Genomic DNA, 47,619 nt, shown 5'->3' with positions numbered 1-47,619 from the left:
GTCTTAGAGTGACCACCCTCTATACCTGAGCTCCGCTGCTTTACGTCTCCGACACGCCTTGACGACCACACCAACCACCTAACTGAACGGCGTTGGATCTAGATCACCCGCTGGTAGATGTTCGCCTCGTAGAGGGGGTGCATCCCGACCGCGCGGTAGAGCCGGGCGGCCTGCGTGGGATTCGCCAGGTCGACCCCGAGACCCGCCGCGGTGCGTCCCTTCCCGGCGTAGGTCGCGAAGGCGCGGCGCAGGAGCGCCTCACCCACACCCCTTCTCCGGTACGCCCGGAGCACCGCGAGCGACCGCACCCACCCCGACCCCTCCTCGGCGTTGGCGTCCGACGACTGCAGCACACCGGCCCAGGCCCCGTCGGCCAGCCCCACGAACCACTCGTCGTAGGAGACGCTCGCCTCGGCGTCGATCCGTGCCCGCCACGTCTCGTAGTCCGTAGCGGGGTGGTCGCTGTCCCGGAACGCCTCCTCGACGGTGGCGTGGAAGCGGCGCATCTCGGCCTCGTCGTGCGGGCGTACCGGGCGCACGGCGATCCCGGCGGGCGGCTCCGGCGCGACGGGTGCCACGCCCGCCAGCGACATCGTCATGCGGGCGTGCTGCTTGACGAAGGCGAAGCCCGCGCCGGTCAGCGCCTCGATCCACGGCCTCTCGGTGGGGATCGCGCCCGCCCGTACCGTGTAGGGCTCGTGGCCGAACTCGGCGCCGCGCTCGGCGGCGCGGGCGAGCAGCAGCTCGAGCAGCGGCCGCTGCGCCGGCTCACCGCGCCCCGGCCAGACGTAGACCTCGAGGAAGTCGCGCGGACCGCGGTCGGCGTTGTGCGGATACGCCCAGCCGACGATCGCGCCGCCGGTGTCCAGCGCGACCCAGCAGTCGCGCGTCAGGTCGGTGTGGGGGCCGCTGAGGGCCTCGCGGACCTCCTCGACGGTGAAGTCGGGCTCCCCCACCGCCGCGATGTCACTGGCGTGCGCCAGGGCGAGGATCTCGGGGACGTCGTCGAGGGTGGGCCGGCGGGTACGCCAGCCCGGAGGCAGCTCGGTCACCACCGAAGACTGCCCTAACGGGCAAGGCGATGCGACAGAGATTCCAGCAGGCCGATCAGCTCGACGCGCTCGGCGCCGCCGAGGGCCGCGTACGCCTGCCCGGCCAGCGACCCGGCGACCGACTCCGCCCACATGAGACGCCGCACGATCGGCCCGGCCTGCGGGTACGGGGGCTGCCAGCCGAACGCCACCGCGCCGGTCTCCCCCTCGGGCCCGGCGATGATGGCCTGCAACGGAGTGAGACCGCTGGCTCGTACGGCCACGACGTGGACTCCGAGCCAGTGCTCGTGCAGCAGGTGCAGCATGACCGCGGCCTGCGCCCCGGGGGACGCGTCGGGCGCGGGCATCGCCCGCCACGCGGCGAACAGGGGCAGCCCGGCAGTGTCCACGGCGGACACGACCCGTTTGGACAGATCGAGCAGGCGGGCGAGCCGCGGGAAGCCGCCGAGCTCGTCGGCGCCCCAGCGGCACAGTTCGTGCAGGTGCCAGGTGGCGACCTCGACCGGCGGGGTGGTCTTCGCCGCCGCCTCCCAACCGTCGGTCACGGCGTCCGGCGCGATGAAGCCGATGGCCGCGGCCGCCGTCTCCGGGCGCACGTCGCCGAGCGCCCCGGCACGGGCCGACACGTGGTACGCCCACCCGGACAGCCCCATGAGCCGGGCACGGCGCAGCGTCTGCGGGGACTCGGCGAACGCCCCGACGAGGGACGCGAGTCCCGGCCGGGCATTGGCGGCTGCCTGTTCGGGGGTCACCGCCCGATTCTGCTCTTCCTGACCGGATCTGGAAAACCGGCTATCGACCCGCTTGGTCGGCGTCGAGGTCCTCGATGGCTGCCTCCACGTCACCGACCCGCCGCCGAGCGGCCGACGCGTCGCGCTCGGCGGACCGTCGCTCGAGCTTGCGGCGGGAGACCTCGGCCTGGGCCACGATCCGCTGTCGTTCGAGCTCTGCGATCTGCTCCTCGAGCTCATCGACGGCGTGGCCGGCCGCCTGCTCGGCCTCCGCCGCGTTCTCGAGGGCGGCTTTCGCCTTCCTGTCCGCCGCCCGGGCCGCGACGAGTTCGCGCTGCAGCTCACGGCGCTTGGCCGTGCGTTCGGCGCGTGCCTTCTCCTCGGCCCGGCGCCGGCGCTCGTCCAGCGCCGAGACGGGTTTCGGCTCGTCCGGCTCCTCTTCTTCCTGCTCTTCGGGCGCCTCGGGCTCTGCTGAGCCGTCGTCGTCGACGGTGACCAGGCGCAGCCGTGGCCGGGGAACCTCGCCGAAGCCCGCGTATGTGGCCGCCTTCACCAGGCGGCCGCTGCGGACCTGCTCGGCGATCTCCGGCTCGGCCAGAGCCGCGCTCAGGGTCGCCTCTACCTCGGCCATAGGCAGCTTCGCGGACCGCAGCGACGGATCGTCCTCGACCGCCAGCTGCTGCGCGGCCCGGACCAGCGCGGAGATCGCCTGGCGGCGCTGCTGGGACAGCTCGCGCAGCTGGTCACCCTGGAGGGTGCGCTGGGCCTGGCGCAGCGCGGTGGCCAGGCCCACGAGGTCCTCGATCAGCTCCGGCCGGCGCACGGCGAGCAGGTTGACCAGCCACGCCGCCACGGTCGGCTTGCGCAGCGCGGCGAGGCGTTTGGCCGCCTCCTTGTCGCCGGCCTTCTTCGCGGCGGCGACGGCGGCGGCCCGGCCCGCGACGAAGCCGTCCGGGGGCGCCTCGTACAGCTGCCGGATGATCTCGTCGGTGCCGGGGGGCGCGGCCACGTCAGTCGATGGTGGTGCCGGGGGCGACGTGCGCGTACGTCGTGCCGCCGAGCCGTTCCAGGTGGCCGTCGGAGATCTTCGCGCCGGCCGGGGTCAGCAGGGCGTCGTGGAACGCGTACGCCCGCCCCGGCCGGACCGCACGGACGAAGTCGATCGCCTCGCTGAGCTTCATCCAGGGCGCGTTGAGGGGCACGAAGAGGGTGTCGACCTCGGCCTCCGGGACGGTGAACGAGTCGCCCGGCGTGTACACCGAGTGGGCGCCGTCCGAGATGAGGTAGCCGAGGTTGGCGATGCGCGGGATGTCCTCGTGGATCACCGCGTGCGCACCCCCGTACGCGTGGACCGTGAAGCCCGCGGCCGTGAACTCGCCGCCCGGTTCCACGGTCGTGACGGCTTCGGCGAAGGCGGTCAGCTTCGGCAGGACGTCGGGGTGGGCGTACACCGTCATCCCGGGGCGCCGGGACACGGCGTCGGCGAGGCCGTCGACGTCCAGATGGTCGAAGTGCTCATGGGTGACGAGGACGGCGTCCGCCCCGTCCAGGGCCGATCGCTCGCTGAACGTCCCCGGGTCGACCACCAGGACGCCATCGCCCTCAAGACGTAAGCAGGAATGCGTGAACTTCGTGACGCGCACGGGTCTCCTCCGCTGCCGAATCGTGACCGCCCACCCCGCAGTCTGCCGGAACCGGCGTGCGCACGCCGCACGTCCCAGGGTGCAGACCTTCACGGGGACAGGAGATAACACCATGGCTGGTACGGCTTCGACGAATATCAGATCGGCACCAAGGGCCCGGCACCGGGTGATCGCGGGTGTCTGCGCGCTCGGGCTGGCCGCGGCGACCGCGCTGGCCGGTTGCAGTGGCGACAGCAGCGACTCGGCCTCGACCTCGGGCGGTAAGGGGATGGCCGGGCCCGCCGCCGCGCCGGCCGAGCAAGCGGGTGCCGCCGGTGCGGCCGACAAGGCGGCCGCGCCCGAGGCGCAGGGCAAGGACACCGCCGCCCGGGGCCCCGACCTCCGCCTCGACCAGCGGTCGATCGTCTACACCGGCTCGATCACCGTACAGGTCCAGAACGTGAACATCGCCGCGGCGAAGGTCACCGGCATCGTCACGGGTGCCGGCGGATTCATCGGTGGCGACAAGCGCAGCAGCTCCGGCCAGGACGGGCCCTCCGACGCCACGCTGACGCTGCGGGTGCCGGCCGACAAGTTCACGTCCGTGGTGGACCAGCTCGCCGGACTCGGCCATGAGGAGCAGCGCGGCATCAACACCGAGGACGTCACCGAGGAGACCGTCGACCTCGACGCCCGGATCGCGACGCAGCAGGCCCGGGTGGCCAGCGGCCGCAAGCTGCTGGCCCAGGCGAAGTCCCTCGAGGACCTCGTGATGCTGGAGCGTGAGGTGGCGACCCGGGAGTCGGATCTCGCCTCGCTGGAAGCGAAGAAGCGCCGGCTGGCGGACCTCACGGCACTGTCCACCATCACCGTCGTGCTGCTCGACCCCGACGCCGCCACCACGAAGGCGGCGGACGACGGGCCGCCCGGGTTCCTGACAGGGCTCGAGAACGGCTGGAACGGCCTCCTGGCATCGCTCGGCGTCGTCGCGACCGTGCTCGGCTGGCTGCTGCCGTGGCTGCTGCTGCTCGGCCTGCCCGCCTGGGCGGTCGTCTGGTACGTGCGCCGCAACCGCCGCCCGGCCCCGAAGCCCGCGGATCAGCAGACCTGAGCAACTGACGAGCAGGTCTGGCGACCCGGTCGTCAGAACGCGCCGGTCGCGATGGCGGCCAGGGCGGTGTGCACCATGACGCGTACGCCGTAGCCTATGCAGCGCTCGTCCACGTCGAAGTTGCTCTGGTGCAGGTCGTACTTGGTCTCGGCGCCGGGTGTGCCGGTCCCCAGGCGGATCATCGCACCGGGCACCTGCTCCAGGTAGAAGGCGAAGTCCTCGCCGCCCATGCTGATCTCGGCCTCGACGACCCGGTCGGCGCCCAGGGCCGCCCCGGCCGCGCCCGCGATGACGGCGGAGGCCATCCGGTCGTTGATGACCGGCGGCACGCCGCGGTTGTACTGCACCTCGGCCTCGGCGCCGGTGGCCGCGACGACGTCGCGGATCAGCTTGGTGATGAGCTCCGGCGCCTCGCGCCACGCCTCCCGGTTGAGGATGCGGACCGTGCCCAGCACCTCGCCCTCGCCGGGGATGGCGTTGAACGCCTCGCCCGCCTTCACCGCGCCCCAGACCATCGACACCCCGGCGCGGGGGTCGACGCGGCGGTCCAGCAGCGCGGGCACGTCCACGATCACCCGGCCGAGGGCGTGCACCAGGTCGGCGGTGAGGTGCGGCCGCGCGGTGTGACCGCCGGGGCCGGTGAGGCGTACGCGGATCGTGTCGGCGGCCGCGGTGAACGGGCCCGATCGCACCCCCACCAGGCCGGCCGGCAACTGGGGATAGCAGTGCAGCGCGTAGATGGCGGCGACGTCCTTGAGCGCACCGGTGGCGATCACCTCGGGGGCGCCCGACGGCACGTACTCCTCGGCCGGCTGGAAGATCAGCCGCACCCGGCCGGGCAGCTCGCCCTGCTCGTTGAGCTGGGCGAGGGCCAGTCCGAGCCCGAGCAGCACCGTGGTGTGCACGTCGTGGCCGCAGGCGTGCGCCACCTTCGCGACCGTCGAGCGGTACGGCACGTCCTTGGTGTCCTGCAGCGGCAGCGCGTCCAGGTCGGCGCGGAAGGCGACCACCCGGTCGCCCTGGCCGATGTCGCAGATCAGACCGTTGCCCTTGGGCAGGAGCTGGGGGCTCAGCCCGGCCACGGCGAGCTCGCGGGCGATCAGCGCGGCGGTCTCGAACTCCGCGTTGGAGGGCTCCGGGTGCGCGTGGATGTGACGGCGGATGGCTACCAGCTCGGCACCCCGGGCGGCGAGCCAGCGGTCGAGCTGGCCCGGCAGGGGTTCGGCTCCGGGGGGCGGTCCCGGAAAGGTCGCCGTCTCGGCGCCACCGGGCGCCGTCAGTGCACTCGTCACGTCGATGTCTCTATCGCTCTCGGGATTTGGGCCGGTTTCCGCAACGCGCGACAGCCTAGACCCATTTTGGTGACGCTGTGCAACGTCATTCCCGTGTTGACGGGATAGCGGGCTGTCACGAAAACCCTGATAAGAGCGTTCTCCGGGCGGCATCCGTCTACCACCTCCTACAACGGGTTACGAATCGCGGAGGTGACGCGGTTCAAATCCTCATGCGATCAGAAATGTTCCACGGGGTGGTGTACCCCCCAGACGCCGCGCAACGTGTGACAGACCTCTCCCACCGTCGCACGGCGGCGCAAGGCTTCGCGCATCGGTGGCAGGACGTTGTCCGTACCCTCGGCGGCCTTGCGCAAATCGGCCAGGGCGGCCTCGACCGCGGCACCATCGCGCTCGGCGCGCAGGGTGGCGAGCCGGGCGACCTGGTCGGCCTCGATCTTCGGGTCGACCCGCAGCGGCTCGTACTTCTCCTCCTCGTCGACGGCGAAGCGGTTGACGCCGACCACGACCCGCTCACCCTCGTCGATCTGCTGCGAGATCCGGTACGCCGAGGCCTCGATCTCCTGCTTCTGGAAGCCCTGCTCGATCGCGTCGACCGAGGAGCCGTACGAGAAGACCCGCTCGATGAGCGCGGTGGCCGCCGCCTCGACCTCGTCGGTCATGGCCTCGATGACGTACGAGCCGGCGAACGGGTCCACCGTGTCGACCAGCCCGCTCTCGTACGCGAGCACCTGCTGGGTCCGCAGCGCCAGCCGTGCCGACTTCTCCGTGGGCAGCGCGAGAGCCTCGTCGTACGCGTTGGTGTGCAGCGACTGGGTGCCGCCGGCGACCGCGCCGAGGGCCTGCACCGCGACGCGTACCAGATTGACCTCGGGCTGCTGCGCGGTGAGCTGGACCCCCGCCGTCTGGGTGTGGAAGCGCAGCATGTGGGACTTGGGGTTCTTGGCGCCGAAGTCGTCCCGCATGATCCGCGCCCACATCCGCCGGGCCGCACGGAACTTGGCGATCTCCTCGAGCAGCGTGGTGCGGGCGACGAAGAAGAACGACAGGCGCGGGGCGAAGTCGTCCACGGCGAGGCCGGCGGCGATCGCGGCGCGGACGTACTCGATGCCGTTGGCCAGGGTGAACGCGATCTCCTGCGCGGGCGACGCCCCGGCCTCGGCCATGTGGTAGCCGGAGATGGAGATCGTGTTCCACTTCGGGATCTCCGTACGGCAGTACGCGAACGTGTCCGCGACCAGCCGCAGCGACGGCTTGGGCGGGAAGATGTACGTCCCGCGGGCGATGTACTCCTTGAGGATGTCGTTCTGGATCGTGCCCTGCAGGGCCGCCCCGGTGACGCCCTGCTCCTCGGCGACCAGCTGGTAGAGCAGCAGCAGGACCGAGCCGGGCGCGTTGATCGTCATCGACGTGGACACCTTGTCCAGCGGGATGTCGTGGAAGAGCCGGCGCATGTCGTCGAGGGAGTCGATGGCCACGCCGACCTTGCCGACCTCGCCGTGCGCGATCGGCTCGTCGGAGTCGTAGCCCATCTGGGTGGGCAGGTCGAAGGCGACGGAGAGGCCCATCGTCCCGGCCTTGAGCAGCTGGTGGTAGCGCGCGTTGGACTCCGCCGCGGTGCCGAAGCCCGCGTACTGGCGCATCGTCCAGGGCCGCTGGGTGTACATCGTCGGGTAGACGCCACGGGTGTACGGATATTCGCCGGGCCGGCCGAGCCGCTCCCCGATGTCCTCGGGCACGTCGCCGCTGTCATAGACCGGCTTGATCTCGAACCCCGATTCTGCGTTCACAAAGCGATCCTAAGGCGTCGTTCACCCCGCGTCAGGCCCGAGGGATTTTGCCCGCAGCGCCCGATAAGTTCCACTCTGTGCAACACCGCGGTAACGCACCGTCGAGATCCAGAGAACACCGGGCGACCCGCTTTTCGAAAGGGGGTGGAACCCGGCAAGATAGCGGGGTTGGCAGACCGCCCCCTAACCCCCTTCGGTGGCATCTCACGTGACTCAGATTCCGACGTGGAGCAGTGGCAACACGGCTCCGACCAGCGGACGCGCAGCCCCGGGCACGCTCATCGGCGGGCGCTACACGCTCCGCGCCGCGGTCGGACACGGCGGCATGGGCACGGTCTGGCGTGCCGCCGACACCCTGCTGCGGCGCGACGTGGCGATCAAGGAGGTCATCCTCCCGCCCGGCCTGGCCCCCACCGACCGCGACTCGATGTACGAGCGCACGATGCGCGAGGCGCGCGCCGCCGCGGCCCTGCAGCACCCGGCCGTCGTGCAGGTCTACGACGTCGTGCACGAGAACGGCCGGCCCTGGATCGTCATGGAGCTGCTGGAGGCCCGCAGCCTCGCCGACATGGTGATCGAGGACGGCCCGGTCGCCCCGCGCGTGGTCGCGAAGATCGGCATCGCCCTGCTCGGCGCCCTCGAGGTGGCCCACGCGCACGGCGTACTGCACCGCGACGTCAAGCCGGCCAACGTGCTGATCTGCACCGACGGCCGCTGCGTGCTCACCGACTTCGGCGTCGCGCGGATGCCCACCGACGTCCAGCTCACCACGCCCGGCATGGTGCTGGGCTCGCCGCACTTCATCTCCCCCGAGCGGGCCATGGGCAGCGACTTCGGCCCGCCCAGCGACCTGTTCTCGCTCGGCGTCACGCTCTACACCGCGATCGAGGGCCGGCCGCCGTTCGACAAGGGCGACCCCATCGAGACGATGCACGCCGTCGTCGAGGACCCGCCCACCCCGGCGGTGCGCGCGGGGTCGCTGACCCCCGTACTGATGGGCCTGCTCGAGAAGGACCCGGCCCGCCGCTTCGACGTGCAGACCGCCCGCACCATGCTGCGCCAGCAGCTCGCCGGCCCGCTGGCCAGCAAGGCGCCGCCGCACATGATGACGGACCCGTATTCGGTGGTGCCGTCGCAGCGCCCGCCGGCCGCGGAGACCCAGCCGATCCCGCCGCAGCCGAAGCCCGGCGGGCAGATCGGCGGCCGCGCCATGCTCGCCCCGGGCGACTCGCTCTCGGGTCACCTGGCCAAGGTCAAGCAGGGCGGCAGCCGCCGGGCGGAGAGCCCGGCCCCGGACGACCAGCCGACCGGCACCTACCCGCCCCCGCCCGGCCAGGAGAGCGACCGCACCAGCGTGATCCCGCCCTCGACCGGCGGCGACACCACCGGCGTGCTGCCTCCGCGGCAGCAGTGGGACGGCGCCCGCGCCGCCCGCGAGCCGATGCCGGGCGGCGGCGGCACCGTGATCATGAGCCCCGGCGCCAAGCGCAAGGCCACGATCGACAAGGTGACGACGACGGTACGGGCGACCACCGGCAAGGCCCTCACGACGGTGAAGGGCTGGCCGCGCAACACCCAGCTCGCCGCCGCCGGTGGCCTGGCAGTGGTGCTGGTGCTCGCCGTCGTGCTGGCCTTCTCCGGCGGCGACGACCCGGCCAAGACTCCGGCCGCAGCCGGAGTGCAGCAGGGCGGCCCCGCAGCGGCCACTTTCCCGACGGTGGCCTACAAGGGCCGTGGCACCAGCGTGTCCGTGCCCAAGGGCTGGACGAAGCACAGCAACGGCAGCTGGGTCGACTACGTGGACCCCGGCGCCGAGCGCAAGGTCCGGCTCCTGGTCGAGTCGGGCCGAGGGACACCCCAGGGCTTCCTCAGGATCGCCGAGAGCAACCTGAAGAAGAAGGGCTCCAGCTGCCCGAAGCCGTACGAGCAGGTCGGCCTCACCGACCGGACCATCGCCGGCAAGGCGGGCGCGGTCCTCGAGTACACCTGCTCCGACACCCGGCACGGCCTCTGGGGCGCGATCATCCAGGACGGCAAGGCGTACTCGTTCTACATGACCAGCACCGAGAAGCAGTTCGCCGAGAGCAAGCCGATCTTCGAGGAACTGATCCGGACCTTCACCCTCGACGCCGCATAGAGAAACGAGCCGTGCTATCCACTGAGCATGGCAACTGACGACCTCCGCACGCTGGCCGAGACCTGGCTGGCCGACGACCCCGACCCGGCAGGGCGCGACGAGATCCGTGCGCTGCTCGACCGGCTCCCGGACAGCGCCGCCGAACTCGCCGACCGGTTCGCCGGCCCGCTGACGTTCGGCACGGCCGGGCTGCGCGGCCGGCTGCGCGCCGGCCCGAACGGCATGAACCTCGCGGTGGTCACCCGCGCGGCCGCCGGCCTGGTCGGCTGGCTCGCCGCGCAGGGCGGCGAGGGACCGCTGATCATCGGGTACGACGCCCGGCACGGCTCGAAGGACTTCGCCGAGCAGACCGCCCGCGTGGCCACCGCCACCGGACGCGAGGCGCTCGTGCTGCCCCGCCCGCTGCCGACGCCGGTGCTGGCGTACGCGGTGCGCAAGCTGGACGCGGTAGCCGGGGTCATGGTCACCGCCAGCCACAACCCGCCCCAGGACAACGGCTACAAGGTCTATCTGGGCGCGCAGCTCGGCGGCCCGGCCGGCGCCGGTGCGCAGATCGTCCCGCCCGCCGACGCGGGCATCGAGGCGGCCATCCAGGCCGTCGGGACGCTGACGGAGGTCAAGCTGGGCGGCCCGGGCACGGTCCTCGGCGAAGAGATCGTCCAGGGGTACGTCGAGAGCGCGGCAGCCGTGGTCGCGGGCGGCCCCCGCGGACTCAGGGTCGCGTACACGCCGCTGCACGGGGTGGGCGGCGAGGTGCTGGCCGCCGCGTTCAACGCCGCCGGGTTCGACGCGCCGGCCGTGGTGGCCGAGCAGGCCGAGCCCGACCCGGAATTTCCGACGGTGGCGTTCCCCAACCCGGAGGAGCCGGGCGCGATGGACCTGCTGCTGGCGCTGGCCACCGAGCGGGGTGCCGACCTGGCCATCGCCAACGACCCCGACGCGGACCGGTGCGCCGTGGCCATCCCGGCCGGCGACGACGGCTGGCGGGCCCTGCGCGGCGACGAGCTCGGCGTCCTGCTGGCCGACCACCTGATCCGCCGCGGCACGCCGGGCACCTTCGCCACCACGATCGTCTCGTCCACCCAGCTGAAGGCGCTCTGCGCGGCCCGGGACACGCCGTACGCGGAGACCCTCACCGGCTTCAAGTGGATCGTCCGGGGCGCCGAGGAACTGGCGTACGGCTACGAGGAGGCGCTGGGCTACTGCGTGGCCCCCGACCTCGTCCGCGACAAGGACGGCATCACGGCCGCGCTGACCGTCGCCGAACTGGCCGCCACGCTCAAGGCCGAGGGCAAGTCGCTGCGGGACCGGCTGAACGAGCTGGACACCGAGCTCGGCGTGCACCGCACCGACCAGGTGTCGGTACGGGTCGACGACCTCGCCGAGATCACCCGCGCGATGGCGCACGTCCGGTCGAACCCGCCGGCCACCCTGCTCGGCCAGCCGGTCACCGAGGTCGAGGATCGGGCGCCGGTGGCCGACGTGCTCACGCTGCGTACGGCGGGCGCCCGGGTCGTGATCCGGCCGTCGGGCACGGAGCCGAAGCTCAAGGCGTACCTGGAAGTCATCGAGCCGGTCCGGGGCGGCAAGCCGGCCGACGCGCAGTTCCGGTCCGGGACCGGCATGGCCCAGCTCCGCAAGGAGGTCTCCGCGGCGCTGGGCCTGTAGGAACCGCCTACGACACCTTGGGGGCACCCAGGGCGGCCGAGATCGCGCGGCTCAGCGTCGCCACCACCAGGGCGACGCTGGGGCGCACGATCGAGTCCTCCAGGTTGCCCCCGCCGGCGAAGCCGGCCCCGTTCGCGATCTGCTCCAGCCGTTCGTGGGCGCGGGCCTGCTCCTCCGGCGGCAGCCGCAGCGCCGGCTCCATGCGGGTCGCGACCAGCAGGGTCGCCAGGGCCGCGGTCCGCTCGTCCGGGATCGCGTCGGTGATCAGCGCGTCGGCGAGCCGCTTGCGGATCTCCGCCTCGTACGCCGGATCCGTCGTCGGATAGCGGTGCACGTGGATGGCGCCCATCTGGGTCTCGTCCACGTCGCGGATGACCCCGCGGGTGACGAGATCCTCGAGGACCCGCTCCCGCAGCCGGTGGCGCAGGCGCTGGACCCACTGCGCGGGCGTGTGCGGATCGTCCGCGGCGGCCTTGGCGAGCACCAGGTCAGCGATCGGCTCCCCGATGGGGGTGGGGTCGTTGACGACGATGTTGCCCGCGACGTAGGCGATCCGGCCGGCCAGCGCGAGGTCGACCAGCACCGCCGCGGCCATGCCGAGGTCGAGTCCGATGCGGGAACCGGTCGCCTTGCCGGTCTGGTCGTCATACGCGAGGAGAAGGAGCTCCTCAGCGAGCGCGATGGAGGTCATGTCGGAAACGATAGTGGCCGGTGTCACCGTGGCAACTTCCCGGCGTCCGCCGAACGGGCTACTTCCCGGCATCGAGCATCCGATCCGCCAGCCGAGTGGCGGCATTGCCGTCGTCGAGGTCGCAGGCCTTGGCGGCGAACGCCCGGTAACGGTCGGTGTATTCGGGCGCGAAGGAGTCGATGTCGCGGATCGCGGCGATCACCTCATCGGACGTGGCGAGCAGCGGACCCGGCGCCTCGGCCTCGAAGTCGAAGTAGAAGCCGCGCAGCTCGTCGCGGTAGTGCGCCAGGTCGTAGGTGAAGAACAGCATCGGCCGGCCGGTGTTGGCGAAGTCGAACATCACCGAGGAGTAGTCGGTGATGAGGATGTCCGCGGCGGCCAGCAGGTCGGCCATGTCCGGGTACGCGGACACGTCGTAGACGAACCCGTCGCCGTCGCCCGGGATCTCGTCGAGCACGTTCGGGTGGCGGCGCACCAGCAACGCGTGGTCCTCGCCGAGTTTCGCCGCGGCGGTGTGGACGTCCAGCTGCATCGAGATCTGGTAGCCGCCGCCGCTGTAGTCGTCGTCGCGCCACGTGGGGGCGTACAGGACGAGCTTGCGCCCGGCCGGCACCCCGACCGCGGCCCGGACCCGCGCGGCGATCTCCTCCCGGTCACGGAAGAGCACGTCGTTACGCGGGTAGCCGATCTCCAGCAGTTCACCCTCGTACCGGAAGGCGCGGCGCAGGATCGGCGAGCTGAAGCTGTTCGGCGAGACGAGCATGCTCCAGTTCGGCGCCTCCTGGGCCAGCTTCTCCAGGTAGCGCTGGTCGGTGAAGCGCACGTCGGCGATGTCGAAGCCGATCCGCTTGAGCGGCGTCCCGTGCCAGGTCTGCACCACCACCTGACCCTCGCGGCGCCGGAACCACTCCGGTAGGTGCTGGTTGGTGACGATGTAGCGGGCGGTCGCCAGTGCCTCGTACCAGCGCCGGCTCCACAGCGGCACGGTGTCGGCGGTGTGCGGCACCGGCGCCTGCCCGTCGACCGAGACCCACAGGTGCTCCAGCGGCAGTCCCCGCGCGAGAAGCTCCTCGTGGACGGCGCGCGGGCTGTCCGAATACTGGCGTCCGGTGAAGCTGTTGTAGAGCACGACGTCACGCAGCGGCTTCTCGCGGGTCGCCGGATAGTGCCGGGTACGCAGCCGCACCTGGTTGCCGCGACCCCGCTCCTCCTCGTCCAGCGCGGACCGCACCCGCAGCACCACCCGCTCGTCGGCCAGCCACTCCAGCGAGACCCGCGGCGCGTCGCCGGCCAGCGGCAACGGCAGGCTCGCCAGGGCCTCCCCGGTGGCGGGCAACGGCTCGATCGGGTCCTTGCCGATGCGGAAGAGGACGTTCCAGGTTCCGGACCGCATCCGTACGCGGGTGCCGAAGCTCTCCACGGCCACCGGGTCCACGTCGGCGTACCAGGTGTCGCCGTCGCGGCGTACCGGGAAGGTCTTGGTCTCCCGGGCGTTCCCCGGGCGCAGGACCAGCTGGAAGTCGCCCTCGAGGCCGTGCAGCCGGCCGGTGAAGCGGTACTGACGGTCGGCGGTGGTGACACCGGTGAGCACCGGCCCGGTCGGCAGCGCCGCCAGGACCGGTTCGCCGGACGGTCGGGAGTGCAGGTGAACGGTGCGCATGCCGATGTCGATCGGGCTCCAGTCGCCGTCGTCGGCGAGCATGCAGGGCAGCTCGCCCTTGCGCTTCGTCCCGGTGGCCAGCTTGATCGTCCAGCGGTCCGACGGTTCGCCGATCCGCAGCCGGGCCAGGGGGGCCGACTCCGGCTGGAGGTCGGCCACCGGGAGGCGGAAGGTGAACCGGTCCCCGTCGAGCTCCAGCGGGCAGCGGCGCCACACCAGGCCCTCCACCCGGGACAAGATCGCCGTCGCCGGGGCCGCGCCCCGCACGGTGCCGGAGAAGACCATGGTGTCGCCGTCGCGCTGGACGCTCGTCAGGGTCGCCGCGACCCGCTCCACGCGCAGGCGCAACCGGCCGGCGGCCACGAACGGCGTGATCCGGACGTCGCCCGACCGGTACGCGGGCAGCGGCAGCGGGTTCGCCGGCTGTCCCATCTCCAGCGAGCCCTTGCTCTTGGTGCCCAGCCCCACCACGCCGACGACGACCGACCACTCACCGTCGCGCCACTCGCCCTCCGGGGTCCGCAGCGCCTGGGCGTCGATCAGCGCGTCGAAGCCGGACCAGTCGTACGACGTCTTGGCCGAGCCGTGGTCGGCCGTCGCGTCGACGCACCGCCGGTTGACCACCGGGGTCCGCCGGGTACGCAGGCCACCGTTCTCCTTCAGCCAGATCAGCCGCGACGTGCTCCACGGCCGCGCGGCGGACTGGCCGGGAATGAACGCGTGACCGCGGATCCGCAGCTTGCCGTCCTGCCACGAGACCTCGTGCACCTTGGTTCGCGGGCGAGGCGTGCCGGCGGTGAACAGCTCCGCCGGCAGCTGCGGCAGCTTCTGGTGGTACAGGTCCATGTCGTGGTAGCGGCGCAGCCCGCGGCGGGCGATCCGGCGCTGCTTGCGCAGCACCGGCAGCAACTCCAGGAGCTCGGGCAGCATCCGGTTCCGCACCAGGGTCCAGAGCACCCGCTGCACGGTCGGCAGCTCGAGGATCGCCTCCCGGTCGACGGTGTCGAGGTACGCATTCGTCCGCTCCAGGAACGTCTGGCAGTACTCGTCGTCGACCCGGGGCAGCACGCGCAGGAAGAGCATCAGGTCGCTCTTGAGGACGGACTCGTCGTACAGGCGCTTGAGCTGGTGGTGCCCCGCCTGGCCGAGCACCCGGCTGACCCCCCAGCAGTTCTCCAGCCGGTCGATGAAGGCGGGGATCTCCTCGCGGCGCTGGGTGATGGACTTGTCCGGCCCTTCGCGCTCCCGCCAGTAGTAGACCGGCACGTCCAGCACGTCGACCGACTTCGCGAGCACGTGCGCCGGGACCGTCACGGGGATGTCCTCGTACAGGACGCCCTCGGGAAATTCGAACTCGTGCTCGTCCCAGAAGCTGCGGCGGTAGACCTTGTTCCAGGCGGTCCGGTCACCCAGCAGCACGGGCAGCTGAGTGACATGGGTACGCAGCTTCGTGGCGGCGAACGGCGCCTTGTGCATCGCCGACTGGCTCAGGCCCTTGCTGTTGAGCCGCAGCACGTTCGCGCAGGAGAAGTCGGAACCGGTCTTCTCCAGGCTGCCCACGAGCACCTCGGCCGCGTACGGCGGGAGCACGTCGTCGCTGTCGACGAACATCAGGTAGTCGCCGGTGGCGTGCCCGGTGCCGGTGTTACGCGCCGCGCCGAGGCCGGCGTTCTGCTTGCGGACCAGCCGGAACCGCGGATCCCGGTCGGCGAACCGCTGCGCGATCACCGCGCTCTCGTCGGTCGAACCATCGTCGACCATGATGATTTCCAGGGCATCCCGATACTGCCCGGCGAGCGACTCTAGACACTCGTCGAGGTAGGGGGCCACGTTGTAAATGGGCACGACGACGCTGAGAACCGGGCTTGCCATCAGGGCAGGATAGGGCAGCGCCTCGCGGGCCCGTTCGCACCTCCTTCGATTCGCACCCTTAGGGTGGCGCCGTGCAGGCGATCCTGGCGACACTGGGCTACGTGACGTCGCCGGAGGGTGACGAGGTGCTCATGATCCGGCGGGACACCCGCCCCGACGACATCCACTTCGGTTACTACAACGGCCTCGGCGGCAAGCTCGAACCGGACGAGGACGTGGTGTCGGGGATGCGCCGCGAGATCCGCGAGGAGGCGGGCATCGAATGCCTCGCCGTCGATCTGGCCGGGACCGTCTCCTGGCCCGGTTTCGGCCGCAACGGGGAGAACTGGTTCGGTTTCCTGTTCCGCATCCCGGCCTGGACAGGAACGCCGTACGCCGCCATCGACGAGGGCAGCCTGCACTGGGTGCCGAAGGCGGACATGCTGGCGGGCCGCATCCCCATGTGGGAATCCGACCGCCACTTCCTACCCCTGGTCTTCGCGAAAGACCCCAAGCCCTTCCACGGCGTCATGCCCTTCCACCGCGGCAAGGCAGTCAGCTGGTCACACACCTCGGGTTGACCACAACCACCCTGGTTCGGCCCCAACCCCACTCGGATTTCGCCCGTCGGTGTCGAGGGCGCCGAAACGGACTAGGCGCCCTTTGCCGTGGTTCGTTTTGGTGTCCTCGACATCGACCTCCCGGGGCGAAATCCCATCGAGCTCCGCTCGATCAGAAGCGCGGCATGCCGCCGAACTGGCGGTCGCCTGCGTCGCCGAGGCCGGGGACGATGTACATCTTCTCGTTCAGGCCCTCGTCGATCGAGGCCGTGACCAGGCGGAGCGGGAGTCCGGAGTCCTTCAGGCGCTGGATGCCCTCGGGCGCGGCCAGCACGCAGCAGATGATCACGTCGGTGCAGCCACGGTCGACCAGGAGGCGGCAGCAGTGCACCAGCGAGCCGCCGGTGGCCACCATCGGGTCGAGGACCAGCACCGGCAGGCCGGAGAGGTCGCCGGGCAGCGATTCCATGTAGGCGCGGGGCTCGTACGTGTCCTCGTCGCGGGCCAGGCCGACGAAGCCCATGGAGGACTCGGGCAGCAGCGCCAGCGCCGAGTCCGCCATGCCGAGGCCGGCGCGCAGGACGGGCACGATCAGCGGCGGGTTGCCGAGGCGGGTACCCCTGGTCGGCGCGACCGGCGTCTCGATCGGGAACTGCTCGACGGCGAAGGAGCGCGCGGCCTCGTACACGACCATGGTGGTCAGTTCGTGCAGGGCGGCGCGGAACACACCGGAGTCCGTCTTGGCGTCGCGCATGACGGTGAGTCGGGTCTGGGCCAGCGGATGATCAACGACAAGTACGTCCACGCCGCTCAACCTACCGGGGTTCTCCAAGATCAACTGCTGGTGGGCTGCGTAGAATCGTCCTCATGACTGCGACGACGACGTCGAGGCTGCCCGACCTGTCCGGTTCCGCCTTCAACCTCCGGTCTTTCCTGCACGGACTGCCCGGGGTCGACAAGGTCGGGGTCGAGGCGCGGGCGGCGGCCCTCGGCACCCGGTCGGTGAAGACCACCGCCAAGGCGGCCGCCATCGACCTGGCGATCCGGATGGTGGACCTCACCACCCTCGAGGGCGCCGACACCCCCGGCAAGGTCCGCGCCCTCTCCGCCAAGGCGCTGCGGCCCGACCCCGCCGACCCGACCTGCCCGAGCGTCGCCGCGGTGTGCGTCTACCCCGCGATGGTGCCGGTCGCCGCCGAGGTGCTGCGCGGCACCGGCGTCCACCTGGCCAGCGTGGCCACCGCCTTCCCGTCGGGGCAGGCGCCCCTCGACGTCAAGCTCGCCGACACCCGCGACGCCGTCGCCGGCGGCGCCGACGAGATCGACATGGTGATCAGCCGGGGCGCGTTCCTCTCCGGACGCTACGACGAGGTGTTCAACGAGATCGTCGCGGTCAAGGAGGCGTGCGGCACCGCCCACCTCAAGGTGATCCTCGAGACGGGCGAGCTGGAGACGTACGACAACGTGCGCCGCGCCTCCTGGCTGGCGATGCTGGCCGGCGCCGACTTCATCAAGACCTCCACCGGCAAGGTGCCCGTGGCCGCAACCCTGCCGGTGACGCTGGTGATGCTGGAGGCGGTCCGCGACTTCCGGGCCCGGACCGGCCGCCAGGTCGGCGTCAAGCCCGCGGGCGGCATCCGCACCACCAAGGACGCGATCAAGTACCTGGTGCTGATCAACGAGACGGTCGGCGACGACTGGCTCGACCCCGACTGGTTCCGCTTCGGGGCCTCGTCGCTGCTCAACGACCTGCTCATGCAGCGCACCAAGCTCACGACCGGCCACTACGCCGGCCCCGACTACTTCACCCTGGACTGATGGGCATGTTCGAATACGCTCCCGCACCCGAGTCCCGCTCAGTCGTCGACATCGCTCCCTCGTACGGTCTCTTCATCGACGGTGAGTTCGTCTCGCCGGCCTCATCGGGCGGGGTCTTCAAGACCGTCAACCCGGCCACCGAGGAGGTCCTCGCCGAGGTCTCCACCGCCGGCCCCGAAGACGTGGACCGGGCGGTGGCCGCCGCCCGGCGCGCGTCCGGCCCCTGGTCCGCGCTGCCGGGCGCCGAGCGCGCCAAGTACCTCTTCCGCATCGCCCGCATCATCCAGGAGCGCTCACGCGAGCTGGCCGTCCTCGAGTCGCTCGACAACGGCAAGCCGATCCGGGAGTCCCGCGACGTCGACCTCCCGCTGGTCGCGGCCCACTTCTTCTACTACGCCGGCTGGGCCGACAAGCTCAGGTACGCGGGCTTCGGCGACGACCCGCGGCCGCTGGGCGTCGCCGCGCAGGTCATCCCGTGGAACTTCCCGATGCTGATGCTGGCGTGGAAGATCGCCCCGGCGCTCGCCACCGGCAACACGGTCGTGCTCAAGCCGGCCGAGACCACCCCGCTGTCGGCGCTGTTCTTCGCCGACGTCTGCCGCCAGGCCGACCTGCCGCCGGGCGTGGTCAACATCGTCACCGGCGCCGGCGAGACCGGCCGCACGCTGGTCGAGCACCCAGGCGTCGACAAGGTGGCGTTCACCGGCTCCACCGACGTCGGCCGCCAGATCGCCCGCTCCGTCGCCGGCACACGCAAGCGGCTGACGCTGGAGCTCGGCGGTAAGGCGGCCAACATCGTCTTCGACGACGCCCCGATCGACCAGGCCGTCGAGGGCATCGTCAACGGCATCTTCTTCAACCAGGGGCACGTGTGCTGCGCCGGCTCCCGGCTGCTCATCCAGGAGTCGGTCTACGACGAGGTGCTGGAGTCACTCAAGCGCCGGATGGCCACCCTGCGCGTCGGCGACCCGCTGGACAAGAACACCGACATCGGCGCGATCAACTCGGCGGAACAGCTCGAGCGCATCCGTACGCTGTCCGACATCGGCGCCGAAGAGGGCGCCGAGCGCTGGTCCCCGCCGTGCGCCCTGCCGTCGCAGGGGTTCTGGTTCGCCCCGACGATCTTCACCGGCGTCACCCAGGCGCACCGGATCGCCCGCGAGGAGATCTTCGGCCCGGTCCTGTCGGTGCTCACCTTCCGGACCCCGGCCGAGGCGATCGAGAAGGCCAACAACACCCCGTACGGGCTGTCGGCCGGCATCTGGACCGAGAAGGGGTCGCAGATCCTGGCGGTCGCCGACAAGCTGCGCGCCGGCGTCGTGTGGGCCAACACGTTCAACAAGTTCGATCCGACGTCGCCGTTCGGCGGCTACAAGGAATCCGGTTACGGCCGTGAGGGCGGCCGGCACGGCCTGGAGGCGTACCTTGCCTGAGTCTTCCTCGTCCCGCTCGCGCAAGACCGCCCCCGCGGCGGCCGGGAAGGCCGTCGCGGTCCGGAGGTCGTCGCCGGTCAAGGCGGGCGCCTCCGCGAGCGTCCCCGCCGTCAAGGCCACCGCCCCGGCGGCACCGGCCGGGCGGCTCGCCGTACGCAAGACCTACAAGCTCTTCATCGGCGGGGCGTTCCCCCGCAGCGAATCAGGACGGACCTATCTCGTGGACGGCGACAACGTCGCGCTCGCCTCCCGCAAGGATGCGCGGGACGCCGTCGTCGCGGCGCGCAAGGCCCAGCCCAAGTGGGCCGGCGCCACCGCCTACAACCGCGGCCAGGTGCTCTACCGGGTCGCCGAGATGCTGGAGGCCCGGCGCGCGGAGTTCGTCGCGTGCGGCGTCCCGGACGCCGAGGTGGAAGCCGCCGTCGATCGCTGGGTCTGGTACGCCGGCTGGGCCGACAAGATCGCCCAGGTGCACGGCGGCGCCAATCCGGTCGCCGGCCCCTTCTTCAACGTCTCCGCGCCCGAGCCGACCGGAGTCGTCGCGCTCGTCGCCCCGGCGTCGTTCCTCGGCCTGGTCAGCGTCATCGCCCCGGCGATCGTCACCGGCAACACGGTCGTGGTCCTCGTCGCCGCGCCGCAGGCCGCCGTCACCCTCGCCGAGGTGCTCGCCACCTCGGACGTGCCGGGCGGAGTGGTGAACATCCTGACCGGGAACGCCGCCGAGACCGCGCCCTGGCTCGCTTCCCACGATGACGTGAACGCGCTGGACCTGACCGGCGTCACGGATCCCGCACTCGCCGCCGAGCTGGAGCGCTCCGCCGCCGGCAGCCTGAAGCGGGTCGTCCGCCCGCCGGCCGGCGAACCGGACTTCACGGCCGACCCCGGCCTGGCGCCCATGACGGCCCTGCTGGAGACCAAGACGGTCTGGCACCCGAAGGGGTTCTGACCCGCGGTCGGTGGGACGCGGTCGGGCCCCGCCCAGGTCCGACCACTAAGGTGTGCCCTGACTCACCCATCCGAACAGCTTGCGAGAACCAACCCGGAGGTCAGCGTGGCCAGCCAGACGCCCGAAGAGGCCGCAGAAACCTCGTCGGTCAGGGACGGCCACTCCGGCCGTACGCTCTGGGACGAGGTCCGGATCTCCCCGGTGGAGATCGCCATGCCGGGTGGCGTCGCGCTGACGCTCCGGGCGTACCGGAAGGCCTCGGAGCTCACCCCCACCGAGGTCGAGGTGGACGAGGACGACCCGTTCGAGGCGCGCGAGCGCGCGGCGGCCGCGCGCGCCGCCGAGGACGAGGAAGTGATCGTCGACGACGAGTTCGCCGCGCTGGTCGCCGAGGGTGAGGCCGACCCCAAGGGCCAGAAATCGGGCGGCGTTCTGCGCGACGAGGACGGCGAGATCGTCGAGGAGCCCGACCCGGAGGACTTCAAGGACGACGCATCGGAGGAGGCCGAGGAGCAGACGGAGGACGAGGAAGTACCCGTCTTCCTGAGCCACCGCGGCAAACTGCTGGCCTTCAAGACCCCCGAATCGCTGGTCGCCTTCATTCAATCGGGTGCTCCGCACGACCTCGCACAGCTCGACACCTGGGACACCGTCGCCGAGCGGGTACAGTCGTCCGACGTCGACCCGCAGCCGGAGGATCGCTACGAGCTGGACCTCGTGGTGGAGAACCTGCGCGGCGGTCACGACACATGGGACCTGTCGCTGCTCATCGCCGCGGGCGAGGTGGCCCGCGACCTGGGCCACGCGCTTCGGCTGAAGCCGGTGATCCTGGCGTTGTCGCCGGGCTCGCCGCTCGACGACCTGGACGAGTCCCTGCGGTCCGCAGAAAGTGGCGGAATGGGCGGTTTCTTCGGTCGTCGCAAGCTCCGTAAAATCGGGGCGCAACAGGCGAGTCTGGGGTGGCGCTCCGTCATCGGCAAGATCTCTGCCGCTGTGGACTGGCGCGACTGACCCCTCACCAGGGACCATCAGTCCTTGGCCGAGAACTAGGTCGCGAACAACCCTCACCCGGGGAGGAGGACGACGCCGTGGCGCTCGTGCGCGTGTACTGCGGTCTGGCGTCGGCTGATGAGACGGTGCGATCGGCCTCGGCCGGATCGGCCCTGACCATCGCCGTGGTGGACGACGCGGGGCGGCTGCTCGGCGTCCATGAGATCAGCGACGACCCGGCCGGATACGCCCAGCTCGGGATGCTGCTCGTGGAGCGGACCAGCGGTTTCACCGAGGCCGCGGTGGCCGCGGACAGCGACGACCACATGGTCACCTCGCTGCTGACCGCCGCCGGACGACCCCTCGTGGTCGCCGACGACGACTCCGCCGACGACTTCGCCGAGCGCTTCTCCGACGACGACTCCGCCGAGGAGATCGCCGCGCCACCGGCCGCCCGCCGCGCCGTGGGCCTGGCCCGCGCCCTGCAGGCCGGCGCCATCGCCGCCGTCACCATCCCCGCGCCCCGCGAGCTGGTCAGCTACAAGCCCGTGCTCGCCGCCCACGTCGCGATGCTCAACGGCCGCTACTCCGCCGCGCTCGCCCTGCGTGAGGTGCTACGGGAGCTGTATCCGGCGGCGCTGCGGGCGTACCCGGATCCCGCGCACCCGCTGGCCCTCGCCGTGCTCGACGCGGTGCCGGAGCCAGGCCGGCTGACCGCTCGCGGCAAGGACGCCCAGGACGTCGCCGAGGAGGTCGCCGCCGAGCTGACCCGCGCCGGCGCCGGCACCGAGGACCAGGTCGTCTCGGCCGTCACCGCGCTGGTCGTGGCGATCAGCGAGTCGCCCCGCCGCGGCGGCGTCAACAAGGCCCTCGCCCCGGCCGCCGCCGACACCGTCCGTCACGCGGTGGCCGCGGTGCGCTCCTGCGACTCGGCCTGCGAGGCCCTGATCGGCACGCTCGCCGCCAGGGTCAGCCAGCAGGCCGCCGGAGTGGCCGGCCGCCGCCAGGCCGGCTCCCGCCGCGCCGCCGACCCGGCCGTCGCCGGCCCGGCCGCCGTCGGCCTGCCGAGCCGCCCGACTTCCAGCCTGCCGACCCGGCCCTCCTCCGGCCTGCCGGCCCGGGCGAGCGACACGGGCACCCGCCTCACCCGCCGTGGCCGCCCCGAGCCCGCCACCACGGGCGGCGGTCCGGTGACGCCCCGCCCGCTGACCACCCCGCCGGTCGCCCCGCAGCCCGTCATGCCGCCGCCGCTGGCGCCCCGCCCGGTCACGCCGCCGCCGGTCGCCCCGGCCGCGAGCCTGCCGACGCGTACCCCGGACCCGGGCCCGGCCAGCCGCCCCGTCTCGGTGCCGCCGCCCCCGCCGGGAATGACCCCGATCACGCCGGGCTCGCGCCCGTCGTCGGTGCCGCCGGCCGACTCGGGACAGCCGTTCCGCCCCACTTTGACGAACGCCGCCATGAGCAGCGCCCGCGCCGAACGCCAGCGCACGGTCATCCCGCCGAGCACCCGCAGCGGCACCGGCCCGGCGGCGAACGGCGCGACGGACTACTCGCTGCCAATGCCCGTCCAGCGCTCGGTGTCCGAGACGTCCGAGCCGGGCTCCCGCGCCAACTGGCCCCTGCTCAACAGCGGCGACGACGCGGCGACCCCACCGGCCGCCGCGGTGAGCAGCCCGCCGGCTGACGGCCGGGTGAAGCCGCCGTGGCAGGACATGCCCCAGGAGCCGCCGGCCCTGCGCCTGGTCGAGCAGGGTCTGGGCGGGCTGGGCAACACCTCGCCCGACGCCGCGATCGGCGAGCCGCCGCCCCTGCGCCTGGTCGACGACCGCAACGGCCGTACCAGCCGCATCACGGCCCGTCGCACCGCGCCCACCCTCACCGCCCTGGACCGCAGCTCGACCCCGCCGGTCCCGGCCGAGGGCGACGGCGACCTGCTGATCTTCGCGGCGGCCCGTTCCGCCTGGTTCACCGGCCACAGCGAGTCGGCCTCGACGGCCGACCTCGACTGGAGCAGCCCGATGGACACGGGCTGGCAGGCCGCGGAGAAGGCGGCCGCGCCCGCGGTGGCCGCGGAAACCTCGGCGGGCCTGCCCAAGCGGGTGCCCCAGGCCAACCTGGTGCCGGGCTCCCCGCTGCGCGAGGAGCGCCCGCTGCGCATCGTCCGCGACGCCGCCAGCATCGCGGCGCACACCACCGGCTACTTCCGCGGCTGGCGCCGCGGCCAGGAGATCGGCGGGTACGCGATCGGCGGCCGGCCGGGCCGCGAGGCGGCGGGCGGCTGGGACTTCAGCCGGGACGGCCAGGAGTCCGAGGACTACCGCAACGCGGGTTACCCCAGCCGCTGAGCCGCGCCGAGAAGGCTCGGCCTCTAAGGCCAGTACTCGGGCCGGGTTCGGCGGAGTACGCCGTCCAGCGGCCGACTGAGCAGCCTCCGAGGCCCATACACCGGTGCCTGGGCCGGGGTCGGGCTACCGTTCGATCATGGATCGATCGGGGGAACCCGTAATGGACGTGCAGGAGCCGCCGCCGGACGGGGGCACGAGACCGCTGGTGGCCACCATCAGCCTGCTCGGCGTCCTCGTGACGGGTCTGTCCCTGGCGGCGGTCGAGCGGCTCGATCGGTCCGCACCCGCACGTTTCCTGGCCGTCGCCGCAGTGGTCACGGCGCTGACCGCGGTCCTGGTGGCGCTCGCCGGTCAGCTGTCGGGGGCGGCCTCCTCGCCGAAGGCGCCGGGGCGCAAGGCAATCCTGCTGGCCGCGGCGCTGAGCGGGATGGCGGTGCTGCTCGCCGGTGCGGGAACGCTGTTCGTCGTCCTGGCCCGGAAGGACTCGGGAGCCGTCTCCACCGAGCCCGCCATGGTCGTCCAGCGCACCAGCACGGTCGGCAACATGGACACCGTCACCGCGGAGCTGTCGTTCCCCGGCCTGAAGGCCGGCAGCGTGGTGAACGCGACCATGGCCGGCATCAGCGTCGACTCCCGGTACGTCCTGACCCGGACCGCGGTGCGAGTCAACGCGGACGCCCCCGCCTTGGTCCGGATGACCGCGCCGGTCACTGCCGGGGACGAGGTCGTCATCGAAGCGACGTCACCGGGGCACAGCTGCGAGGTGCGCCTGCCGTCGGGCGAAGCCGGTGGCGAAACCCCGCTGCGCTGCAGCAGCCGGTGATCTGACCGCGAGCACGCAAAAGTCCCGCTCTGGCGTCCAGAGCGGGACTTTCGACGGAGCGTCAGGCCGGTGCGACCGCGCGCGAGCGACGCATCGTCAGGACGTACTCGACGAGCGAGATGAGTACGTTCTTCGTCGACTCGCGGTTGCGGGCGTCGCAGCTGACCACCGGTACGTCGCTGGAGATCGCGAGCGCGTCGCGGACGTCCTGCGCGTTGTGGTACTGCATGCCGTCGAAGCAGTTGATGGCCACCAGGTACGGCAGCCGCCGATGCTCGAAGAAGTCGATGGCGGCGAAGCAGTCCGCGAGCCGGCGGGTGTCCACCATGACCACGGCACCGATGGCGCCCCGGACCAGCTCGTCCCACATGAACCAGAAACGTGTCTGGCCCGGCGTGCCGAACAGGTACAGGATCAGATCCCGATCGATGCTGATGCGACCGAAGTCCATCGCCACCGTGGTCGTCGTCTTCCCCGGCACCTGCCGGTTGTCGTCGACGCCCACGCCGGCGGAGGTCATGATCGCCTCCGTGGTCAGCGGGGTGATTTCCGAGACGGACCCCACCAGCGTCGTTTTTCCGACGCCGAACCCACCGGCGATCACAATCTTCGCCGATGTCACGCGCCCGGCGGTCGGCCGGCGCGCCATGTCAGAGCCTGCGAAGTCCACTCAGCACCCTTTCCAGCAGTTCCGTACCCACCGCATCGGTTTCATCCTCCAGCGATGTCGGCTCGTAGACCGCCACCAAGCCGTCGTGGGCCATGTCGGCGACGATCACTCGAGCTACCCCGAGCGGTAGTTGCATGCGTGCGGCGATCTCGGCCAGCGACTGAACTCTGCCGCCGTCACACATCGCCGCGATGTACTGGTGTTCGCTGCCGCCCCGGCCAGTTCCGGTGGAACGGCCGCGGACGGTGGTCTCGACGAGCGCTTCCAGTGCGATCTCAAGCCTGGGCCGGGTCCGGCCACGGGTCACGGCGTACGGTCTGACCAGTGCGCCGGTCGGCTCATCGCGTTCGGGCATCGTCACCGCTCACCCCATCCCTTGGCCCATAGAAGTGTCCCGTGCTTGTCAAGGTTTTGGACAGATACCGGACGGATCCGGTCCACCATCCGTTCAGCCGAGAACCCCGGCCGCCGAGCGCGGAGCCGGCGTCAGAGCCTCGCCCACACGATCGACCAGCAGCGCCATCTCATAGCCCACCTGGCCGACGTCGCAGCTGCGCGCCGCGAGTACGGCGAACGACGAACCGTCCGAGATCGACATCAGGAAGAGGAACCCGTTGTCCATCTCGACGACCGTCTGCAGCACCGCGCCGCCCTCGAAGCAGCGCGCGGCGCCCTGGGTCAGGCTGACCAGGCCGGAGGCGATGGCCGCCAGCTGATCGGCACGATCCCGGGGAAGGTCCCGCGAGGCCGCGAGCAGCAGACCGTCGGCGGAGACCGCGATCGCGTGCGCCACCCCGGGAACGCGGTCGGCAAAGTTGGCGAGGAGCCAACCCAGATCCTGCGTACTTGTCATGCCTCATGCTCCTTGCCAGCCTGCGAGGACTGCTGCCCTCCCGGAGTCTCCTCCGGGTTGGTCGATTGTTCCTTCGTGCGACCGCGCTGCACACCCCGGTGGTACGCGGACAGGAGCCCACGGACCGCCTCGGGAGTACGGCGTTGAACGGAGGTCTCGGCCCGGTCGACGCCACCCGGGACGAGCTGTGCCATCGGCGTCCGGCGCGGCAGGCCGGCCGTCGTGGTGGTCTCCACCGGCATCTCGGCGGCCTTGCGAGCCGCCTGCCAGCCTTCGTCGGCCGCGGTCTCCCAGGGGTTGACCGGACCGCCGTTGACGGAGGTGCCGTTCGCGGAGGTGCCGTTCGCGGCGACCGCCCCTGCGCCGACGGGGGCCGGATCCCGGTCACCGTTGCGCGTCTCGGGGGACATCGCCTGCTGGGGAACGCTGCTCGAACGGGCGGGTTCGCCGGTCGAGAACCGCTGCGCGCTCACCACATCGGCCGGTGCCGGCTCCGGCGCCGGCGCCGGGCTCTCGGCGACCGGGGTCGACTCGGTCGGCCGGAGCTCGCTGGGCCGCGCGGTCGTGAACCAGGCCGACTCCAGCTCCCGGAAGATCGGCAGCTCCATCGTCTCGTCCGCGAACTGCGACTGCGTGTCGCCCGCGGCCCGCTGCCGAGCCGCGGCTTGGGCGGCGGCGATCTGCGCCGCGGCGGTCGCCTGGGCGGCCGCGGCCTGCTGGGTAGCCGCCTCGTGGGCCGCTGCGGCGGCAGCGGCGGACCGGTCGGCCTCGCTCTGCGGCGCCGTACTGCCCGGCGTCGCGTTCTGCGGGTCGGTCGGGCGGGCCACCTGTGGCTGGGCCCCGGTGCCGGCACGCTCCGCGCGATACCGCGGGAACTCGGCGGTGAGGTCCAGGGCGGCCGCCAGGCTCTCCGGGACGTGCGGGGTGCTGTGCTCGCGGTCCGCGGAGACCGGCGGCCAGGCCGGCGGGTTCGCGGCGGGAGGTGCCGAGTGCGGCCGGTTGACGCTCGGCGGGGCCGAGGTCGGCGGGCCGGAGACGGGCGGCGACGACACCGGACGCCCACCACCGTACGGCGGGGCGGACGGCACCGGCGGCGCGGAGACCGGCGGCACCGGCGGAGCCGACACCGGAGGCACGAACGACGACCGGCCCTGCGTCTCGGGGCTCGGCGGCAGCTGGCGCGGGATGGTGTGCCCGAAGGAACCCGTGTCCTCCGGCCGGTATCCCTCGCCGTTGCGGCGCTGCGGCAGGCCGTCGCCACCGGCGAAGCCCTGCGGGCCGGACTGCGGCAGCGGCGGGATCGGCTCGTTGCTGCGCGGGCCGTGGTAGCCGTTGGCGCCGGTCGAGCCGTTGGCGAAGCCGTTCGGGCCGCCGAAGCCGTTCGGAGCCCCACCGCCGAAACCGTTGGCCGGCGGCTCGAAGCCGTTGGAGGGTGCACCGGTCAGGTCGGACCAGGCCGGCGCGGAGCGGCCGGCGCCCGTGCCGAGCATGCCGCCCGAGGGCATCGGTGGGTTCGGGTCGAACGGGCGGCCGCCGGGGTAGCCACCGCGGCCGTTGGCGCCGCTCTCGAGCGCCAGCGGCGGCTCGGCGAACGCCGGGCGGCCACCCTGCTCGACACCGGCGAAGGAGCCGGCACCAGCCGGAATGCGGCCGGCCGTCTGGGGCGAGGTGAGGACGCCCACCGGCAGGCCGACGTCGGCGACCGTGCCGCGCTCGGTGTCGGCCGGGCGGAGCTCGACCTTGACGCCGTGCCGGGTGGCCAGCCGGGCAACCACGACGAGGCCCATCATGCGGGAGACCGCCACGTCCACCATGGGCGGGTTGGCCAGCCGCTCGTTGAGGTCGCGCAGCTGCTCGCGGCTGATGCCGATGCCGCGGTCCTCGACCGAGAGCACCGCGCCGTCACCGAGGCGCCGGGCCTCCACGACGACGTGCGAGTTCGGCGGCGAGAACGCGGTCGCGTTGTCGAAGAGCTCGGCGACCAGGTGGACCATGTCGTTGACCGCGTGCGCGGACACCTCGAGGTCACGGTCGATCATGCCGAACTCGATGCGGGTGTAGTGCTCGACCTCGGACTGCGCGGCGCGGAGTACGTCCACCAGAGCGGCCGGCTCGCGCTGCACGCGGGTCGAGTCGGCGCCGGCGAGAACGAGGAGGTTCTCGTCGTTGCGGCGCATTCGAGTGGCCAGGTGGTCGAGCTGGAAGAGCTCGGCCAGACGGTCCGGGTCCTCCTCGCCGCGCTCGAGGCGGTCGAGGTGGCCGATGAGCCGGTCGACCAGGATCTGCGAGCGGCGGGCGAGGTTGACGAACATCGTCGCGACGGAGGACCGGAGCGCGGCCTGCTCGGCCGCGGTACGGACGGCTTCCAGGTGGACCGCGTTGAACGCCTCGGTAACCTGCCCGAACTCGTCCCGGCTGCGCACCGGCAGCGGCTCGGCGACCTGGTCGGCCACCTGCGCCGGGGTGAGCGAGCCGGTCAGGGCCGGATCGCGCAGCCGCTCGACTGCCTGGGGCAGACCGAACTGGGCCACGTTCAGCGCGCCCTGGCGCAACTCGCGCAGGGAGCGGGCCATGGACCGGGCGACCAGCCAGGCGAAGGCGATGGCGAGCAGCAGCATGCCGAGCAGGATGCTGGTCTCGATGAAGACCCGTCGCTGCACCCGGTCGCGGATGTCGGTGGCCTGGGCCACGATCTCGGTGTCGAGCTTGTTCTCGACACTGCGGAACAGGTCGTTGTAGCCGACCATCGAGGTCTCCCACTGCTCCCGGTTGAACGGGATCTGGGTGGACCGGTTGGCGGCGAGGTTCTGCAGCGGCTTGGTGAGGTTGGTGGCCGCTCGAGCCGCCGGGCCGTTGATGACCCGGTCGATGAGCGCCTTGTCCTCGTTGCTGGCGACCTGCCGCATCGAGGCGTCGGAGATCGTGTAACCGGTGTCGGTGAGCAGGAACTCCCGGCGCAGCCCGGGCGTGAAGTCGGCGGTGCCGAGCACCCGGTGGCCGACGTCGCGCTGCTGGGAGATGTAGTTCTTGGCCCGGGCGACGCCGGCGACCACGCGGAGGCGGTTGCTCAGTGCCGTGTCCTGCGCCAGCTGTGCGGAGGCGTCACGCACGTTGAGCAGGTCCTCGATCAGGGGGCTGTAGTTGGCCTCGACCTCGGCGGCGTCGAACTGGTCGTTCGCCGTCTGGCTGCGATACGACGGCAGCTCCTCGAGGTTGCGGTCGAGCCGCACCAGCAGGGTGTTGACCTGTGCCGGGATCTCGTCCAGCGCGGCCTTCTGCTGCGAGTAGGGCAGCTTGGCCGCGTCCACCTTCGGGTGCTCGCGGGTGTACGCCAGGACCGCCGCCTCGCGGTCGGGCGTGTCCGGCTTGGTGGTCGCGATCATCACGCCGAAGGCGCGTTCGTTCTGCAGGTGATCGACGAGTCCACCGGCGGCCTCGGACAGCACGGAGAGCGTGCGGGCGCGTTCGGCGTTGCTCGCCTCGTCGATGTGGTCGATCAGGCCCTGGGTACCCACGATGATCGTCGCCAGCGTGGGCACGAGCATGATGAGTCCGAGCTTGGACCAGATCGGGAGATCCCGCAGCCGACCGGCCGGTCGGCGGAGACGCGACATGACAGCGTTCGCCGTCTGGGGGCGCTTGCTCACGTCACCGTCCTCCTGATTCGGACCCGGCTTTCGGATCACCGGGCACCGCACACGGCTGACTCACCGGGTCGGGCCCCCGAGATTCCATCACGACGAGTGTCAAAGAGAAAGAGCAGCCTGACCCGGACGGTTTGTGTGATGCGAAGTCGCGTCCGAAGTCGCGAGCGTCGCCGCCCGGTCATCACTGCTCGTATGGGAAACATCTCTTTAAGTCACTCGCTCCAACCGGTGCGCCGGGGTCTTCGAACGCGCCGATCCGACCCGATCCATCTTCGATCGGGCTGCACAGACGATGGCTCGCACACGACCGGACGGCAAGGCAAGATGCCGGATTATGCAGTGTTTGTAGAGAGCCTCTGGCCGAACGGACGACCCGGCTGACCGAATCGCCAGTTTCATGCGACGAAAGTACGCCCGTGTCCCTCATGCCGGTTAAAACAGGACTTCAGACCACTAACTTCGCGTACGCCGGCTTGATCACGTCGTTGATGATGGCCAGCCGCTCGTCGTACGGGATGAACGCCGACTTCATCGCATTGATCGTGAGCCACTGCAGCTCACTCCAGCCCCAGCCGAACGCCTCGACCAGCAGCGCCATCTCGCGCGACATCGACGTACCGCTCATGAGCCGGTTGTCGGTGTTGACGGTGACCCGGAAGCGGAGGTCGCGCAGCAGCCCGATGGGGTGCTCGGCGATCGAGGCAACCGCCCCGGTCTGCACGTTGGACGACGGGCACAGCTCCAGCGGGATCCGCTTGTCGCGCACGTACGACGCCAGCCGCCCGAGCTTGCCCGCGGTGATGTCGTCGACGATCCGCACCCCGTGCCCCAGCCGGTCCGCCCCGCACCACTGGATCGCCTGCCAGATCGACGGCAGGCCGAACGCCTCACCCGCGTGGATGGTGAAGTGGAAGTTCTCCCGCTGGAGGTACTCGAACGCGTCGAGGTGCCGGGTGGGAGGAAAGCCGGCCTCGGCGCCGGCGATGTCGAAGCCGACCACGCCGGTGTCCCGGTAGCGCACGGCGAGCTCGGCGATCTCCTGCGAGCGGGCCGCGTGCCGCATGGCGGTCAGCAGGGTGCCGATCCGGATCCGGTTGCCCTGGGCCGCCGCCTCGGCGCAGCCCTCCTCGAAGCCGGCGTGCACGGCGTCGACCACCTGGTCGAGGGTGAGCCCCCGCTCGAGGTGCTGCTCGGGGGCGTAGCGGATCTCGGCGTAGACGACGCCGTCGGCGGCCAGGTCCAGCGCGCACTCCTTGGCGACCCGGTGCAGGCCCTCCTCGGTCTGCATCACCGCCACCGTGTGCGCGAACGTCTCCAGGTAGCGTTCCAGCGACCCGGAGTCCGCCGCCGCGACGAACCACTCGCCCAGCCGAGCCGGATCGGTCTCCGGCAGCTCGTGCCCCACAGCGTCGGCCAGCTCGATGATCGTCGCGGGGCGCAGCCCGCCGTCGAGGTGGTCGTGGAGAAGGGCCTTCGGAGCGGTCACGATGTCGGCGTGGGTGATGGCAACCATCAGCAGATGCTAGAGGGAAGCAGCGGATGATCGACGGAGCATTGCCGTACCTGAGGTGCCCGGTGTGTGGCGGAACACTCGCCGGGGCCGATGAACGGACAATTCGCTGCCTCCGCGGGCACTCCTTCGACATCGCGCGGCAGGGGTACGTGAACCTGACGGCGGGCCGTTCGCCCCATTCGGGCGACACCGCCGACATGGTCGCCGACCGGGACGCCTTCCTGGCCGAGGGGCACTACGACTTCATCGCCGACGCGCTGGCCGTCGCGGCGGACCCGGGCGACGGCCTGATCCTCGACGCCGGCACCGGCACCGGCCGCTATCTGGCGAGGGTTCTCGACGCTCACCCGGCCGCCGTTGGGCTCGGCATCGACGTCTCCAAGCCGGCGCTGCGCCGCGCGGCCCGCGCCCACCCACGCGCCGGTGCCGCCCTCGCCGATCTGTGGGGCCCGCTCCCGCTGGCCGACGGATCGGCCGGGGTGATCCTCGACGTCTTCGCCCCTCGCAACGGGCCGGAGTTCCGTCGCGTGCTGCGGCCGGACGGCGCCCTGGTCGTCGTCACCCCGGCGCCGGACCACCTGGCGGAGCTGATCGACGCCTTCGGGCTGCTCAAGGTCGACCCGGACAAGGCGGACCGGGTCGCGGACGCCCTGGGCACGGCATTCGACCAGGTGACCGGCACGACGGTACGCCGCACGCTGCGCCTCACCGCCGCGGAGACCCGCACGCTGATCGGCATGACGCCGAGCGCCCACCACGTGGTGCCGCGGGCCGACGCCGCGCACGAGGTAACCGCCGCGGTCGAGGTGGCGGTCTACCGGCCGGCCTAGACGGAGAGATCGACCTCTTCCCACTCCGGCGGGGCCTCGTGATAGGGCCCCGTGAAGAGCACAGCCCACTCCAGCGCCCACCGCCGCTGCCCGATCGCGTTGCTGTCGACCTCGCCGGGCGCCCGTACGCCGCTGCTCTCCGCCTCCTGGAACGCCCAGTCCAGGCAGTAGTACAGGTCGAGCAGCACCGCCGCCTCGATCGCGTCGCGCGGGGCGACGAGCGACCGTGACCGCCACTCGTTGAACAGCTCACCGCCGGGCAGGTCGGGCATCTGCCGCATCAGCCGGTCCTCCGGCGGGGCGGTGGGATCGAGGTGCCGGCTCAGCCCCAGCAGCCACGCGAGGGCGAACACCGCGTCGTGGTGCAGCACGAACGACCGGTGGTCGCCCTTCGCGCCGGCCACGAACTGCCACTCCGGCGGTGTGACGAAGTCCACCAGCCGGGAGTTGAGCAGCCAGCTCATGGCCGCCTCCGTGGGCATGCCGAAGCAGCGCGCCACGACCACGTGCAGCACCGCGGCGCGGGCCTCCAGCTCACCCGTCGGGCGCAGCTCCACGCCGTCCCCCGGCTCCCAGACCAGCGGGAACGTGGCGGGCGGCAGCGGCAGGGCGAGCCTTGTCAGCTCGTCCAGGCTGGCGTCGCGTACCGCTCGGGGATCGGGGGCGGCCTTCATGACCGCTCAGGCTATGCGGTCGATCAGGAGGCGCCCATCGGCGGGCGCGTCCGGCCCGAGCATGATCGCGCCGGCCGCGTCGGTCCGGGCCGCGGCGATCCGGTCCGCTTCATCGGTACGCAGCTCGAGCAGCACGTCACCGGTGCTCACCCGGTCGCCGGGGCGCACCTTGAGGACGACGCCGGCGCCGAAGCTCACCGGGTCCTCCTTGCGGGCCCGGCCGGCGCCCAGCCGCCAGGCGGCCAGGCCGATACCGAGCGCGTCGATCGAGGTCACCACGCCGTCCTCGGTCGCGCGCAGCACCTCGGTCTCGCGGGCGACGGGCAGCGGCGCGTCCGGGTCGCCGCCCTGGGCGCGGATCATCGCGCGCCAGGAGTCCATGGCGGCCCCGGACTCCAGCGCCTTGGCGGGGTCGGCGTCGATGCCGGCCGCGGCGAGCATCTCCCGGGCCAGGGCGACGGTCAGCTCGACCACGTCGGCCGGGCCGCCGCCGGCGAGTACGTCCAGCGACTCCTGCACCTCGACGGCGTTGCCGACGGTCAGGCCCAGCGGCGTGTTCATGTCGGTGAGCAGCGCGACCGTCTTCACGCCGTGCGCCTTGCCCAGCTCAACCATGGTGCGCGCCAGCTCACGGGCGGTGTCGAGGTCCTTCATGAAGGCGCCGGTGCCGACCTTCACGTCCAGCACCAGCGCGCCGGTGCCCTCGGCGATCTTCTTGCTCATGATCGAACTGGCGATGAGCGGGATCGCCTCGACGGTGCCGGTGACGTCGCGCAGGGCGTACAGCTTGCGGTCGGCCGGGGCGAGCCCGTCGCCGGCGGCGCAGATGACCGCGCCGACGTCCTGCAGCTGGCGGACGAACTCGTCGTTGCTCAGCCGGGCGCGCCAGCCCCGCACCGACTCCAGCTTGTCGAGGGTGCCGCCGGTGTGGCCGAGGCCGCGGCCGGAGAGCTGCGGCACGGCCGCGCCGCAGGCGGCGACGAGCGGGGTGAGCGGCAGCGTGATCTTGTCGCCGACGCCGCCGGTGGAGTGCTTGTCGACGGTCGGCCGGGTCACCGCGGACAGGTCCAGCCGCTCACCGCTGGCGATCATCGCGGCGGTCCAGCGGGCGATCTCGCCGGGCGTCATGCCCCGGAGCAGGATCGCCATCGCCAGGGCGGACATCTGCTCGTCCGCCACGACACCCTTCGTGTACGCGTCGACGACCCAGTCGATCTGCGCGTCGGACAGCGCCTGCCCGTCCCGCTTCGCCCGGATGACGTCGACGGCCGCGAACTCGCTCATGATTGCTCCCACGTCGTGCCGATGCCTTCCGGCGGTTCTCCCTCGCCGGCCCAGGACAGCCCGCCCGCGGCGTCCACCACGACGACCCGGGACGTACGGGTGCGGCCCCAGGTCACCGCCGCGACGGCGGTCGGGAAGATGGGCCCCTCCTCGAGGATGCCCTTGTCGGCGTCGCTCTCCTCGGGGCTTCCCCCGGAACGCTCCCAGTAACCGGTCCAGACCTGTTCGCCACCCGCGAGGTCGGGGTGCACGAAGACCGTGCCGCGCCCCCGCCAGCGGGCGAGCTGCGCCGGCACGTCCGGCACGGCGGCGGGGCCGGTGACCTTGTCGAGATCGTCGGGCCCGAACGCGTACGGCAGCAGCTCGGCCATCTTCAGCGGCCGGGGCACCGCCTCGACCAGGCACTCCGGGCCGCCGTGCTCGTACAGCAGCTGACGGCAGCGACCGCAGGGCATGAGCGGCTGCCCGTTGGCGTCGACGCACGACACCGCGACGAGCCGGCCGCCGCCCGTGGCGTGCAGCGACGACACCAGCCCGCACTCGGCGCAGAGCCCGACGCCGTACGACGCGTTCTCGACGTTGCACCCGACGACCACCCGGCCGTCGTCCACCAGCGCGGCGACCCCGACGGGAAAGTCGGAGTAGGGCGCGTACGCGTGCCGCATGGCCTCGATGGCCGCAGCCCGCAGCGACCCCCAGTCGATCTCCATGGCGCCGATTCTCCCCCGGTCAGCTCTTGATGTACGGCTGGCCGTCGGCAGCCGGCGCCCGCACCCGGCCCACCAGGCCCGCGACCGCCACGATGGTCGCCAGGTACGGCAGCATGTTGAGGAACTGGCTCGGCACCGGGCTCCCGACCGCGCTGAGGTACGTGGCGAGCTTCTGCGCGAAGCCGAAGAACAGCGCCGCCCCCAGCGCGCCGAACGGCGTCCACCGGCCGAAGATCAGCGCCGCCAGCGCGATGAAGCCGGCGCCGGAGGTCATGTTCTTGTTGAAGCTGCCGGTCGCCACCAGCGTGAAGTACGCGCCGCCCGCACCCGCGATCAGGCCACCGATCAGGACGTTGAGGTAGCGCAGGCCGCGGACCCGGATGCCGACGGTGTCGGCGGCGGTCGGGTGCTCGCCGACCGCCCGGGTACGCAGGCCCCAGCGGGTCCGGTTGAGCCCGAAGTGCACCACGAACACCAGGATCAGGGCGAGCCAGACCAGCCCGTTGGTGTGGAACAGCACGGGCCCCACCACCGGGATGTCGGCCAGCCCGGGGATGCGCCACTCCGGCATCTTCGGCGGCTGGTTGTACGCCTGCGCGTCGGGCTGCATGAGCCGCTCGTACAGGAAGCCGGTGATGCCCAGGGCGAGCAGGTTGAGCACGATGCCCACGACGACCTGGTCGACCAGGTAGCGGATCGCCAGCACCGCCAGGATCGCCGCGATGATCACGCCGCCCACCGCCGCGCTGAGCACGCCGGCCCACACGCTGGTGGCCATCGTGCCGACCAGCGCCGCACCGAACGCGCCCATCAGGAACTGGCCCTCGATCGCGACGTTGACCACGCCGGACCGCTCGCCGAGCACGCCGGCCAGGGCGCCGAGGATCAGCGGCACGGCGAGCTCGAGCGTGCCGCTGGCGGTGTCCACGAGCGGCAGGAACTTGCCCGCGACCTGCCAGCACAGGAACGACAGGACGAAGGCGAGGATGCCGATGCTCAGCACCCAGGTCTGGTACTTGCGCAGCAGGCCGGCGAGCAGCACCACCCCGGCCGCGAGCGCCAGGATGCCGAAGAGGATCGCGCCGAACTGCCCGTTGATGGACAGCGCGGCCCCCTCGGCGTCCTCGCTGAGGGTGAACCGGGCCGTCTCGGAGGCCGCGAGGGCGCCGAAGACGATCGTCGCCACCAGGCCGATGAGCGTCACCCCGACGCCGAGGCGCCGCTGCCGGTCCCAGAACCGCGTGGGTGCCACGGTCGTGGCCGGCTCCTCCACTGTCGCCGTCGACACGCCGGTCACCAGCCCTTCGCCATCGAGGCGCCCAGCCGCGCGGAGCGGGCGGCGCGCAATTGGAAGATCGCCTTCACGAGAGCCGGGGCGGCGATGAAGATGACGATCAGAGCCTGGAGCACCGTGACCAGCTCCAGGGAGATGCTCGAGAACGACTGCATGCGGTTGCCGCCGGCGCGCAGGGCACCGAACAGGATCGCCGCGACCAGCGTGCCCCACGGCCGGTTGCGGCCGAGCAGGGCGACCAGCAGGCCGTCGAAGCCGATGTTGCCCGCCACCTGCGTGGTCAGGGCGTGCGCCGTACCCAGGACCTGGGTCGCGCCGCCGAGGCCGGCAAGGCCGCCGGCGACGACCATGAGCAACGTGTACGTCCTGGCGACGCTGATGCCGGCGGTCTTGGACGCGGCCGGGTTGTGGCCGACCGCCCGCAGCTCGAAGCCGAACGCGGACCGGTTGAGCAGCCAGGCGACCCCGGCGGTGGCCAACACGGCGAGCACGATGCCGAGGTTGGCGCGCAGCTCGCCACCGAACGAGGGCAGCTCCGCCGAGCCGTCGACGGTCTTGCTGATCGCGTCGCTGCGGCCGGGCTGCTGCACCCCCTTCTGCAGGATCAGCCAGCCCAGGAACAGGGCGGCCGTGTAGTTCATCATGATCGTCACGATGACCTCGTGGGCGCCGGTACGGGCCTTGAGGATGCCCGGCACGAAGCCCCAGAGCGCGCCGCCGAGCAGGCCGGCCAGCAGCGCCGCGAGGAGGTGGATCACCGGCGGCAGCGGCAGCGCGAAGCCGGCCAGCGCGGCGACGATGGTGCCGACGATCGCCTGGCCCTGGCCGCCGATGTTGAACAGGCCGCCGCGGAACGCCAGCGCCACGGACAGGCCGGTGAAGACCAGCGGCGCCGCGTACGTGAGGGTCTCGGAGATCGGGAAGAAGACCTGCCGCCACGTGCCGGTGCCGTTCGCCCAGGCGGTGACGGCGGCGGGGTCGACGATCGCGCCCTTGAACAGGTCGGCGTACGCGCTGCTGACCACCGTCCAGCTGGCGTTCAGCGCGTCGCTGGGGCGCGCGGTGATGTAGCTGAACGTCTTCAGCACCGCGGGGTCCGAGACGACGATCAGGATCGCGCCGATGAGCATCGCCATCAGGATCGACAGCACCGTCACGGTGACGGTGTTGGCCGACCAGAGGTTGCGCACGAAGTGGCTCAGGAAGCTGTCTTCGGCGGCGGGCTCCTGCTGCTTCTTCGCGGGGGCGCCCGTGGCGGTCTCCGCGGCCGTCTCGTCGGCGTCCTTGTCCACGCCGACCGGTCCGTCGGTTGTCACTTCGTCCCCTTCTCTGCGGCCCCGTCGGTGATGCCGGCCATCAGCAGACCCAGCTTGTCGCGCGGGGTGTCCGGCGAGACGATCGCCAGGATCCGGCCCCGGTACATCACGGCGATCCGGTCGGCGAGCCCGACGACCTCGTCGAGCTCGCTCGAGACCACCAGCACCGCCGTGCCGACGTCGCGCTCGTGCACGATCCGGCTGTGGATGAACTCGATCGATCCGACGTCGACGCCGCGGGTCGGCTGGGCCGCGATGAACAGCCGCAGCGGCCGGGACAGTTCCCGCGCCACGACCACCTTCTGCTGGTTACCGCCGGACAGGGTGCCCACCGCGGCGTCCGGTGACGACGTACGGATGTCGAACTGCTCGACCCGCTCGCGCGCCGACGTGGCGACGGCCGCCGGGTTCAGCTGGAACGAGTTGCCGTACGGCGCCCGGTCGTACTGGTCGAGCACCAGGTTCTCGGCGACCGAGAACTCCTTGACCACCCCGTCGAGGCTGCGGTCCTCGGGCACGTACCCGACGCCCGAGCGCAGGATCTCTTTGGTGGTCATGCCGATCAGGCTCTCGTTGTCGATCATGATCGACCCGGCGCGCGGCGTGCGCAGGCCCATGACGGCCTCGATCAGCTCGGTCTGCCCGTTGCCCTGGACGCCGGCGATGCCGAGGATTTCGCCCGCCTGCACGGTCAGGTCGACGTTGTCGACGGCGCGTACGCCCCGGTCGTCATCGACGATCAGGCCGGAGATGTGCAGGACCTCGCGGCCGGGGTCGGCGGGCTCTTTGTCCACCTCGAGGCTGACCGCGCGGCCGACCATGAGGGCGGCCAGCTCGTCCTCGGCGGTGTCCGGGGACGCGGTGCCCACGGTCCGCCCGCGCCGGATGACCGTGATCCGGTCGGCGATGGCCTTGACCTCTTTGAGCTTGTGGGTGATGAAGACGATGGACTTGCCCGCGTCGGACAGCCCGCGCATGACCGCGAGCAGCTCCTCGGTCTCCTGTGGGGTCAGCACGGCGGTCGGCTCGTCGAGGATGAGCAGGTCGACGTCGCGGGTGAGGGCCTTGATGATCTCCACGCGCTGCTGCGCGCCGACCGTCAGGTTCTCCACCAGCGCGTCCGGGTCGACCGGCAGGCCGTACCGTTCGGAGACCTCGACGACCTCGCGCCGGGCCCGGCGCCGGTCGAGGAAGCCGGCCCGGGTCTTCTCGGCGCCGAGGGCGATGTTCTCGGCCACGGTGAAGACCGGGACGAGCATGAAGTGCTGGTGGACCATGCCGATGCCGGCGGCGATGGCGTCGCGGGGGCTGCGGAACGTCCGCGCCTCGCCGTCGACGAGGATCTCGCCCTCGTCCGGCTGCAGAAGGCCGTAGAGCTGGTTCATGAGGGTGGACTTGCCCGCGCCGTTCTCGCCGAGGAGGGCGTGCACCTCTCCGGGCTCGACGGTCAGGTCGATGTGGTCGTTGGCCACCAGGTCGCCGAAGCGCTTGGTGATGCCGCGCAGCTCGAGTCTCAGCGGAATCTCCTGCAGACGAGGGGCCGGGAGTCCGGCACGAGGGGTGGCCGGGACAGCCCGAGCAGAGCCGCCGCGCAGGCCGCGGGCTTCGTCCCGCGACCGCGCGGCGGCCGGATTGCTAGTTCAACAACAGGTCACTTCGGCGCGTTGGCCGACTCGACCTTGACGGTGCCCGCGATGATGTCCGCCTTGAGCTTGTCGACCTCGGACTTGAGCCCGGCGTCGACCTTGCCGTCGAACTTGTTGTACGGCGCGATCGAGACGCCGTCGTTCTCCAGCGTGCCCTTGTAGCCCGGGGTGGCGGTGAGGGGCTTGCCCTGCGCGCCGTCGGCCACGGCCTGCTCCACGGCGTCCTTGATGTTCTTGACGACGGTTGTCAGGAAGACGTCGCAGTACTGCTCGGCGCTCTTGCAGCCGTCCTGGTCGACCCAGATGACCGAGATCTTGCCGCCGGACGCCTTGGCCACGTCGGCGGTGCCCAGGCCGGTGCCGCCGGCGACCGGCATGATCACGTCGGCGCCCTGCGAGACGAACGTGTTGGTGATCGTCTTGCCCTTGGCCTGGTCGCCGAAGTTCTCGGCGAACGTGCCGTTCTGCTTGGCCTTGTCCCAGCCGAGCACGGCGACGTTCTTGCCCTTGGTCTTGTTGTAGTGCGCGACGCCGTCGGCGAAGCCGTCCATGAAGACGGTGACCGGCGGGATCTTCAGGCCGCCGTAGGTGGCCACCTTGCCGGTCTTCGAGTAGCCCGCGGCGAGGTAGCCGGCGAGGAACGCGGCCTCGTCGGTGGCGAACTGCATCGGGAAGACGTTGTTCACACCCGCGATGCTGCTGTCCACGATGCCGAACTGCTGGCTGGTGTTCTCCTTGGCGACCTTCTCGGTGGCGCCGCCCATGAGGCCGCCGACCGCCAGGATGAAGTTGCACTTCTGCGTCACGAACTGGCGCAGGTTGGGCTCGTAGTCGGCCTCGGCCGTCGACGCCACGTACTTGGGCTCGACGTTGCTCTGGGCCTCCTTGGCGGCCTGCATGCCGGCCCACGCCGAGGCGTTGAAGGACCGGTCGTCGATGCCACCGGTGTCGGTGACCATGCACGCCTTATATGCGGCGGCCTTGCTCGCGCCGGAGCCGCTCGGAGTCTCGTCAGGGGCGTCGCCACAGGCCGCGGCGGCGAGCGTCAGCCCACCCGCCGCGAGAATCGCAACGATTCGCTTCCCACGTACTGGGCGCAAAACGCCCTCCTTCCACAGCGCACCGACACTGCGCGGTGCGTCTCAGGTCGGGAGCGTAGCCGCAGGCCAGGGTGACGGCAGGAAATCAACCCGGACTGTTGGCTCACCGTTACCTGCCCGCAACCACGGACTGCGTCATTTGTTGCCCCACCCAACAAACCGCCGATTTTTGCCGCCCACACCGCTACAAACCGTCAATTTTTCGGTGCTCCCCAGTCGCCGCCATCGAATCCTCGGGCGTCGATGCCACCGGCCGGGAGGCACGCCACGCGCGGACGCCGAGCACGCCCACCGCCGTACCGATGACGAGCGAGGCGGCGATCAACAGGGCGTGCACCCAGAGGAAGGAGGTGGGACTGCCGTCGGCGAAGGACCGGTCGTCCTTCCAGATCGCGACGCCGAACCGCGGCCAGATGAGCCAGGTCCAGACCCCGACGGTGATCAGGAAGGCCGACCATCTCCGAGTGAGCATCACGGGCCCAGTATGCCGTGCGGCCGCGCCCGGCTCTCTAAAGGCAGCACCACCCACGTACCGGCGGCCTCAGCTGTTCCAGAACATCAGTTCGCGCGCCTGCTGGGAACACGCGGTCAGCTCCGCGACGTCGCGGCCGGGAACGACGTAGTCGCGTTCCCGGATGAGGGCAAGGAAGGTCTCGGGCACGGCGACGCGGTGCCGGCGTACGAAATGAGCGAAATCCTTCCGTCACAGCCAGTCCCCATCGGTGAGGACGGTGGACCCGTTCATGATCTGCCGGGTCGGCTCGAACGGGTCGTCTGCGATGTCCATGACGTCGATCAGGACATATCCGGCATTCAGGTAGTCGAGTACTTGTCCGAGGTCCGGAAGCTCCTCGCCGGCGACGTGGTCGAAGATGCTTTCCTGCGGCTCGGTCGAGCGGACGGGACCGAACTCGGCGAACATGCCCGCCGTCTTCAGTTGACCGTTGTGCCTCATCACCCACCCTTCGGATAGAAGGTCTTCCATTCGCCGCCGCCTCGGATGACCGGGGTCCGCCCAACCGCTCGGCGGAGGGCGGGCTGCGGGCGCTGCTAGACGCCTGAGGTCAGCTTCGCGGCGATCCGGAAGAAGGCCGCACGCACCTCGTCGCGCGTCGGCGGCCGGCCCGGCGTGGTGCGGCGCGGCTCGTCGTCGTCGTCGTCGAAGGTCTCGGCCGTGAGGTCGTCGGTGCTGGCGTCATGGTCGGCGCCCGACTTCGCCAGCTCGACCTCGGCGCTGATGGCCTCGGCGTCGGCGAGCGGCAGCAGCGGCTCGACCACCGCCATCAGGTCCTCGTCGGCGACGACGGCCTGGGCCAGCGCGAGGGCGTGCGGTCGCTCGTACGGACCGCAGACCAGCGGCTCCCACTCCTCCTCGTCGTCGAGGGGGCCGATGGTGATGATCCACGGCAGGTCGGCCACGGGTGAGCCCGGCGGCAGGTGCAGCGTCACGAGAGTGCCCACGGGATCATCATTCCGGCCCCCGGTGCCGAATCCAGGTATTTTGCCCCACCGGGGCAGTTTTATCGTCCGCGGAGAGGTCGACGACCCTCCCGTGGGGGCTGGTGGCCGCCCAGGCCGCGCCGAAGAGCAGCAGCTGGTTGAAGACGTACAGGTAGACCAGCAGCCCGACCGCGCTGGCGACCAGGCCGTACGCGGGGTTGCGCTGGATCAGCCCGACGAGGGACTTCCCGACGGTGTTGAGCAGGTAGATGCCGATGCCGACCTGCAGGACCGGCGGGGCCATCCGCCGCGCGGTCATCCGCAGCCGGGGCACCGCCGCCAGCAGTGCGGCCGCCAGCAGCATGTTGATTCCGATGGTGAGCACCGCGCTGACGATCGACAGCAGCAGGCCGACCCGGCCGTCGGCGAGCCACTCGAGCAGCGACTCGAGCCCGTAGACCGCCCCCACCGAGATGATGAGCAGCAGCAGGATGCCGCCCAGCACCAGCAGGTCGACAGCCTGCCGGACGCCGACGTAGCCGGGCTGCTCGTTGAGGCGCCAGATCAGCCGCTGCGACGAGCGGATCGCCTCGACCCAGCCGATGCCCGTGAAGATCAGCCCGAGGATGCCCACGATGCCGACCGTCTTGCCGCTCTCGACGATCGCCTGCACGTCGAGGAAGGGCAGGTTCTGCTCCAGGAAGTGCTGGACGACCTCGAAGAGCGCCACGTTGGTGTCGAGGAGGACGCCGAAGATCGAGTAGCCGATGAGGGCGAGCGCGAACACCGCGAAGAAGCCGTAGTACGCGATCGCCGCCGCGAGCCGGCCGCCCGAGACCTCGTCGTAGCGCAGCGCGGCGCGGCACAGGTGATCGAAGTAGCGGGAGCGGTGTCGCAGCGCCATGATCCGTGCCTCGACCACCGCGTACGCCCGGTCGATGGCGTTCACGGCCAGACCGTACCCAATGGATCGCGGGTTCTAGCGCAGGTCGCCCAGCACGTAGTCGCGGCGGCGCCGCCAGGGGCCGTCGCCGCCGTCGGAGAGGTCGTGCGAGAAGAGCGTGAACGCCGGCACCTCGAAGCGGGCCTCGAACTCGGCGAGGTCGTCGAAGACCGCGTCGAGCGCCGCGCCGGGCACGTCCTGGGCCACGGTGACGTGCGGGTGGTAGGGAAACCGCGAGTCGCGATCGATCCCCTCCGCCGCGGCGATGGCTGCGGCGAGCAGCTCGCATTCGCTGATCCCGGCCGCCAGGGTCACGAACACGACCTCGGTGATCGGCCGGAACGTGCCGGTGCCCCGCAGATGCACGGTGAACGGCTCCTGCGCGGTGGCGACCGCGTCCAGGTGCTTCTCGATCGCCGGCAACGCCTCGGTGGCGACCTCGGTCGGGCCGAGGAGGGTGACGTGGGCCGGCGTGTAGGCGGCCTGCGGATCGCCGGCCTCGGCCCGGCGCCGGGTCAGCGCTGTCCCCCAGGGCTCGGGGATGTCGATCGCGACGCCGATGCGGGTCGTCGGCGGGTCCGTCTGCGGCACCGGCGTCAGGCTCCGCGCGACGGGCTGAGGAAGCCGATGTTCTGGTACGCCTGAGCCAGGGTCACCGCCGACACGGCCCGCGCCTTGTCCGCGCCCACCGCGAGCACCTTGTCGAGGTAGCCGGGGTCCTCGAGGAAGGTCCGCGTGCGCTCCTGGACCGGCTTGACGAACTCCACGACGATCTCGGCGAGGTCCTTCTTGAGGTCGCCGTAGCCGCGGCCGTCGTACTGCTCGAGCAGTTCGTCTATGGTCCGCCCGGTCAGCGCCGCGTAGATGGTCAGCAGGTTGCTGATGCCGGGCTTGTTCTCCTCGTCGTAGAGGATCTCCCGGCCGGTGTCGGTGACCGCCGACTTGATCTTCTTGGCCGACCGCGCGGGCTCCTCGAGCAGCTCGATGATGCCGTTGGGCGAGGACGCCGACTTCGACATCTTCGCGGTCGGGTCCTGCAGGTCGGTGATCTTCGCGGTGTCGCGCACGATGTACGCCGAGGGCACGGTGAACGTCTTGCCGAAGCGCGAGTTGTAGCGCTGCGCCAGGTCGCGGGTGAGCTCGAGGTGCTGTCGCTGGTCCTCGCCGACCGGCACCGCGTCGGCCTGGTAGAGCAGGATGTCCGCGGCCTGCAGGATCGGGTAGGTGAAGAGGCCGACGCTGGTGGTGTCCGAGCCCTGCTTGGCCGACTTGTCCTTGAACTGCACCATGCGCCCGGCCTCACCGAAGCCGGTGATGCAGCTCAGCACCCAGCCCAGCTGGGCGTGCTCGGGAACGTGCGACTGCACGAAGAGGGTGCAGCGCTCGGGGTCGAGACCGAGGGCGAGCAGCTGGGCGACCGAGAGCCGGGTCCTGTTCCGCAGCGCCACCGGGTCGTGCCCCATGGTGATCGCGTGCAGGTCCACGACGCAGTAGAACGCGTCCGCCGTTTCCTGCATGGCAACCCAGTTGCGGACCGCTCCGAGATAATTGCCGAGATGGAACGAGTCGGCGGTCGGCTGGATGCCGGAGAGCACCCGCGGGCGGCGGTCGGCGTCGGACATGAGCGCCATTGTGTCAGTCTCTCCGGGCTTTCCGTCAAACGCCCGGGGCGGTCCTGGACGATGTTCGATCATGTTGACTTGTGAGCGGTATTGAGCAATCCTGGACGCTGATGCGTCCGCTACGAAAGGTCATGTGGTGAAACTTCTCGTCACCGGAGGCGCAGGGTACATCGGCAGCGTCACCAGCCGCCTGCTGCTCGACGCCGGCCACGAGGTCGTCGTGCTGGACAACCTCGAAAGCGGGTTCCGGGAGGCGGTCGCGCCCGACGCCACCTTCGTACGGGCGGACATCGCCGACGCCGCCTCGGTGCTCACCCCGGACGCCGGTTTCGACGCGGTGCTGCATTTCGCCGGCCTCATCCAGGCCGGCGAGTCGATGACCAAGCCGGAGATCTACTGGGACCACAATGTCAGGCGCTCGCTCGCGCTGCTCGAGGCGGTCCGCGCCGCCCGGGTCCCCCGCCTGGTCTTCTCCTCCACCGCCGCCGTCTACGGCAACCCCACCGAGCTGCCCATCACCGAGGCCGCCACCAAGGCACCGACCAACACGTACGGTGCCACCAAGCTGACCTTCGACTTCGCGCTCACCTCCGAGGCCTTCGCGCACCAGCTGGCCGCCGTGTCGCTGCGCTACTTCAACGTGGCCGGCGCCCTGATCCGCGAGGACGGTACGGCCCTCGGCGAGCGGCACGACCCGGAGACCCACCTCATCCCGATCGCGCTGCAGGTGGCCGCCGGCAAGCGGGAGAAGCTGCAGCTCTTCGGCGACGACTACCCGACGGCCGACGGCACCTGCGTCCGCGACTACATCCACGTGCAGGACCTGGCCCGGGCCCACCTGCTGGCCCTGGAGGCGGCGACCGGCGGCGAGCACAAGATCTACAACCTGGGCAACGGCAACGGCTTCTCCAACCGGCAGGTCGTCGAGGCGGCCCGCGAGGTCACCGGCGCGGCCCTCCCGGTCGAGGTGGCCCCGCGCCGCGAGGGCGACCCGGCCACGCTGGTGGCGTCGTCGCAGCGGGCCCGCGACGAGCTCGGCTGGGTGCCGGAGAAGAACACCCTGCCCGACATGATCGGGGACGCCTGGGAGTTCTACCGCACCCACGTCGCGTGATCTGATCGTCGTCATGACTGTCGCGTCCTCGGCCGCAGCGGCCTTCCGGTCCACCTTCGGCACCGAACCCGCCGGGCTCTGGGCGGCTCCGGGCCGGGTCAACCTGATCGGGGAGCACACCGACTACAACGACGGCTTCGTGCTGCCCTTCGCGCTGCCGCAGCAAGTGGTGGCAGCCGTGGCCGGCCGGGACGAGCCCGGCTGGGTGGTCTGCTCCGACGTCGCCGACAAGCCGGTGACCTTCACGTCGTCGGCGCCCGGCGAGGTCGGGGGCTGGGCCGCGTACGCGGCCGGAGTGGTGTGGGCGCTGGAGGACGCGGGCTTCACCGTGCCGCCCGCGCGCATCGCGCTGGCCTCCGACGTACCGGTGGGTGCCGGGGTGTCGTCGTCGGCGGCGCTGGAGTCCGCGGTGCTGACGGCCCTGGCGGACCTCGGCGGCCTGGGCCTGCCGGTGGCACGGCGGCCCGCGCTCGCCCAGCGCGCGGAGAACGTCTACGTGGGCGCGCCGACCGGGATCATGGACCAGTCGGCGTCGATCCGCTGCGAGGCCGGCCGGGCGCTGTTCCTCGACTGCCGGTCGCTGGAGGTCGAGCAGATCCCGTTCGACCTGGCCGCCGAGGGGCTGGCCATCCTGATCATCAACAGCAACGCCCCGCACCAGCACGTCGACGGCGAGTACGGCGCCCGCCGCCGATCCTGCGAGGAGGCGGCCCGCACCCTGGGCGTGGCGGCCCTGCGCGACGTGGCCGCCGACGACCTCGACGCGGCGCTGGCCCGGGTCGGCGACGACGTGACGCGCCGCCGGGTGCGCCACATCGTCACCGAGAACCAGCGGGTGCTCGACACGGTGGCCCTGCTGCGCTCGGGCCGCATCCGCGAGATCGGCCCGCTGATGACCGCGTCGCACGCCTCCATGCGCGACGACTTCGAGATCACCGTCGACCAGGTGGACGTGGCCGTCGAGGCGGCGCTGACCGCCGGGGCGTACGGCGCCCGGATGACCGGCGGCGGCTTCGGCGGCTGCGTGCTGGCACTCATCGACGCCGACCGGGCCGAGGCGACCACGGCCGCGGTCGGCCAGGCGTACGCGGAAAGGTCCTTCACCGCGCCGACCACCTGGTCGGCGACCCCGGGGCCGGGCGCCCGCCGCCTCTGACGGGCATATCCGCCCGTCCCCGCGGGTAAGCGCAGGGCATGACAGACGCATCCGAAGAGCACCGTCCGAACGAATTCGGCTTCTCCGGCGGCGCCACCGCGCCGTCGCCCGAGCGCGAGCCCGAGCGGACCGAAGGCGTCGACGGCGAGGCCATCGCGGTGCCGGCCGGTGACATCACCGGCGCGGTCAGCCACGCCATCGAGGACGCGACCACCCGCGACGACGACGAGCGCTGAGCGCTACCGCGGCACGGATTGCGGGTCCGGGGTCGGCCCCTGCACCACGGGCCGGCCGCCGGGCCACTCCACCCTGTCCAGCCACAGCTGCCGCCCCGGCGTCACGCTGCCGATCGCGTCCGGCGGCCATGCGTGGTAGAGCAGCCACGTCTCGCCGCCCGGCGTGGTGACCAGGAAGCTGTGCCCCGGGCCCGCCGCCGCCGGCGAGGACTTCAGGATCGGGTTCTCGGACGCCTTCCGGCAGGGACCCAGCGGGCCGTCGCACTCCGCGTAGCCCATGGCGTAGACGTCCTGGTCGAAGGCGTTCGCCGAGTAGAACAGGAACAGCCTGCCGTCGTGGCGGACCATCTGCGGCGCCTCGATGACGTGGTTCTCCCAGGGCGCGTCGTTGGTGAGCAGCTCGACGGTCTTCCCGGTCAGCGAGCGGCCGTCCGCGCCGAGCCGGCTGCCGTAGAGGTGGGTGGGCCGCCCGATCGCGTTGCCGTCGTTCTTCCAGTAGAGCCACAGGCCGCCGTCCGCGTCCCGGTACGGGCTCGCGTCGATCGAACCGCCCTCGTCCGCCTGGCAGATCAGCGGCTCGGCGGCGTCGTCGGCGAAAGGGCCGGCGGGGCTCTTCGCGTACGCGACCCCGATGCACTGCCGCCCCGCCGCCGTCGACCGGGCGGTGTAGTAGAGCAGGTAGCCGCCGTCGCCCGCGATGACCTCGGGCGCCCACGTGTTGCCGCGTTCCGCCCACTTGCCCACCGTGGGCAGCGCGTCGCCGGCCGGTGTCCACGTGACCAGGTCGGGCGAGGTGAGGATCGGGACGTTCTGGGTGGCGTTGTTGGTGCCGTAGGCGTACCAGGTGCCGTCGACCAGCACGGCTCCCGGGTCGGGGAAGTTCTCGAGGAAGACGGGGTTGGTGAAGGTCGGCACGGCGGGCTCCGATTCGGGGGGAGGGGGCGTGGTGCACCCGGCCAGGACGAGGAGAGACACCAGGACGACCCCGATTCTCACCACCGGCTGAACCTCAGGTAGTCGAAGGACGCGGTGACCGCCGGCGTGGCGCCGC

General features: G+C 71.6%; 43 protein-coding genes (1 of these 43 running past the window's edge). 14 read left to right on the top strand and 29 right to left on the bottom strand.

The genetic code is table 11. The features are described from left to right. Window positions 1–98 precede the first annotated feature (98 nt). Genes AB0368_RS22355 through AB0368_RS22340 form a run of 4 tightly spaced genes read right to left on the bottom strand, consistent with a single transcriptional unit; the run spans window position 99 to window position 3,426 of the window. The gene (locus AB0368_RS22355; protein ID WP_366155838.1) at window positions 99–1,052 is read right to left on the bottom strand and encodes a GNAT family N-acetyltransferase; all 954 of its coding nucleotides are present in this window, start codon (window positions 1,050–1,052) and stop codon (window positions 99–101) included. A 14-nt stretch (window positions 1,053–1,066) separates the two neighbouring features. Next, window positions 1,067–1,804 (bottom strand): hypothetical protein, encoded by a 738-nt coding sequence (locus tag AB0368_RS22350; protein ID WP_366155837.1) that lies wholly within the window; start codon window positions 1,802–1,804, stop codon window positions 1,067–1,069. A gap of 40 nt (window positions 1,805–1,844) precedes the next feature. Then, window positions 1,845–2,792, bottom strand: coding sequence for a hypothetical protein (locus AB0368_RS22345; protein ID WP_366155836.1), 948 nt, complete (start codon window positions 2,790–2,792; stop codon window positions 1,845–1,847). Window position 2,793: 1 nt separating this feature from the next. Then, complete coding sequence (locus tag AB0368_RS22340; RefSeq protein ID WP_366155835.1) at window positions 2,794–3,426, bottom strand: MBL fold metallo-hydrolase; 633 nt, start codon at window positions 3,424–3,426, stop codon at window positions 2,794–2,796. Window positions 3,427–3,538: 112 nt separating this feature from the next. Here AB0368_RS22340 and AB0368_RS22335 point away from each other — a divergent pair, with 112 nt between their 5' ends. Continuing rightward, window positions 3,539–4,516, top strand: coding sequence for a DUF4349 domain-containing protein (locus AB0368_RS22335; protein ID WP_366155834.1), 978 nt, complete (start codon window positions 3,539–3,541; stop codon window positions 4,514–4,516). 32 nt (window positions 4,517–4,548) lie between these two features. On the opposite strand, the gene AB0368_RS22330 is transcribed toward AB0368_RS22335, so the two are convergent. Together AB0368_RS22330 and AB0368_RS22325 are read right to left on the bottom strand one after the other, a co-directional pair. Then, complete coding sequence (locus AB0368_RS22330; RefSeq protein WP_366155833.1) at window positions 4,549–5,808, bottom strand: amidohydrolase; 1,260 nt, start codon at window positions 5,806–5,808, stop codon at window positions 4,549–4,551. A 218-nt stretch (window positions 5,809–6,026) separates the two neighbouring features. Beyond that, window positions 6,027–7,598, bottom strand: a complete 1,572-nt coding sequence (locus AB0368_RS22325; RefSeq protein WP_366155832.1) for a methylmalonyl-CoA mutase family protein — start codon at window positions 7,596–7,598, stop codon at window positions 6,027–6,029. A 208-nt stretch (window positions 7,599–7,806) separates the two neighbouring features. Here AB0368_RS22325 and AB0368_RS22320 point away from each other — a divergent pair, with 208 nt between their 5' ends. Together AB0368_RS22320 and AB0368_RS22315 are read left to right on the top strand one after the other, a co-directional pair. Beyond that, window positions 7,807–9,735, top strand: coding sequence for a serine/threonine-protein kinase (locus tag AB0368_RS22320; RefSeq protein ID WP_366155831.1), 1,929 nt, complete (start codon window positions 7,807–7,809; stop codon window positions 9,733–9,735). A 27-nt stretch (window positions 9,736–9,762) separates the two neighbouring features. After that, window positions 9,763–11,403 (top strand): phospho-sugar mutase, encoded by a 1,641-nt coding sequence (locus tag AB0368_RS22315; RefSeq protein ID WP_366155830.1) that lies wholly within the window; start codon window positions 9,763–9,765, stop codon window positions 11,401–11,403. A 7-nt stretch (window positions 11,404–11,410) separates the two neighbouring features. Here AB0368_RS22315 and AB0368_RS22310 read toward each other — a convergent pair whose 3' ends face one another. Together AB0368_RS22310 and AB0368_RS22305 are read right to left on the bottom strand one after the other, a co-directional pair. Further along, window positions 11,411–12,094 (bottom strand): GPP34 family phosphoprotein, encoded by a 684-nt coding sequence (locus AB0368_RS22310; RefSeq protein WP_366155829.1) that lies wholly within the window; start codon window positions 12,092–12,094, stop codon window positions 11,411–11,413. 58 nt (window positions 12,095–12,152) lie between these two features. Beyond that, window positions 12,153–15,626, bottom strand: a complete 3,474-nt coding sequence (locus tag AB0368_RS22305) for a bifunctional glycosyltransferase family 2 protein/CDP-glycerol:glycerophosphate glycerophosphotransferase (protein ID WP_366155828.1) — start codon at window positions 15,624–15,626, stop codon at window positions 12,153–12,155. Between the two features lie 71 nt (window positions 15,627–15,697). On the opposite strand from AB0368_RS22305, the gene AB0368_RS22300 reads away from it, so the two are divergent. Continuing rightward, entirely contained in the window at window positions 15,698–16,186 is a 489-nt protein-coding gene (locus AB0368_RS22300; RefSeq protein ID WP_366155827.1) for an 8-oxo-dGTP diphosphatase, read from the top strand. A 151-nt stretch (window positions 16,187–16,337) separates the two neighbouring features. On the opposite strand, the gene upp is transcribed toward AB0368_RS22300, so the two are convergent. Beyond that, the gene (gene upp, locus AB0368_RS22295) at window positions 16,338–16,970 is read right to left on the bottom strand and encodes a uracil phosphoribosyltransferase (protein WP_366155826.1); all 633 of its coding nucleotides are present in this window, start codon (window positions 16,968–16,970) and stop codon (window positions 16,338–16,340) included. A 62-nt stretch (window positions 16,971–17,032) separates the two neighbouring features. On the opposite strand from upp, the gene deoC reads away from it, so the two are divergent. The 6 genes from deoC (at window position 17,033) to AB0368_RS22265 (ending at window position 24,520) form a co-directional block, all read left to right on the top strand. Beyond that, window positions 17,033–17,983: a deoxyribose-phosphate aldolase gene (gene deoC, locus AB0368_RS22290; protein WP_366155825.1), complete on the top strand. Its 951-nt coding sequence runs from the start codon at window positions 17,033–17,035 to the stop codon at window positions 17,981–17,983. Window positions 17,984–17,988: 5 nt separating this feature from the next. Further along, window positions 17,989–19,416: an aldehyde dehydrogenase family protein gene (locus AB0368_RS22285; protein ID WP_366155866.1), complete on the top strand. Its 1,428-nt coding sequence runs from the start codon at window positions 17,989–17,991 to the stop codon at window positions 19,414–19,416. Between the two features lie 175 nt (window positions 19,417–19,591). Beyond that, window positions 19,592–20,362, top strand: a complete 771-nt coding sequence (locus tag AB0368_RS22280; RefSeq protein WP_366155865.1) for an aldehyde dehydrogenase family protein — start codon at window positions 19,592–19,594, stop codon at window positions 20,360–20,362. Between the two features lie 105 nt (window positions 20,363–20,467). Further along, window positions 20,468–21,373 carry a DNA primase gene (locus AB0368_RS22275; protein ID WP_366155824.1) on the top strand — a complete coding sequence of 302 codons (906 nt, stop codon included), beginning with the start codon at window positions 20,468–20,470 and terminating at the stop codon, window positions 21,371–21,373. 77 nt (window positions 21,374–21,450) lie between these two features. Then, a complete protein-coding gene (locus AB0368_RS22270; RefSeq protein ID WP_366155823.1) occupies window positions 21,451–23,697 on the top strand; it encodes a transposase in 2,247 nt (748 codons plus the stop codon). Between the two features lie 160 nt (window positions 23,698–23,857). Further along, entirely contained in the window at window positions 23,858–24,520 is a 663-nt protein-coding gene (locus AB0368_RS22265) for a hypothetical protein (protein WP_366155822.1), read from the top strand. Window positions 24,521–24,581: 61 nt separating this feature from the next. Here AB0368_RS22265 and AB0368_RS22260 read toward each other — a convergent pair whose 3' ends face one another. From AB0368_RS22260 to AB0368_RS22240, 5 genes are all read right to left on the bottom strand, one after another. Beyond that, the gene (locus tag AB0368_RS22260; protein WP_071807363.1) at window positions 24,582–25,169 is read right to left on the bottom strand and encodes an ATP/GTP-binding protein; all 588 of its coding nucleotides are present in this window, start codon (window positions 25,167–25,169) and stop codon (window positions 24,582–24,584) included. A 1-nt stretch (window position 25,170) separates the two neighbouring features. After that, on the bottom strand, window positions 25,171–25,545 hold the full coding sequence (locus tag AB0368_RS22255; protein ID WP_366155864.1) for a DUF742 domain-containing protein: 375 nt from the start codon (window positions 25,543–25,545) through the stop codon (window positions 25,171–25,173). Between the two features lie 93 nt (window positions 25,546–25,638). After that, window positions 25,639–26,043 carry a roadblock/LC7 domain-containing protein gene (locus tag AB0368_RS22250; protein ID WP_014447580.1) on the bottom strand — a complete coding sequence of 135 codons (405 nt, stop codon included), beginning with the start codon at window positions 26,041–26,043 and terminating at the stop codon, window positions 25,639–25,641. Beyond that, entirely contained in the window at window positions 26,040–29,690 is a 3,651-nt protein-coding gene (locus tag AB0368_RS22245; RefSeq protein WP_366155821.1) for a sensor histidine kinase, read from the bottom strand. Before AB0368_RS22245 ends, AB0368_RS22250 begins: the two co-directional genes overlap by 4 nt. Before the next feature lie 445 nt (window positions 29,691–30,135). Then, on the bottom strand, window positions 30,136–31,203 hold the full coding sequence (locus tag AB0368_RS22240) for an adenosine deaminase (RefSeq protein WP_366155820.1): 1,068 nt from the start codon (window positions 31,201–31,203) through the stop codon (window positions 30,136–30,138). 26 nt (window positions 31,204–31,229) lie between these two features. Here AB0368_RS22240 and AB0368_RS22235 point away from each other — a divergent pair, with 26 nt between their 5' ends. Then, complete coding sequence (locus tag AB0368_RS22235; RefSeq protein ID WP_366155819.1) at window positions 31,230–32,033, top strand: putative RNA methyltransferase; 804 nt, start codon at window positions 31,230–31,232, stop codon at window positions 32,031–32,033. Here AB0368_RS22235 and AB0368_RS22230 read toward each other — a convergent pair. The 13 genes from AB0368_RS22230 to trpS all read right to left on the bottom strand — a co-directional run bounded on the left by AB0368_RS22230 (window position 32,030) and on the right by trpS (window position 44,062). Further along, on the bottom strand, window positions 32,030–32,707 hold the full coding sequence (locus AB0368_RS22230; protein ID WP_366155818.1) for a DUF4272 domain-containing protein: 678 nt from the start codon (window positions 32,705–32,707) through the stop codon (window positions 32,030–32,032). The genes AB0368_RS22235 and AB0368_RS22230 overlap by 4 nt on opposite strands. A gap of 6 nt (window positions 32,708–32,713) precedes the next feature. Further along, a complete protein-coding gene (locus AB0368_RS22225; protein ID WP_366155817.1) occupies window positions 32,714–33,991 on the bottom strand; it encodes a thymidine phosphorylase in 1,278 nt (425 codons plus the stop codon). Beyond that, window positions 33,988–34,701 (bottom strand): cytidine deaminase, encoded by a 714-nt coding sequence (locus AB0368_RS22220; protein ID WP_366155816.1) that lies wholly within the window; start codon window positions 34,699–34,701, stop codon window positions 33,988–33,990. Before AB0368_RS22220 ends, AB0368_RS22225 begins: the two co-directional genes overlap by 4 nt. Before the next feature lie 19 nt (window positions 34,702–34,720). Then, window positions 34,721–35,989: an ABC transporter permease gene (locus AB0368_RS22215; protein ID WP_366155815.1), complete on the bottom strand. Its 1,269-nt coding sequence runs from the start codon at window positions 35,987–35,989 to the stop codon at window positions 34,721–34,723. Between the two features lie 5 nt (window positions 35,990–35,994). Further along, window positions 35,995–37,197, bottom strand: a complete 1,203-nt coding sequence (locus AB0368_RS22210; RefSeq protein ID WP_366155863.1) for an ABC transporter permease — start codon at window positions 37,195–37,197, stop codon at window positions 35,995–35,997. 110 nt (window positions 37,198–37,307) lie between these two features. Beyond that, complete coding sequence (locus AB0368_RS22205) at window positions 37,308–38,783, bottom strand: ABC transporter ATP-binding protein (protein ID WP_366155814.1); 1,476 nt, start codon at window positions 38,781–38,783, stop codon at window positions 37,308–37,310. Between the two features lie 179 nt (window positions 38,784–38,962). Continuing rightward, window positions 38,963–40,057 carry a BMP family ABC transporter substrate-binding protein gene (locus AB0368_RS22200; protein ID WP_366155813.1) on the bottom strand — a complete coding sequence of 365 codons (1,095 nt, stop codon included), beginning with the start codon at window positions 40,055–40,057 and terminating at the stop codon, window positions 38,963–38,965. Between the two features lie 184 nt (window positions 40,058–40,241). After that, the gene (locus tag AB0368_RS22195; protein WP_366155862.1) at window positions 40,242–40,529 is read right to left on the bottom strand and encodes a hypothetical protein; all 288 of its coding nucleotides are present in this window, start codon (window positions 40,527–40,529) and stop codon (window positions 40,242–40,244) included. 231 nt (window positions 40,530–40,760) lie between these two features. Continuing rightward, entirely contained in the window at window positions 40,761–41,012 is a 252-nt protein-coding gene (locus AB0368_RS22190) for a hypothetical protein (protein WP_366155812.1), read from the bottom strand. A 95-nt stretch (window positions 41,013–41,107) separates the two neighbouring features. Then, window positions 41,108–41,518: a hypothetical protein gene (locus AB0368_RS22185; protein ID WP_366155811.1), complete on the bottom strand. Its 411-nt coding sequence runs from the start codon at window positions 41,516–41,518 to the stop codon at window positions 41,108–41,110. 7 nt (window positions 41,519–41,525) lie between these two features. After that, the gene (locus tag AB0368_RS22180; RefSeq protein ID WP_366155810.1) at window positions 41,526–42,446 is read right to left on the bottom strand and encodes a YhjD/YihY/BrkB family envelope integrity protein; all 921 of its coding nucleotides are present in this window, start codon (window positions 42,444–42,446) and stop codon (window positions 41,526–41,528) included. A gap of 30 nt (window positions 42,447–42,476) precedes the next feature. Then, complete coding sequence (locus tag AB0368_RS22175; protein WP_366155809.1) at window positions 42,477–43,031, bottom strand: 2'-5' RNA ligase family protein; 555 nt, start codon at window positions 43,029–43,031, stop codon at window positions 42,477–42,479. A gap of 5 nt (window positions 43,032–43,036) precedes the next feature. Further along, window positions 43,037–44,062: a tryptophan--tRNA ligase gene (gene trpS, locus AB0368_RS22170; RefSeq protein WP_366155808.1), complete on the bottom strand. Its 1,026-nt coding sequence runs from the start codon at window positions 44,060–44,062 to the stop codon at window positions 43,037–43,039. 136 nt (window positions 44,063–44,198) lie between these two features. Here trpS and galE point away from each other — a divergent pair, with 136 nt between their 5' ends. Genes galE through AB0368_RS22155 form a run of 3 tightly spaced genes read left to right on the top strand, consistent with a single transcriptional unit; the run spans window position 44,199 to window position 46,568 of the window. Further along, a complete protein-coding gene (galE, locus tag AB0368_RS22165) occupies window positions 44,199–45,176 on the top strand; it encodes a UDP-glucose 4-epimerase GalE (RefSeq protein WP_366155807.1) in 978 nt (325 codons plus the stop codon). A gap of 13 nt (window positions 45,177–45,189) precedes the next feature. Next, a complete protein-coding gene (galK, locus tag AB0368_RS22160; protein ID WP_366155806.1) occupies window positions 45,190–46,332 on the top strand; it encodes a galactokinase in 1,143 nt (380 codons plus the stop codon). A gap of 38 nt (window positions 46,333–46,370) precedes the next feature. Continuing rightward, window positions 46,371–46,568 (top strand): hypothetical protein, encoded by a 198-nt coding sequence (locus tag AB0368_RS22155; RefSeq protein ID WP_366155805.1) that lies wholly within the window; start codon window positions 46,371–46,373, stop codon window positions 46,566–46,568. A gap of 3 nt (window positions 46,569–46,571) precedes the next feature. On the opposite strand, the gene AB0368_RS22150 is transcribed toward AB0368_RS22155, so the two are convergent. Both AB0368_RS22150 and AB0368_RS22145 read right to left on the bottom strand, forming a co-directional pair. Further along, complete coding sequence (locus AB0368_RS22150) at window positions 46,572–47,567, bottom strand: glycoside hydrolase family 43 protein (RefSeq protein WP_366155804.1); 996 nt, start codon at window positions 47,565–47,567, stop codon at window positions 46,572–46,574. Then, window positions 47,561–47,619: the 3' portion of a family 43 glycosylhydrolase gene (locus AB0368_RS22145; protein WP_366155803.1), read on the bottom strand. The gene runs 1,621 nt beyond the window's last position; 59 of the gene's 1,680 nt are visible here — the last part of the coding sequence; its start codon lies beyond the right edge, outside the window; the stop codon is at window positions 47,561–47,563. The genes AB0368_RS22150 and AB0368_RS22145 overlap by 7 nt, the downstream gene beginning before the upstream one ends.

It is taken from the genome of Actinoplanes sp. NPDC051475, assembly GCF_040689425.1.
Lineage (GTDB): Bacteria > Actinomycetota > Actinomycetes > Mycobacteriales > Micromonosporaceae > Actinoplanes.
The sequence above is the reverse complement of the archived record's forward strand: the minus strand, read 5'-3'. Positions and strand labels throughout refer to the sequence as shown.

What these genes read in the sequence shown, in the direction of transcription:
- AB0368_RS22335 (WP_366155834.1), top strand. Translation starts at nt 3,539, where the DNA reads ATGGCTGGTACGGCTTCGACGAATATCAGATCGGCACCAAGGGCCCGG.
- AB0368_RS22315 (WP_366155830.1), top strand. Translation starts at nt 9,763, where the DNA reads ATGGCAACTGACGACCTCCGCACGCTGGCCGAGACCTGGCTGGCCGAC.
- AB0368_RS22310 (WP_366155829.1), bottom strand. Translation starts at nt 12,094, where the DNA reads ATGACCTCCATCGCGCTCGCTGAGGAGCTCCTTCTCCTCGCGTATGAC.
- AB0368_RS22305 (WP_366155828.1), bottom strand. Translation starts at nt 15,626, where the DNA reads ATGGCAAGCCCGGTTCTCAGCGTCGTCGTGCCCATTTACAACGTGGCC.
- deoC (WP_366155825.1), top strand. Translation starts at nt 17,033, where the DNA reads ATGACTGCGACGACGACGTCGAGGCTGCCCGACCTGTCCGGTTCCGCC.
- AB0368_RS22285 (WP_366155866.1), top strand. Translation starts at nt 17,989, where the DNA reads ATGTTCGAATACGCTCCCGCACCCGAGTCCCGCTCAGTCGTCGACATC.
- AB0368_RS22265 (WP_366155822.1), top strand. Translation starts at nt 23,858, where the DNA reads ATGGACGTGCAGGAGCCGCCGCCGGACGGGGGCACGAGACCGCTGGTG.
- AB0368_RS22260 (WP_071807363.1), bottom strand. Translation starts at nt 25,169, where the DNA reads ATGGCGCGCCGGCCGACCGCCGGGCGCGTGACATCGGCGAAGATTGTG.
- AB0368_RS22255 (WP_366155864.1), bottom strand. Translation starts at nt 25,545, where the DNA reads ATGCCCGAACGCGATGAGCCGACCGGCGCACTGGTCAGACCGTACGCC.
- AB0368_RS22250 (WP_014447580.1), bottom strand. Translation starts at nt 26,043, where the DNA reads ATGACAAGTACGCAGGATCTGGGTTGGCTCCTCGCCAACTTTGCCGAC.
- AB0368_RS22240 (WP_366155820.1), bottom strand. Translation starts at nt 31,203, where the DNA reads ATGGTTGCCATCACCCACGCCGACATCGTGACCGCTCCGAAGGCCCTT.
- AB0368_RS22235 (WP_366155819.1), top strand. Translation starts at nt 31,230, where the DNA reads ATGATCGACGGAGCATTGCCGTACCTGAGGTGCCCGGTGTGTGGCGGA.
- AB0368_RS22230 (WP_366155818.1), bottom strand. Translation starts at nt 32,707, where the DNA reads ATGAAGGCCGCCCCCGATCCCCGAGCGGTACGCGACGCCAGCCTGGAC.
- AB0368_RS22225 (WP_366155817.1), bottom strand. Translation starts at nt 33,991, where the DNA reads ATGAGCGAGTTCGCGGCCGTCGACGTCATCCGGGCGAAGCGGGACGGG.
- AB0368_RS22220 (WP_366155816.1), bottom strand. Translation starts at nt 34,701, where the DNA reads ATGGAGATCGACTGGGGGTCGCTGCGGGCTGCGGCCATCGAGGCCATG.
- AB0368_RS22195 (WP_366155862.1), bottom strand. Translation starts at nt 40,529, where the DNA reads ATGCTCACTCGGAGATGGTCGGCCTTCCTGATCACCGTCGGGGTCTGG.
- AB0368_RS22190 (WP_366155812.1), bottom strand. Translation starts at nt 41,012, where the DNA reads ATGAGGCACAACGGTCAACTGAAGACGGCGGGCATGTTCGCCGAGTTC.
- trpS (WP_366155808.1), bottom strand. Translation starts at nt 44,062, where the DNA reads ATGTCCGACGCCGACCGCCGCCCGCGGGTGCTCTCCGGCATCCAGCCG.
- galK (WP_366155806.1), top strand. Translation starts at nt 45,190, where the DNA reads ATGACTGTCGCGTCCTCGGCCGCAGCGGCCTTCCGGTCCACCTTCGGC.
- AB0368_RS22155 (WP_366155805.1), top strand. Translation starts at nt 46,371, where the DNA reads ATGACAGACGCATCCGAAGAGCACCGTCCGAACGAATTCGGCTTCTCC.